The organism is Thalassobaculum sp. (assembly GCF_040219215.1).
In the GTDB taxonomy this organism is placed as follows: domain Bacteria; phylum Pseudomonadota; class Alphaproteobacteria; order Thalassobaculales; family Thalassobaculaceae; genus Thalassobaculum_A.
On the sequence record NZ_JAVJSX010000003.1, the window covers coordinates 1 to 55942 of the forward strand.

At 64.4% G+C, this 55942-nt stretch carries 60 protein-coding genes (1 of these 60 cut by a window edge); 25 read left to right on the forward strand and 35 right to left on the reverse strand.

Going from position 1 to position 55942, the window contains the following annotated elements; translation table 11 throughout:
- Positions 1–256: copper resistance protein B (locus RIC54_RS01450; protein WP_350150446.1), on the forward strand; the 256-nt coding region annotated here is incomplete at its 5' end.
- A gap of 290 nt (positions 257–546) precedes the next feature.
- The gene (locus RIC54_RS01455) at positions 547–1005 is read left to right on the forward strand and encodes a hypothetical protein (protein ID WP_350095107.1); all 459 of its coding nucleotides are present in this window, start codon (positions 547–549) and stop codon (positions 1003–1005) included.
- On the opposite strand, the gene RIC54_RS01460 is transcribed toward RIC54_RS01455, so the two are convergent.
- Positions 999–1856, reverse strand: a complete 858-nt coding sequence (locus tag RIC54_RS01460) for a hypothetical protein (RefSeq protein WP_350095110.1) — start codon at positions 1854–1856, stop codon at positions 999–1001. The two genes, RIC54_RS01455 and RIC54_RS01460, sit on opposite strands and share 7 nt — an antisense overlap.
- 211 nt (positions 1857–2067) lie before the next feature.
- Complete coding sequence (locus RIC54_RS01465; protein WP_350095113.1) at positions 2068–2517, reverse strand: cupin domain-containing protein; 450 nt, start codon at positions 2515–2517, stop codon at positions 2068–2070.
- Between the two features lie 125 nt (positions 2518–2642).
- Here RIC54_RS01465 and RIC54_RS01470 point away from each other — a divergent pair, with 125 nt between their 5' ends.
- Entirely contained in the window at positions 2643–3185 is a 543-nt protein-coding gene (locus tag RIC54_RS01470; protein WP_350095116.1) for a GNAT family N-acetyltransferase, read from the forward strand.
- Positions 3186–3189: 4 nt separating this feature from the next.
- Here RIC54_RS01470 and RIC54_RS01475 read toward each other — a convergent pair whose 3' ends face one another.
- The 20 genes from RIC54_RS01475 to RIC54_RS01570 all read right to left on the reverse strand — a co-directional run bounded on the left by RIC54_RS01475 (position 3190) and on the right by RIC54_RS01570 (position 21716).
- Positions 3190–3903, reverse strand: a complete 714-nt coding sequence (locus RIC54_RS01475; protein ID WP_502989698.1) for an ABC transporter ATP-binding protein — start codon at positions 3901–3903, stop codon at positions 3190–3192.
- Positions 3900–4655 carry an ABC transporter ATP-binding protein gene (locus RIC54_RS01480; RefSeq protein ID WP_350095119.1) on the reverse strand — a complete coding sequence of 252 codons (756 nt, stop codon included), beginning with the start codon at positions 4653–4655 and terminating at the stop codon, positions 3900–3902. Before RIC54_RS01480 ends, RIC54_RS01475 begins: the two co-directional genes overlap by 4 nt.
- The gene (locus RIC54_RS01485; protein ID WP_350095122.1) at positions 4648–5613 is read right to left on the reverse strand and encodes a branched-chain amino acid ABC transporter permease; all 966 of its coding nucleotides are present in this window, start codon (positions 5611–5613) and stop codon (positions 4648–4650) included. Before RIC54_RS01485 ends, RIC54_RS01480 begins: the two co-directional genes overlap by 8 nt.
- A gap of 2 nt (positions 5614–5615) precedes the next feature.
- On the reverse strand, positions 5616–6539 hold the full coding sequence (locus tag RIC54_RS01490) for a branched-chain amino acid ABC transporter permease (protein ID WP_350095125.1): 924 nt from the start codon (positions 6537–6539) through the stop codon (positions 5616–5618).
- Between the two features lie 68 nt (positions 6540–6607).
- Positions 6608–7777, reverse strand: a complete 1170-nt coding sequence (locus RIC54_RS01495; protein WP_350095128.1) for an ABC transporter substrate-binding protein — start codon at positions 7775–7777, stop codon at positions 6608–6610.
- Positions 7778–7993: 216 nt separating this feature from the next.
- Positions 7994–8179 carry a hypothetical protein gene (locus tag RIC54_RS01500; protein ID WP_350095131.1) on the reverse strand — a complete coding sequence of 62 codons (186 nt, stop codon included), beginning with the start codon at positions 8177–8179 and terminating at the stop codon, positions 7994–7996.
- A gap of 111 nt (positions 8180–8290) precedes the next feature.
- Complete coding sequence (locus RIC54_RS01505; RefSeq protein ID WP_350095134.1) at positions 8291–9679, reverse strand: sensor histidine kinase; 1389 nt, start codon at positions 9677–9679, stop codon at positions 8291–8293.
- Positions 9676–10365 carry a winged helix-turn-helix domain-containing protein gene (locus RIC54_RS01510; RefSeq protein WP_350095137.1) on the reverse strand — a complete coding sequence of 230 codons (690 nt, stop codon included), beginning with the start codon at positions 10363–10365 and terminating at the stop codon, positions 9676–9678. Before RIC54_RS01510 ends, RIC54_RS01505 begins: the two co-directional genes overlap by 4 nt.
- A gap of 132 nt (positions 10366–10497) precedes the next feature.
- The gene (locus tag RIC54_RS01515) at positions 10498–11970 is read right to left on the reverse strand and encodes a Do family serine endopeptidase (RefSeq protein ID WP_350095140.1); all 1473 of its coding nucleotides are present in this window, start codon (positions 11968–11970) and stop codon (positions 10498–10500) included.
- 127 nt (positions 11971–12097) lie between these two features.
- Positions 12098–12997 (reverse strand): substrate-binding domain-containing protein, encoded by a 900-nt coding sequence (locus RIC54_RS01520; protein WP_350095143.1) that lies wholly within the window; start codon positions 12995–12997, stop codon positions 12098–12100.
- A gap of 23 nt (positions 12998–13020) precedes the next feature.
- Positions 13021–13152 carry a hypothetical protein gene (locus RIC54_RS01525; RefSeq protein ID WP_350095146.1) on the reverse strand — a complete coding sequence of 44 codons (132 nt, stop codon included), beginning with the start codon at positions 13150–13152 and terminating at the stop codon, positions 13021–13023.
- Positions 13153–13178: 26 nt separating this feature from the next.
- Positions 13179–14498: a c-type cytochrome gene (locus tag RIC54_RS01530; protein WP_350095149.1), complete on the reverse strand. Its 1320-nt coding sequence runs from the start codon at positions 14496–14498 to the stop codon at positions 13179–13181.
- A 12-nt stretch (positions 14499–14510) separates the two neighbouring features.
- On the reverse strand, positions 14511–15584 hold the full coding sequence (locus tag RIC54_RS01535) for a formate dehydrogenase subunit gamma (protein WP_350095152.1): 1074 nt from the start codon (positions 15582–15584) through the stop codon (positions 14511–14513).
- A 50-nt stretch (positions 15585–15634) separates the two neighbouring features.
- Complete coding sequence (locus RIC54_RS01540; RefSeq protein ID WP_350095155.1) at positions 15635–15832, reverse strand: hypothetical protein; 198 nt, start codon at positions 15830–15832, stop codon at positions 15635–15637.
- A 138-nt stretch (positions 15833–15970) separates the two neighbouring features.
- Positions 15971–16564, reverse strand: a complete 594-nt coding sequence (fdh3B, locus tag RIC54_RS01545; protein ID WP_350095158.1) for a formate dehydrogenase FDH3 subunit beta — start codon at positions 16562–16564, stop codon at positions 15971–15973.
- A 12-nt stretch (positions 16565–16576) separates the two neighbouring features.
- A complete protein-coding gene (locus RIC54_RS01550; RefSeq protein WP_350095161.1) occupies positions 16577–19447 on the reverse strand; it encodes a formate dehydrogenase subunit alpha in 2871 nt (956 codons plus the stop codon).
- A gap of 74 nt (positions 19448–19521) precedes the next feature.
- A complete protein-coding gene (locus RIC54_RS01555; RefSeq protein ID WP_350095164.1) occupies positions 19522–19713 on the reverse strand; it encodes a ubiquinol-cytochrome c reductase iron-sulfur subunit N-terminal domain-containing protein in 192 nt (63 codons plus the stop codon).
- A 50-nt stretch (positions 19714–19763) separates the two neighbouring features.
- Positions 19764–20384, reverse strand: coding sequence for a TorD/DmsD family molecular chaperone (locus RIC54_RS01560; protein ID WP_350095167.1), 621 nt, complete (start codon positions 20382–20384; stop codon positions 19764–19766).
- A gap of 115 nt (positions 20385–20499) precedes the next feature.
- A complete protein-coding gene (locus RIC54_RS01565; RefSeq protein ID WP_350095170.1) occupies positions 20500–21183 on the reverse strand; it encodes a DUF3306 domain-containing protein in 684 nt (227 codons plus the stop codon).
- Positions 21180–21716 (reverse strand): DUF3305 domain-containing protein, encoded by a 537-nt coding sequence (locus RIC54_RS01570; protein ID WP_350095173.1) that lies wholly within the window; start codon positions 21714–21716, stop codon positions 21180–21182. The genes RIC54_RS01565 and RIC54_RS01570 overlap by 4 nt, the downstream gene beginning before the upstream one ends.
- Positions 21717–21884: 168 nt before the next feature.
- Between RIC54_RS01570 and RIC54_RS01575 the strand changes: the two genes are divergently transcribed.
- Positions 21885–23915 (forward strand): 4Fe-4S binding protein, encoded by a 2031-nt coding sequence (locus RIC54_RS01575; protein WP_350095176.1) that lies wholly within the window; start codon positions 21885–21887, stop codon positions 23913–23915.
- Between the two features lie 3 nt (positions 23916–23918).
- Here the strand turns inward: RIC54_RS01575 and RIC54_RS01580 are convergent, their stop codons facing one another.
- From RIC54_RS01580 to RIC54_RS01605, 6 genes are read right to left on the reverse strand one after another with little or no spacing between them, the layout of a single operon-like run.
- Positions 23919–24203, reverse strand: a complete 285-nt coding sequence (locus tag RIC54_RS01580) for a hypothetical protein (RefSeq protein WP_350095179.1) — start codon at positions 24201–24203, stop codon at positions 23919–23921.
- 4 nt (positions 24204–24207) lie between these two features.
- Positions 24208–25212 carry a DUF6352 family protein gene (locus RIC54_RS01585; protein WP_350095182.1) on the reverse strand — a complete coding sequence of 335 codons (1005 nt, stop codon included), beginning with the start codon at positions 25210–25212 and terminating at the stop codon, positions 24208–24210.
- Positions 25209–25700: a DUF6505 family protein gene (locus tag RIC54_RS01590; protein WP_350095185.1), complete on the reverse strand. Its 492-nt coding sequence runs from the start codon at positions 25698–25700 to the stop codon at positions 25209–25211. Before RIC54_RS01590 ends, RIC54_RS01585 begins: the two co-directional genes overlap by 4 nt.
- Positions 25697–26419, reverse strand: a complete 723-nt coding sequence (locus tag RIC54_RS01595; RefSeq protein ID WP_350095188.1) for a biotin/lipoate--protein ligase family protein — start codon at positions 26417–26419, stop codon at positions 25697–25699. The genes RIC54_RS01590 and RIC54_RS01595 overlap by 4 nt, the downstream gene beginning before the upstream one ends.
- On the reverse strand, positions 26416–27537 hold the full coding sequence (locus tag RIC54_RS01600; protein WP_350095191.1) for an Mrp/NBP35 family ATP-binding protein: 1122 nt from the start codon (positions 27535–27537) through the stop codon (positions 26416–26418). Before RIC54_RS01600 ends, RIC54_RS01595 begins: the two co-directional genes overlap by 4 nt.
- The gene (locus RIC54_RS01605) at positions 27494–27703 is read right to left on the reverse strand and encodes a DUF6494 family protein (RefSeq protein ID WP_350095194.1); all 210 of its coding nucleotides are present in this window, start codon (positions 27701–27703) and stop codon (positions 27494–27496) included. Before RIC54_RS01605 ends, RIC54_RS01600 begins: the two co-directional genes overlap by 44 nt.
- Before the next feature lie 187 nt (positions 27704–27890).
- Here RIC54_RS01605 and RIC54_RS01610 point away from each other — a divergent pair, with 187 nt between their 5' ends.
- The 6 genes from RIC54_RS01610 to betA all read left to right on the forward strand — a co-directional run bounded on the left by RIC54_RS01610 (position 27891) and on the right by betA (position 33242).
- Complete coding sequence (locus tag RIC54_RS01610) at positions 27891–28598, forward strand: ABC transporter permease (protein WP_350095198.1); 708 nt, start codon at positions 27891–27893, stop codon at positions 28596–28598.
- Positions 28582–29349, forward strand: coding sequence for an ABC transporter ATP-binding protein (locus RIC54_RS01615; protein WP_350095201.1), 768 nt, complete (start codon positions 28582–28584; stop codon positions 29347–29349). Before RIC54_RS01610 ends, RIC54_RS01615 begins: the two co-directional genes overlap by 17 nt.
- Positions 29346–30167, forward strand: a complete 822-nt coding sequence (locus RIC54_RS01620; RefSeq protein ID WP_350095204.1) for an ABC transporter substrate-binding protein — start codon at positions 29346–29348, stop codon at positions 30165–30167. Before RIC54_RS01615 ends, RIC54_RS01620 begins: the two co-directional genes overlap by 4 nt.
- 103 nt (positions 30168–30270) lie before the next feature.
- Entirely contained in the window at positions 30271–31014 is a 744-nt protein-coding gene (locus RIC54_RS01625; protein WP_350095207.1) for an SDR family NAD(P)-dependent oxidoreductase, read from the forward strand.
- A gap of 25 nt (positions 31015–31039) precedes the next feature.
- A complete protein-coding gene (locus RIC54_RS01630) occupies positions 31040–31504 on the forward strand; it encodes a PAS domain-containing protein (RefSeq protein ID WP_350095210.1) in 465 nt (154 codons plus the stop codon).
- A gap of 49 nt (positions 31505–31553) precedes the next feature.
- On the forward strand, positions 31554–33242 hold the full coding sequence (gene betA, locus RIC54_RS01635; protein ID WP_350095213.1) for a choline dehydrogenase: 1689 nt from the start codon (positions 31554–31556) through the stop codon (positions 33240–33242).
- A 71-nt stretch (positions 33243–33313) separates the two neighbouring features.
- On the opposite strand, the gene RIC54_RS01640 is transcribed toward betA, so the two are convergent.
- Positions 33314–33502, reverse strand: coding sequence for a hypothetical protein (locus RIC54_RS01640; RefSeq protein WP_350095216.1), 189 nt, complete (start codon positions 33500–33502; stop codon positions 33314–33316).
- A gap of 140 nt (positions 33503–33642) precedes the next feature.
- Between RIC54_RS01640 and RIC54_RS01645 the strand changes: the two genes are divergently transcribed.
- Positions 33643–34836 (forward strand): BaiN/RdsA family NAD(P)/FAD-dependent oxidoreductase, encoded by a 1194-nt coding sequence (locus RIC54_RS01645; protein WP_350095219.1) that lies wholly within the window; start codon positions 33643–33645, stop codon positions 34834–34836.
- Here the strand turns inward: RIC54_RS01645 and RIC54_RS01650 are convergent.
- Positions 34824–35744, reverse strand: coding sequence for a phytanoyl-CoA dioxygenase family protein (locus RIC54_RS01650; RefSeq protein ID WP_350095222.1), 921 nt, complete (start codon positions 35742–35744; stop codon positions 34824–34826). The genes RIC54_RS01645 and RIC54_RS01650 overlap by 13 nt on opposite strands.
- A gap of 48 nt (positions 35745–35792) precedes the next feature.
- Here RIC54_RS01650 and RIC54_RS01655 point away from each other — a divergent pair, with 48 nt between their 5' ends.
- From RIC54_RS01655 to RIC54_RS01665, 3 genes are all read left to right on the forward strand, one after another.
- Positions 35793–37406 carry a GMC family oxidoreductase gene (locus RIC54_RS01655; protein ID WP_350095225.1) on the forward strand — a complete coding sequence of 538 codons (1614 nt, stop codon included), beginning with the start codon at positions 35793–35795 and terminating at the stop codon, positions 37404–37406.
- The gene (locus tag RIC54_RS01660) at positions 37403–38179 is read left to right on the forward strand and encodes an inositol monophosphatase family protein (RefSeq protein ID WP_350095228.1); all 777 of its coding nucleotides are present in this window, start codon (positions 37403–37405) and stop codon (positions 38177–38179) included. Before RIC54_RS01655 ends, RIC54_RS01660 begins: the two co-directional genes overlap by 4 nt.
- A 97-nt stretch (positions 38180–38276) precedes the next feature.
- Positions 38277–38477, forward strand: coding sequence for a hypothetical protein (locus tag RIC54_RS01665; RefSeq protein WP_350095231.1), 201 nt, complete (start codon positions 38277–38279; stop codon positions 38475–38477).
- A 3-nt stretch (positions 38478–38480) separates the two neighbouring features.
- On the opposite strand, the gene RIC54_RS01670 is transcribed toward RIC54_RS01665, so the two are convergent.
- Positions 38481–39305 carry a DUF169 domain-containing protein gene (locus tag RIC54_RS01670; RefSeq protein ID WP_350095234.1) on the reverse strand — a complete coding sequence of 275 codons (825 nt, stop codon included), beginning with the start codon at positions 39303–39305 and terminating at the stop codon, positions 38481–38483.
- An 83-nt stretch (positions 39306–39388) separates the two neighbouring features.
- Here RIC54_RS01670 and RIC54_RS01675 point away from each other — a divergent pair, with 83 nt between their 5' ends.
- The 8 genes from RIC54_RS01675 to RIC54_RS01710 all read left to right on the forward strand — a co-directional run bounded on the left by RIC54_RS01675 (position 39389) and on the right by RIC54_RS01710 (position 48264).
- Positions 39389–40609 (forward strand): CaiB/BaiF CoA transferase family protein, encoded by a 1221-nt coding sequence (locus tag RIC54_RS01675; RefSeq protein ID WP_350095237.1) that lies wholly within the window; start codon positions 39389–39391, stop codon positions 40607–40609.
- 143 nt (positions 40610–40752) lie between these two features.
- Positions 40753–40980 (forward strand): YjiS-like domain-containing protein, encoded by a 228-nt coding sequence (locus RIC54_RS01680; RefSeq protein ID WP_350095732.1) that lies wholly within the window; start codon positions 40753–40755, stop codon positions 40978–40980.
- A 125-nt stretch (positions 40981–41105) separates the two neighbouring features.
- Positions 41106–43775: a PAS domain S-box protein gene (locus tag RIC54_RS01685; protein ID WP_350095240.1), complete on the forward strand. Its 2670-nt coding sequence runs from the start codon at positions 41106–41108 to the stop codon at positions 43773–43775.
- Positions 43772–44491: a response regulator gene (locus RIC54_RS01690; protein WP_350095243.1), complete on the forward strand. Its 720-nt coding sequence runs from the start codon at positions 43772–43774 to the stop codon at positions 44489–44491. Before RIC54_RS01685 ends, RIC54_RS01690 begins: the two co-directional genes overlap by 4 nt.
- A gap of 204 nt (positions 44492–44695) precedes the next feature.
- Positions 44696–45580 carry an alpha/beta fold hydrolase gene (locus tag RIC54_RS01695; RefSeq protein ID WP_350095246.1) on the forward strand — a complete coding sequence of 295 codons (885 nt, stop codon included), beginning with the start codon at positions 44696–44698 and terminating at the stop codon, positions 45578–45580.
- 39 nt (positions 45581–45619) lie between these two features.
- Entirely contained in the window at positions 45620–46933 is a 1314-nt protein-coding gene (locus tag RIC54_RS01700; protein ID WP_350150483.1) for an O-acetylhomoserine aminocarboxypropyltransferase/cysteine synthase family protein, read from the forward strand.
- A 59-nt stretch (positions 46934–46992) separates the two neighbouring features.
- Positions 46993–47916, forward strand: a complete 924-nt coding sequence (locus RIC54_RS01705; protein ID WP_350095249.1) for a homoserine O-acetyltransferase/O-succinyltransferase family protein — start codon at positions 46993–46995, stop codon at positions 47914–47916.
- A 99-nt stretch (positions 47917–48015) separates the two neighbouring features.
- Positions 48016–48264, forward strand: a complete 249-nt coding sequence (locus RIC54_RS01710) for a hypothetical protein (protein ID WP_350095252.1) — start codon at positions 48016–48018, stop codon at positions 48262–48264.
- A gap of 36 nt (positions 48265–48300) precedes the next feature.
- Here RIC54_RS01710 and RIC54_RS01715 read toward each other — a convergent pair whose 3' ends face one another.
- Positions 48301–48861: a cell wall hydrolase gene (locus tag RIC54_RS01715; RefSeq protein WP_350095255.1), complete on the reverse strand. Its 561-nt coding sequence runs from the start codon at positions 48859–48861 to the stop codon at positions 48301–48303.
- A 127-nt stretch (positions 48862–48988) separates the two neighbouring features.
- Positions 48989–49876, reverse strand: a complete 888-nt coding sequence (locus RIC54_RS01720; RefSeq protein ID WP_350095258.1) for a dihydrodipicolinate synthase family protein — start codon at positions 49874–49876, stop codon at positions 48989–48991.
- Positions 49877–50018: 142 nt separating this feature from the next.
- On the opposite strand from RIC54_RS01720, the gene RIC54_RS01725 reads away from it, so the two are divergent.
- Entirely contained in the window at positions 50019–50786 is a 768-nt protein-coding gene (locus RIC54_RS01725) for an IclR family transcriptional regulator (protein WP_350095261.1), read from the forward strand.
- Positions 50787–50789: 3 nt separating this feature from the next.
- Here the strand turns inward: RIC54_RS01725 and RIC54_RS01730 are convergent, their stop codons facing one another.
- Entirely contained in the window at positions 50790–51569 is a 780-nt protein-coding gene (locus tag RIC54_RS01730; protein WP_350095264.1) for a citryl-CoA lyase, read from the reverse strand.
- Between the two features lie 156 nt (positions 51570–51725).
- Here RIC54_RS01730 and RIC54_RS01735 point away from each other — a divergent pair, with 156 nt between their 5' ends.
- Together RIC54_RS01735 and RIC54_RS01740 are read left to right on the forward strand one after the other, a co-directional pair.
- Complete coding sequence (locus tag RIC54_RS01735) at positions 51726–52805, forward strand: DUF2332 domain-containing protein (RefSeq protein WP_350095267.1); 1080 nt, start codon at positions 51726–51728, stop codon at positions 52803–52805.
- Positions 52806–52900: 95 nt separating this feature from the next.
- On the forward strand, positions 52901–54559 hold the full coding sequence (locus RIC54_RS01740) for a methyl-accepting chemotaxis protein (RefSeq protein ID WP_350095270.1): 1659 nt from the start codon (positions 52901–52903) through the stop codon (positions 54557–54559).
- Positions 54560–54576: 17 nt separating this feature from the next.
- On the opposite strand, the gene RIC54_RS01745 is transcribed toward RIC54_RS01740, so the two are convergent.
- On the reverse strand, positions 54577–55942 hold the 3' portion of the coding sequence (locus RIC54_RS01745) for a class I adenylate-forming enzyme family protein (RefSeq protein WP_350095273.1). Its footprint extends 182 nt past the window's final position; the window shows 1366 of its 1548 coding nt (coding positions 183–1548); the start codon falls outside the window, past its right edge; the stop codon is at positions 54577–54579.

Genomic DNA, 55942 nt, shown 5'->3' on the forward strand with positions numbered 1-55942 from the left:
CAACCGGCTGATCCTGCAGCCGGTCGCCGAGATCAACATGGCCGCCTCCGACGACCGCGAAATCGGCCAGGGCCAGGGGATCACCGACATCGAGACGGGGTTGCGGCTACGCTACGAACTGGTCGATCGCAACATTGCTCCGTACATCGGCGTGCATTGGGAAAAGAAGCTCGGGGAAACCGCCAGCATCGCCCGCAGCGAAGGCGAGGACACCGACGCAGTGCGTCTCGTCACTGGCCTCAAGGTCATGTTCTGAACCGGTCGACGCTGCATTCGATCGAAGCGGAACGTACGCTGTCGGGGAACTTCAATCCTGAGCGCGGCAGCGTTTGGTAGCAGCACTTATGTCGTTCGACTGAGCAGAGTACACGGCAAGCGGGGTTCCCCCCGCTTGCCGTTGCCCGGCCGCTCTATGCCATCCCGCAACACCCATAGTGTTGAAACGGTGACGCATGATCCTGGCGTTGGGTAGCCACACCGTCGCACTACGTTCGGATTGCGACGTCCGATCGCGGTCAATTCTCTCACAGAAAGCAGCGGTATCCGATGAACATCGGTCGCAGAATCATGGGTCACCTGCGGTGCATCAGTCTTGCGCTGGCGGTTGTCGCATTCGTCATCGCGGAATCTGAGCAGGCCGCCGCGGACGAGACAACCGACGTGACCTTCGCGGTACAGGTCATAGCCGCCAAGGCCGAACCGGCTCTTGCAGGTACCTGCACAGAGGTCCGGTTCAAACTCGTCAATGACGGCAGAGAGAACCTCCAGGTCCTCGGACTCGATGCGGGTATCACGGCCAGAAGCCGGCTGATGGCCAAGATTGGCGCTGGCGACACCGCCACGCTCGAGTCAGTTAGCGTTCCGGCCGGAGAGACAGCCGACTTCTCACAATCCCGATGGTTCGAGTTCTGTGGCCTGACGACAACATTGCAGTCAGGCGACAGCTTTGTCGTCGGCCTTCGTATCGTGGGCGGAACGACACCGTTTTCGGTGCACGTTCACTGAGTATGCTGATCGGGGGTATCTAACCGATACTTTTGACTCGCAGGGTTCGACATCGACAATAGTGCCCCTTCGGACTCAATATCTACGACAAACAAGCTAGTCACGATCGGATTACATGCATTAATGTTACCAGAGTCCCCACCCGACACTTCAACACATTTTTTTAATGAATTGATATACTCATCAATATAACTCTGTCGCGCGTACTCATATGATAAGTTTTGAGTAGAAAATTTTCCCAAACCCATCTCCACATATTTTGCCAATTTCTCACGAACTAAATACGCATTGGCAAATCGATAATTCATAATCGCCGCTCCGGTGACTATTTTGTGCATTATTGTGATTCTGGGATCATCAATATACTGAGAGTTTATCAAAGTCATTGCGATGAAATCTTGATATGCTGGGAAATACGCCTCCAATTCACGATGTATACCAGTATGTAAATGGTAAATATACAATTCTTCGAATTGACTCACAAGTCGATCAAAAAACAACTTATCAAACCGAACGGTCCGTTCTGTTTCGCTGTGCCCCGTCTCCATCCAAACGCATAACTTTGGAATAAAAACATAAGACTCTTCAATCGGAGAAAACACCGCCAGATCAAATAACTCACGCTCACCTTGTTTTTGACATTTCCTTAAATATACATATCGAAAATTTGCGTCCGCATTTACAATAATTGTATCCGTCAACCTTAGAGTTCTAACATCATCCTGAAGCGCCAAAATGTCATCATGAAGAGTGGCGCGCGCGTCTGTGGCTACAGCAGAAAGCAACCCAACAATCAACCCTAGCAGTACTGCCAAGTTCTTTCGAACGCGATCTTTGAGCCACACCCTCATAATGCGCGTCCCGCACCGGGATCATTATAGATTTCGTTAGGATGCCTTAGAACAGCTCGAATGGCAACGCGATGGGCTTGGCACAGCCCAGTTGGAGTTCGATACCTTTCGCTGACCAGCGACCCCACTGAGGTCCGGCATCCGCGGCAGCGGACCCGGACCCCAGCGCCCGTCGGTAACAGTTCGATCAGATTATCAGTCGGTCAAGTCCTCACGCGCCCGGAGGCGGCGGCAGGAACTCCACATCGTGCTCGGCGGCGATACGCACCACCTCGGCCGGATCGGCAACGTTGTGGATGCGCTCGAACAGCGTGCGCAGCGACAAGGCCGGCGTCACCCAGAACAGCGCCTTCACCGGTTTGTCGGATTTGTTGAAGATGCCGTGCGGCAGGCCCATCGGCATCCGGATCAGGTCGCCGTTGGTCGCGTGAACGGTCTGCCCGTCGAGCATCAGTTCGAACCGACCGTCCAGCATGTAAATGAACTCGTCCTGGGTCGGATGGATGTGCGGCGGCACGAATGTTCCGACCGGAAACAAGGTCTCGAAGGCAAACGAGGAGTCGCTCTCCTGCTTGGGATAATAGGTCTGGCCCAGAATGTTCCAGGCAACACCGTCGAGTCCCTTGCCGGCCGGCGTGATCCCGGCAGTCATGACAGTCATCGCACACCTCCTTGTGGCGTTTCGTTCCAGAGTGAAGCATATCGATCGCAGCTACGGAAAGGAGCGGCTTGCGCGCTTCGCTGTCCCCGGCCACGGTAGCACTTGCGAGAACAAGAGGACCCGCGATGACCGAGCGCGATGCCCGTATCCATGTCCGTCCGTCGACGACCGATGATCTGGCCGCCATCCAGGCGATCTACGCCCACCACGTGACCAACGGACTGGGATCGTTCGAAGAAGTACCGCCGGGAATTGACGAAATGGCGGAGCGCCGGCTGGCGATCGTCGAGCGCGGCATGCCGCATCTGGTGGCGGAATCCGACGGACGGCTGCTTGGCTACGCCTATGTCGGGCCGTACCGCCCGCGCCCAGCCTACCGCTACACCGTGGAGAACTCGGTCTATGTGGCGCCCGAAGCAACCCGCCTCGGCGTCGGACGCGCCCTGCTTGCCACGCTCATCGAGGTTTGCGAAGCCGGACTGTGGCGGCAGATGGTGGCGGTGATCGGCGACCGCGGCAACACCGCTTCGATCGCGCTGCACGCCGCCCTCGGCTTTCATGAGGCCGGACACCTCAAGGCCGTCGGTTTCAAGCACGGGCGCTGGGTGGATGTCGTCATCATGCAGCGGGCGCTCGGGGTCGGTGACGACGAGCGTCCCGGAGACTGACCGCTCAGACATGCAGGTACCGGTCGATGATGCCGGCATCGGCCTGGAATGCCCGGCTGTCGCCCTGCCAGGCAACCTGTCCCTTCTCCACGACATAGTGCCGATCGGCCAACCCCATCAACGCCGACACCGTCTTGTCGATTACCAGGATGGCCTCGCCCTCGGCCTTGAGCCGGCCCAGGCAACTCCAGATCTCCTCACGGATGATCGGCGCCAGGCCTTCGGTTGCCTCGTCCAGGATCAGCAGCCTGGGGTTGGTCATCAGCGCCCGACCGATCGCCAGCATCTGCTGCTCGCCCCCGGAAAGTTGACCTCCCAGGTGGCGCCGCCGCTCGCCCAGACGAGGGAACAGTTCGACCACGCTGCCCACGGTCCATCGGGCACTCCCACCAGTGCGGTTGGCCGAGGTGGCGACCAGATTCTCCTCGACCGTCAAGGTGGGAAACACCTGCCGTCCCTCGGGAACCAGGCCGAGGCCACGCTGGGCAATCCGGTACGGCGGCTGGCCTTGCACGGGCACGCCGTCGACCCGGATCGACCCGCCGGTCGGCCGAACCAGCCCCATGACGGTGCTGACTGTCGTGGTCTTGCCCATGCCGTTGCGGCCCATCAAGGTGACCACCTCGCCGGCCGAGATCTCCAGCGACATGCCGAACAGCACCTGGCTGTCTCCGTAACCGGAGGTCAGGTTCTCCACGCTGAGCATCGGCGCTGTCACGGCACGGCCTCCTCACCCAGATAGGCGGACCGAACCTCCGGATCGGCGCGGATTGCATCCGGATTGCCATCGGCGATCACCCGTCCATAGACCAGCACCGAGATCCGGTCGGCGAGCGCGAACACCGCGTCCATGTCGTGCTCGACCAGCATGATGGTCAGGCTGCCGCGCAGGGCCTCAAGGGTGGCGACCAGTCGTTCGCTCTCCTCGTGGCCGGTACCCGCCATCGGTTCGTCCAGCAGCAGCAGCTTCGGCTTCATGACCAGGGCGATGGCGATCTCGAGTTGGCGCTTCTCGCCGTGGCTGAGCGAACCGGCGCGAACCGCGGCCCGGTTCGTCAGTCCAACGGTTTCCAGAGCGGCCATCGCTGCTTCGTTCAGACGTGCTTCGGCCGCAGCCGGGCGCAGGAACCGAAAGCTGTGCCCATCATGGGCCTGGGCAGCAACCGCGACGTTCTCGAGCGCGGTGAAACTCGGCAAGATGGTGGTGATCTGGAACGATCGGGCGAGACCCAGCCGGCAGCGCGCGTGCATTGGCAGGCCGGTGACGTCGCGGCCGTCGAACCGTATTCGCCCGGCGTCGGGTGCGATTTGCCCGGAGATTTGGCCGATCAGGGTGGTTTTGCCGGCACCGTTCGGACCGATCAAAGCGTGGATAGTCCCCGTCTCCACCGTCATCGTCAGGTCGTCGGTGACGGTCAGTGCGCCATAGGCTTTGGAGAGTCCTTCGAGGACCAGGATCGGCTCAGCCACCGGCGCCCCTCCCGCCGATCAGCCGACCCAGTCCGCCGCGCGCGAACAGCACGATCAGGATCAGCATCGGCCCGAAGAAGACCCGCCAGTGCTCGGTGACATGCGACAGGATCTCCTCAAGCGCCAGATACGCGACCGCCCCGAGAACCGCCCCATGCAGCGTTCCGGTACCGCCCAGCACCACCATGATGATCAGGTCGCCGGAGCGTTGCCACGACATGGTCGACGGGCTGACAAACTCGGTGTGATTGGCCAGCAGCGCCCCCGCAAGGCCGGCCATCATCCCGGCGATCACATAGGCGACAAGCTGGTAGGCATAGGGGTTGAGCCCGATTGCCTGCATCCGGATCCGGTTCTCGCGCACGCCGACGATCACCCGGCCAAACCGTGATCCGACCAGTGCCCGCGCAAACAGGAAGCAACCTGTCAGGCAGGCCAGTACCACGTAGTAGAAGACGGTCTCGTCCTCAAGCGGTGAATAACCGAGAACCTCGCTGCGGCCCCACATGGTCAAGCCGTCATCGCCGCCATAAGCCGACAAACTGCTGGCGGTGAAATAGGCCATCTGACCGAACGCCAGCGTGATCATGATGAAATACACGCCGCGGGTCCGCAGGCAGATTGCCCCGGTTACCAGAGCGAACAGACCCCCGCCCAGCATCGCGATCGGAAAGGTTATCGATGCGTCCCACAGATCGTGCGCAGACGCGATTCCGACGGCATAGGCACCGATCCCGACGAACGCGGCATGACCGAAACTGACCATCGCGCCATAGCCGAGAATGATGTCGAGACTGAGCGCCGCGATGGCATAGATCATGATCCGCGACACCAACTGCGTCGCAAACCCGAGGTCGGCAGCCGTCGCCAGTGCTGGAACGGCGGCGAACAGAATGAACAGGACGGGGGCTATCTGCCGTGCCGTCCCGCCAATGCGACCTGCCGTTGAAGCTTGCACGCTCATCGCCCGGCGGCAGGGAACAGGCCGGTCGGCCGGAAGAACAGCACCCCGGCCATCAACAGGTAAATCAACATGGAGGCAATCGCGGGACCGACCTGATTGGCGGCCGCGGGTGCCATCATGGCCTTGAAGATGTCGGTCATGAATGACCGCCCCAGCGTGTCGACCAGCCCGATGATCAGCGCCGCCACGAAGGCCCCGCGGATCGAGCCGATGCCGCCGATCACGATCACAACGAAGGCCAGGATCAGCACGCCGTCGCCCATTCCGGGCTCGACCGAGAAGATCGGGCCGGCCATCACGCCGGCGAACCCTGCCAGCATCGCGCCAAAGCCGAAGACCACCATGAAAAGGCGCCTGATATCCACGCCAAGGGCGGCAACCATCCGCGGATTTGTGGCCCCGGCCCGAACCAGCATGCCAACGCGTGTCCGCGTCACCAGCACCCACAGCAGAACGGCTGTCGCCAAGCCCGCCACGATCATCGCGACGCGGTAGATCGGATACCCGAAGCCGTCCATCAGGGGGATCGTGCCTCGCAGCAGCTCCGGGATCGGGTACGACAGCGGTGCCGCCCCCCAGACGATCCGAACACCTTCGTTGAGGAACAGGATCACGCCGAAGGTCGCCAGGACCTGGTCGAGGTGGTCACGGTCGTACAAATGCCGGAACACCAGGAACTCAAGCAGCAGACCGAATGCCAGCGCGGCAAGCAGCGCCAGCACCAGCGCCGCGAAAAAACTGCCAGTCAGCCCATAGAACGTAACCGCCAGATAGGCGCCAAGCATGTACTGCACGCCGTGCGCCAGATTGATGAAGTCCATGACGCCGAACACGAGGGTCAATCCGGCAGCCACCAGGAACAGCAGCACACCGAGTTGAAGCCCGTTCAACACCTGGACCGCGACCAGCGTCGCTGTCATCCGCCCCTCCGAAACAGACGGCGGGCGGAGCGATACCGGCTCCGCCCGCCTGCCGGATCAAACCCGGATCACTTCATCGCGCATTCGCCGGCATAGACGTCGCCATAATCGTCAAACACCTTCTCGACGACCGAGGTGGCGTACTTCCCGTCGGCGCGCTTCACGGCCTTCACCAGATAGAAGTCCTGAATCGGGAAGTGGTTATTGTTGTACTTGAAGTCGCCGCGGACCGAGGCGAAATCAGCCTTCTTCAAAGCGGCGGTTACCGCCTTCTTGTCGGACAGGTCGCCCTTCATTGCCTTGACGGCCGAGTTGATCAGCTGAGCCGCGTCATAGCCCTGGCTGGAGTACAGCGACGGCACGTAGCCGTACTTTGCCTCATACGCCGACACGAATGCCTTGTTGGCGGCATTGTCCAGGTCCGGCGTCCACTGCGACGAGGAGAACAGGCCAACCGCGTCGTCCTTGGTCGCCGGCAGTGTGGTCTCGTCCACCGTAAACGCTGACAGGAAGGTCACGTTCTTGTCGAGTCCGGCCTGTCGGAACTGCTTGACGAGGTTCACGCCCATGCCACCCGGCATGAAGGTGAAAACCACGTCAGGCTTCGCGGCGGCGATCTTCGCCAGTTCGGCGGAGAAGTCGAGGTTGCCGAGCTTGGTGTACACCTCGTCGACCACATCGCCTTTGAAGTGCCGCTTGAACCCGGCGACCGAATCCTTGCCCGCCTGATAGTTGGGGGCCAGCAGGAAAGCGGTCTTGAACCCCTTGTCCTGGGCATACTTGCCCATGACCTCGTGAATCTGGTCGTTCTGCCAGGAGGTTGAGAAGAAGTACGGGCTGCAGCCCTTGCCGGCGAAGGTGGAGGTGCCGGCGTTTGCGCCGACCAGGAAGGTCTCGCTCTCGGTGACCGGGCGGTAGACCGCCTGCAGGATGTTCGAGAACACGATGCCGGTCACGAAGTCGACCTTATCGCGCTCGAGCAGGCCCTTGACCTTGGTCAAGGCGACGTCGGGCTTCAATTCGTCGTCGGCGACGATGATCTCGACGTCACGCCCGCCAAGCTTGCCGCCCTGCTGCTCCACGAACAGCTGGAAGCCGTCGTTGATGTGCTTGCCGAGTACCGCCGGCGGCCCCGACAGCGTTACCATCATTCCGATTTTCAGAGGATCGGCGGCCTGTGCCGACGCTCCCATCCCCATGCCGGCCACCACGAGGGCCGCCGTCAAAACCTTGCGCATGTCCGTCTCCCTAGCACCACAGCCTCGTCCGATGCATGGGCGACGGCTTCTCGCGTCCATCTCCCGATGCATCCCGATCGTTCAGGCAGATATTTTAAGTTTAAAATTTCCCGCCTGCCAAGCCCCACACCTACGGCGTCGGACGGGACAGTCTGCACACCCCGCCCGTGACCGCCAAGCCCAAGGCGGCGGTGCGCTGGAAAACGGCTGCGACGGTCAGGAGCTGGAAGGGTCGGTCTTGCCGCCCGATGCGGTTCTGGCGGCTTCGGTCGCCCGTTCGCGGAGGCGACGCTCGCTCCCGCGGCTCAGGCGCCACAGGACGAAGGTGATGGCGCCATATGCCAGCGCAAAGGCACCCAGACCAACCGCCAGCTCGATTTCAATCAGATACAACGCCGACATTGCTGCAACCTTCGGACTTGATGACGAAACGGACGGTGCCGCGGGAACCGGAAATACACATACTGCCGCCATCGAGTGTCCGACCAGTAGGGATCGGCGAGGCGAATTGCCTCACGCTCGGCCGATCGGCATCACCATATCCACTCGAAGTCCGGGTCCGGCATCCGAAAGGACCAGCGAACCGCCGTGCAGCCGCGCAACCGCGGCCACCAGGCTCAGACCCAGTCCGCTTCCCCTGCCCGTTCGGCTGGGGTCGAGGCGAACGAACCGCTGCGTGGCGCGCTCCCGGTCTTCTTCGGGTATTCCCGGCCCGTCGTCGATCACGCTCACCTTGGCGAATTCATGCGCCAGGACAACCTCCACGCGCACACGCCGGCGTGCGTACTTGGTCGCGTTGTCCACCAGATTGGAGACGGCCTGGGCCAACAACTCGCCGTGGCCCATCATCATCACCGGCTGGTCCGCCGCCGCCTCGATCTCCAGGCCCGCTTCCTCCGCCGTCGGGTCGTAGAGTTCGGCTATGTCGACGGCGACCGACGCGACATCGACCTCGGTCATCTGTTCGCGCTGCAAGCCCGACTCCGCCCGTGCGATCTCCAGCAACCGGTTCAGCAGGTCCAGAGTGGCATCGATGTCGCCCAAGGCGTCGTCCAGCGCCTGATCCCGTTCCACCGGCGAGGTCCCGGGGGGCTGGATCCGCTCCAGCCGGCTGCGCAGCCTGGTAAGAGGACTGCGCAGGTCGTGGCCGATGCTGTCGGTGACGGTTCGCATACCAACCATCAACTCCTCGATCCGATCGAGCATGGCGTTCATTGATCCCGCCAACCGGTCGAACTCGTCGCCGGAGCCGCGGACTGGCACGCGGCGCCCCAGATCCCCGACCATCACATCGCGATTGATCACTGCGACCTCGTCGACCCGCCGCAGGATCGTGCGAGACAAGAGCAGACCGCCGCCGACGGCCATGGTCCAGAGGGCGGCCAGGGCCCAAAGCACCGCCTCGCCGATGGCGTCCTGTATCTTCACCCGGCCGTCGAGCGCGCGTCCGACCAGCAGACGCACCCCGCCGGATAGCGCGTGCGCCCGTGCCCCGATCAGAATCGGCTGACCACCGCCCCGCCGATACAGCTCGACCTTCCGCCAACGGCCATCCGGCGGGATGACTGGGGGCCACGCCACGAGGTTTCCGGCCAGATAATTGCCCAGGCCATCGACGATCAGGTAGACCGGTTCGGCCTCGCTGGTGATGTCCGAGCGTTCCTGCACCGCCCGCACGAGCCCAAGCAGGCCCGAATCACCGAAATGCTCGGCCAGGCCACGGATCTCGGATGCGACCGTGTCGGCGGCCTGCTCTTCCACCACCCCGACGGCCCGCCAGTACAGGAAGCCAAACACCACGCCGATGGTCAGGGTCGACAGCACCGCCGACGCCACCACCAGCCGGACCGTTACCGACCACCACAACCGTACCGGAATGCGGTGCTGTTCCGCGGTGTTCATGTATCAGGCGCCAGCATGTAGCCACTGCCGCGCACGGTATGGATCAGCGGGATGTCGAAGTCCTTGTCGACCTTCTGACGCAATCGGCTGATGTGGACGTCGATCACGTTGGTCTGCGGGTCGAAATGATAGTTCCACACCCCCTCAAGCAGCATGGTTCGGGTCACCACCCGACCGGCGTGCCGCATCAGGTATTCCAGCATCTGGAACTCCCGCTGCTGCAGCGGAATCGGACGGCCGGCCCGTGTCACCTTCCGGGACAGCAGGTCCAGTTCCAGGTCGGCGACCGCCAGCCGCGAAGTCGGAGCCTCCGTACCAGCGGCACTGCGCCGGATCAGGGCGTCGATGCGGGCGTGCAGTTCGACGAAGGCGAACGGCTTCACCAGATAGTCGTCGCTGCCCGCGCGCAGGCCGCGTACACGCTCGTCCAAGGCGCCCATCGCCGACAGGATCAGGACCGGCGTTTGGACACCCGCCGCGCGCACCGCCTTCAGCACCGACAATCCATCCAGGCCCGGCAGCATCCGGTCGAGCACGATCGCGTCGTATTCCTGGCCGGTCGCCAGGAACAGGCCTTCGCGACCATCGGCGGTTCGATCGACCGCGTAGCCCTGTTCAACGAATCCGCGCTCCATGTAGGCGGCGGTCTCGACATCGTCCTCAACGATCAGAATCTTGCGGGTCACAACGCCCCCCCGAAGTCGGAACATCGGTACAGTCTACATCGCCCAACCCGCATCGGATGCAGGGAAGCCCGGCCGCCGAGGCGACCGGGCTCCGGGCAACACCCGTTCGGATACCGCGCGTGGGGCACGCGGTCACGCATCAGCAAGCTTGATGCCGACGAACAGGGTGTTGCCGTGGCGATTGATCAGCGCAAGCACGCTGGGCGACTTCGCATCCTGAACGGCGGCCACGACGTCTCCCGGACCCTTGATCACTCGATCATTGATCTTCTGGATCACGTCGCCTGCCGTCAGACCGGCATCCGCCGCCGCTCCATCCGGCTTGACGCTTGTCACGACCGCGCCTTGGGCCGTTCGCTCCAGGTTGAGTTGAGAGCGCACCTCGTCGGTGACCGCCGCCACCGTCACGCCAAGACGGCCAAGCGCCGCAGTCTGTGACCGAGGCTCGGCGCTCGCCGGTGCGCTCGCAACCTTCTGCTGGCGGCGACCGATCTCCACCGGGACGTCCATGCTCTCGCCGTTGCGAACCACGCCGAGCGTCGCGGTCTCGCCAACCTTCGATGCCGCGATCAGTTTCGGCAGGTCACGCAGCGAGTCGATCGGCTTGCCGTCGACCGACCGGATGATGTCGCCGGACTGCAGGCGATCGGCGGCCGGGCCGTTCGGTACGACCTGGGCGACCAGAGCGCCCTTCTCGTCCTGGAGATCGAGTGCCTGGGCGATCTCCGGGGTAATCGGTTGGATCGAAACGCCGAGCCAGCCACGCTCGACCCGACCGTTTTCCTTCAGCTGTGCGACCACCACACTTGCCGTATCCGACGGGATGGCAAAGCCGACACCGACCGACCCGCCATTCGGCGACAGGATCGCGGAGTTCACCCCGACCACCCGGCCCTCGGTATCGAACAATGGGCCGCCCGAGTTGCCGCGATTGATCGAGGCGTCAGTCTGGATGAAGTCGACATAGGGACCGTCATCAATGCTGCGGCCCCGGGCGGAGACGATGCCGGAGGTTACGGTACCGCCAAGTCCGAACGGATTTCCGACCGCGATTACCGGATCACCGACCCGCAGGACCGAGGATTGCCCGAACGATACGGACGGCAACGGCTTCGGTGCCGACACCTTCAGCAGCGCCAGATCGGTGTCCGGATCGGTGCCCACCAGCGTTGCCGGATACTCCTGCTGATCGGCCATCCTGATCTTGATCTCGCTGGCACCGTCGATCACGTGGTTGTTGGTGACGACATAGCCGCTGGAATCGATCACGAAGCCGGACCCCAGCGCATGGGTCGGGCCCTGCGGGCCCGGTTGTGGCGTTGGGATGCCGAAACGCTTGGCGAAGTCCTCGAACGGACTGCCGGGACCGAACGGCGACTGCCGGGCGTCGGCCGTCGGAGCAGGCTGCGTGGTGAACACGTTGACCACCGCCGGAGCGACCTTCTCGACCAGATCGGCATAACCGCCGGTTGCTGCCGACGCCACGCTCGACCAGACCAGCAGCACGGCGCCGGCAACGGCCGCTCCGACAGTTCTTGCCTTGGCGTCCTTCGGCGCGTGGCTGCCCAGAATGGCATCCCGGCGCAAATCGATGATGGGGATCATCAACATCCTCCTTCGAACAGTGCGCGGCCGTTCATCCGCCGCTCACCGTTGAAGATGGACAAGCAATCCAACCATGGCCTTACGCCGGCATGAACATTTGTTCATGTCCGTCGAATCTTCGTCTCGATCACGGACCGTTGGCGTGGATCCGACCGAATCCCGAAAGGTCGTAGCCGCCGAGAACCTCGGCGCGAGCGCGAAACGCGTTCGTGCCGGCGAAAGCCAGCAGGCGCTGGACCGGGGGCTCGAATACGTCGCGGCGCCACAATGCCAGATCGTATCGCTCGTCGGCGATCGGGACGAAGTCCAGCCGATACTGCCGGGCCGCACCCTCGATCGCCAGACCGGCGTCTGCGCGGCCCTCGCCGACCGCCAGGGCCACATCGGCCTCGCTGCGCGCCGGAGTGGTCAGCAATGTGACCGAACTCGAAGTCAGGCCGGCCTGATCGAGAAGATGGTCGAGCAGCACACGGCTGCCCGCCCCCGGTTGCCGCGTCACCACACGGCGTCCGGACAGGTCCGCGATAGTGGAAATTCCCAATGGGTTGCCCGCCGGAACCACCAGCCCCTGACGACGGCATGCCCATTCCATCAGCACGACCGGCTCGCCCGCCAGGAGGCGCCCGACATGGCCGACATTCCAGTCACCGATATCCGGCTCGAACAGATGAACCCCGGCACCGATCACTCGCCCGGCGGCGAGCCGCTTCAATCCGTCGAGACTGCCGTCGAAGAAGGTCGCGATCTCCGATCCGGACTCCCGCAGCGCCCAGTCCAACAGCGGGTCATGACTGCCGGCGAACACGGTCGGTCGCGGCATCAGCGGCGCGGTGTCTTCCTTGTACTCAACGCGGCGCCTGACCCACGCCTCGATGAGGTCTCGCGGAAACAACAGTTTACCCGTCGCCCGGCTAACCGGAATGTCGCCACCGGCCACCAGATCGTAGACCTTGCGTTCCTTGATTCTCAGGTAAGCCGCCACCTCTCGGGTGGTCATCAGTTCGGACGGACGGCGGCCGCGATCCATGGTGACCCGGTCGCCGATGGCGCTCAGTTGAGGCGAACCGACCCGCGATCGGCGGTATTGGCGGTCTGCGTCGAGCTGTCGAGATTATCCAGCACGGCCCAGCTGATAGCCGCAATGGCCAGCATCGCAATGCAAGCGGACACGAAGGCTTTCATCCGATCCTCCCTCGTCGAGCCCGCGGTCAGCGGGTCGCACTCTTCAAATACTCGATCAGGTCGGCCCGGTCACGGGCGTTCGTCATCTTCTGCAGCGGCATCTTGGTTCCCGGCAGGAAGTTGTCGGGACCCTGTTCGAACAGTTGATCGACGGTTTCCGCCGTCCAGATCAGGTCGATCCCCGTCAACGCCCCGGAGTACGGGTAGCCGTCGACCGTACCCGCCCGCCGACCCATGAGGCCGTGAAGCGTCGGTCCCGCGCGCCGTGCCGTGTCGCGGGACAGGGTATGGCAGACCCGGCACTTCCGCTCGAACTGCCGCTCGCCATTCGTCATTGTGCCTCCACCGGCCCGCGTCCGGGTTGCGACCTCCGCCGGCCGTCGCAGTGGATCCAACGGCCATACGGCGACGGTCGAGCCGAGCCCCCCGACCAGCAGGCTCTCGTCGCGCGGCCCGAACGCCAGCGCCCAGATCGGACCGCGCGCCGCCGGGAAATCCTGGGACACCTGACCGAGGACGGTGTCGACCACGGTGACCACCCCGTGTCCGTCGCCAAAGGCTATGCGGCGGCCATCATGGCTTTCTGCCAGGGCCAGGATCGGCGTGCGATCATGCTCGAATCCGGTGCGAACTTCGCCGCTGGCCAGGTCGACAACCCTCATGCCGCCGTCCAGTGCCCCGTAGGTCAGCTGACCGGCCGCCTCGTCGACCGCGATGACATTGATGCCGAAGCCATGGCGCACCAGCGTTCGCAATTCCCGCCGCTCCGCCACGCTCCACAGCCTAACGGTCCCGTCATAGCCGGCCGAATAGAGTTGCGTTCCGTCATCCGACAGCGCGACCGCATTCACCGGGCCTTGGTGACCTTCGAGCATCGTCAGTGGTGCCGGCGGATCCAGTGACCACAGTCCGACCTTGCCGTCCCAACTGGCCGTCGCGGCCAACCGGCCATCCCTTGATACGTCAACTTGAAGGATCTTGCCCTGGTGCCCGGTCAGGCGCGCCAGGGGCTGGCGTCGTTCACCCGAACCGTCGGTCGACCACACCAGGACCAGTCCGTCGTCTCCGACCGTCACCATCCGGTGGCCGTCCGGCGTAAAGGCCACGGCGTTCGCGGCGGCGTCATGGCCGTACAGGATGACCTGCTCGACACCGCTCGGCCAGGAACGCACGATCACGCTGTAGTCGAAGCTGGCGGTCGCAACCCGGTCCCCCGAAGGAGCCACGGTGATGCCCTTCACCGGTCCGCCATGGCCCGTCAGGTGTTCCGGCAGTTCGGCCGCCCATGCACCAGCCGTACAGCCGAGAACCGTCGCCGCGATCAGGCCAACCGCCAGAAGGCGCATCGTCCTGCCACCCTACTCCGCAGCGCTGTGACGACGGGCGGCTTCACGTTCTTCGACTTCCTCGGCCCACAGGGAATGGTGCTCGCGCGCCCAGTTCACATCGACCTGCCCGCTTCCCATGGCGTCGAACGCGCCCTCCATGCCGAGCGACCCGATGTAGATGTGGGCGATGATGATCGCGATCAGGAACACCGCCATGACGGTGTGCCAGAGTTGACCAAGCTGCATTTCCTGCATCGCCGTCAGATTGGTCGGCAGGTCGAATCCGACCATGTTCAAGGCAGCGAATGTCTTGGCGAACAGCGGCAGTTCGAACGGAAACATCAGCGAAATGCCCGACATGCTGATAGACAGACCGCCCAGCATCACCAGCCAGAACAGGATCTTCTGGCCAGCATTGAACTTGCGTGCCGGCGGATGCGCCGAGCCGATCATGCCCCCGCCCTTGGCCAGCCAGACGAGATCGCTCTTGTGCGGCAGGTTGTGCGCGACCCACAGGACGAACGCCAACACCAGACCGATCATGAAGGCGAAGGCGAGATAGTTGTGAGCGTACTTGCCGAACAGCGTCAGCGCGCCGAACGCATCCGGCCCGATCACCGGTTTCAGCACGTAGCGCCCATAGAGAATGTTCAACCCGGTAAGCCCAAGAATCACGAATGAGCCGGCCATCAGCCAGTGCGCGAACCGCTCGATCGCCTTGAAGCGCTCGATCGTGACGCCTGACGGCCCGTCGTGAACCCGGATGCGGCCGCGGATCGCGAAGAACCCGGCGACGGCAATCACCGCGCCGAGCAGCGCCCAGGCGCCATAAGTCGAGAGTGGACCATTGCGGACCGCGCGCCAGTTGTCGCCCTCTGACTGTATCAGCACGCCGGACTGGTTGTTCGGAATCGAGACCTGACCTTGGGTACCCTGGCGGATCTGCCGCCAGAAATCGGCATCGGAGTTCGCGCCGAGCGTCTCGCCGGGAACCTTGCCATCGGTCTGGGCGACAGCCGGCACGTGCATGACGGTGACCGATGCGGTCACCAGCACAGCCAAAAGTGCGAGTACCGTCGCAATGCGTCGAGCGATCATGGCCATCCCGCCTCCGTTGCGCCAGGCGCTATCCGCACCCGAGGCGATCGTCGTTGTCAGTAGTAGCTCTGGATCTGTGCACGCTGACGCAAGGCGCCGAGCGTTTCGTCCGGCAAAGCGGTATCCGGTTTGCCCTGGTAGGTCCCTTTCGAATAGCTCAGGGGACGATCCTGCTCATCCTCTCGGCATCCGGCCAGCATTGCCAGCGCGACCAGACCCATAACCATCGCGATTTTGCCGTGCTTTGCCTTCATCGTAACCGTCCCATCCGACAAGCAGACCGACCCCGCCGCAAGAGGTGATCCCACGGCGGCAGGGTCGTCTGGTATGCAACCAGCGTGATGGACAGGGGGCGCATCCTCCACCAAGGACAACGCGCCCCCCGGTTTCGATCAGGAGCCCTTCAGCCCGTAGGCCGTGCCCCATCCCCAAGCGCCCGATCCGAAGCCACGGGCAACCACCCGCTCGCGGAAGATCGACGACACCGTATCGCCGTCTCCAGCCAACAGGGCTTTGGTCGAACACATCTCCGCGCACAGCGGGAGCTTGCCCTCGGCCAGCCGGTTGCGGCCGTACTTCTGGAACTCGGCCGACGAGTTGTCCACTTCCGGGCCACCGGCGCAGAACGTGCACTTGTCCATCTTGCCGCGCGAGCCGTAGTTGCCGGCCTGCGGGTACTGCGGAGCCCCGAACGGGCAAGCGTAGAAGCAGTAGCCACAGCCGATGCAGAGGTCCTTGGAGTGCAGGACCACGCCTTCGTTGGACTCGTAGAAGCAGTCCACCGGGCAGACCGCCATGCACGGTGCGTCTGAGCAGTGCATGCAGGCGACCGAGATCGACCGCTCGCCGGGCTTGCCGTCACTGATGGTGACGACCCGGCGCCGATTGACCCCCCAGGGGACTTCATGCTCGTTCTTGCAGGCGGTGACGCAAGCGTTGCATTCGATGCAGCGCTCGGCATCACACAGGAACTTCATGCGTGCCATATCGCGTCTCCCTTACGCTCGTTCGATGCGGCAGAGGGTGGCTTTCGTCTCCTGCATCTGCGTGACGGCGTCGTAGCCGTAGGTCTGCGCAGTGTTGGATGACTCGCCGAGGACATACGGATCGGCGCCCTGTGGATACTTGCTCCGCAGGTCCTTTCCTTCCAGGTGCCCGCCGAAGTGGAACGGCATGAACGCCACGCCGCTGGCGACCCGTTCGGTCACCATTGCCGCAACCTTCACCTTCGCCCCTTCCGGACCGTGCACCCAGACCATCTCACCGTCCCGAACGCCGAGATTGTTGGCGTCGCGCGGATTGATCTCGACGAACATTTCCTGCTGGAGTTCGGCGAGCCAGGGATTCGACCGGCTTTCGTCGCCGCCGCCCTCGTACTCGACCAGTCGACCCGATGTCAGGACGATCGGGAAATCCTTCGCGAAGTCCTTGTCCTGGATCGACTTGTACAGCACCGGCAACCGCATGAACTTCCGATCGTCGTAGGTCGGATAGTCCGCCACCAGGTCGCGCCGCGGGGTGTACAGCGGCTCGCGGTGGGTCGGTATCGGATCCGGGAACGTCCACACGACCGCTCGCGCCCGGGCGTTACCATACGGGGCACAGCCATGCTTGATGGCGACCCGCTGGATGCCGCCCGACAGGTCGACCTTCCAGTTGGCCTTCTCGCCACCGACTTCGGCAATGGCCTTGCGCTCATCGTCGGTCAGGTCGACATCCCAGCCGAGCTTCTGAAGCATCGCCATCGTGAACTCGGGATAGCCGTCCTCGATCTCCGAGCCAACCGGCCAGCTGCCATCGGACAGCAGGTTGTCGCCGTTCCGCTCCACGCCGAACCGGGCGCGGAAGCCCATTCCACCATCGGCCACCGACCGAGAGGTGTTGTACAGCACCGGCGATCCCGGATGGTTCATCTCCGGCGTTCCCCAACACGGCCATGGCAGGCCGTAGTAGTCGCCGTCAGCCGGACCGCCGTTCGCGCGCAGCGTCGTGCGGTCGAACGTCGCCTGGTTGGCCATGTGCAGCCGCAGCCGCTCCGGGGATTGCCCGGTGTAGCCGACCGTCCACATGCCGCGGTTGAACTCCCGCGTCAGGTCCTCGACCAGCGGCTCGTCGCCGTTGACCTTGATGTTGCGGAACATCCGGTCTTCGAACCCGAACTTCTTCGCGAACAGATACGCGATGTTGTGATCGGGCTTGGACTCGAAGAGCGGAGCAACCACCTTCTCGCGCCACTGCAGCGACCGGTTCGACGCGGTCACCGAGCCGTAGGTCTCGAACTGGGTCGAGGCCGGCAGCAGGTAGGCGCCGTCCTTGCGGTCATGCAGAACCGCCGACACAGTCGGATACGGATCAATCACGACCAGGAGGTCGAGTTTCTCCATGGCCGCCTTCATATCCTTCAGGCGGGTCTGTGAGTTCGGCGCGTGGCCCCAGAACACCATGGCCCGGATGTTATCCGGCTGGTCCATGTTCTCCTTGGCTTCAAGCACACCGTCAAACCAGCGCGAAACCGGAATGCCGTCGGCGTTCATCAGTTCCTTGGACTTGAAGCGACCAGCCAGCCACTCGTAGTCCTCGCCCCAGACCCGGGCCCAATGCTTCCAGGCGCCGTCGGCCAAGCCGTAGTAGCCCGGCAGGGTGTTCTGCAACACGCCCAGATCGGTAGCGCCCTGCACGTTGTCGTGGCCGCGGAAGATGTTGGTCCCGCCGCCTTCCTTGCCCATGTTGCCAAGGGCCAGCTGCAGCACGCAGTACGCGCGGGTGTTGTTGCTGCCGTTGGTGTGCTGAGTGCCGCCCATGCACCACACGACGGTGCCGGGACGGTTGTTGGCCATCAGGCGGGCAACCCGCTTCAGCTGCGAGCCGGGCACGCCGGTGACCCGCTCGGTCTCCTCGGGCGTCCAGCGCTTCACTTCGGTGCGGATCTGATCCATCCCCCAGACGCGCTGGCGGATGAACTCCTTGTCCTCCCAGCCGTTCTCAAAGATGTGGAACAGGATGCCCCAGATCAGGGCAACGTCGGTGCCCGGCCGGAACCGCACGTACTCGTCGGCGTGCGCCGCGGTGCGGGTGAAGCGCGGGTCGCAGACGATCAGCGGAGCGTTGTTCTGCTCCTTGGCCTTAAGGACGTGCAGCAGCGAGACCGGATGCGCTTCGGCGGGGTTGCCGCCGATGATGAAGATGGCCTTGCTGTTGTGCATGTCGTTGTAGGAGTTCGTCATCGCGCCGTAGCCCCAGGTGTTGGCTACGCCGGCGACAGTCGTCGAGTGGCAGATACGCGCCTGGTGGTCGACGTTGTTGGAACCCCAGTAGGCCGCAAACTTGCGGACCAGATAGGACTGCTCGTTGCTGTGCTTGGCCGAGCCAAGCCAGTACACCGAGTCCGGACCCGATTTCTCGCGGATCTCGAGCATCTTGTCGCCGATCTCGTTGATCGCGGTTTCCCAGGAGACCCGCTCCCACTTTCCGCCGACCATCTTCATCGGGTACTTCAGGCGGCGCTCGCCGTGCGCGTGCTCGCGCACCGACGCGCCCTTGGCGCAGTGGGCACCCAGGTTGAACGGGCTGTCCCAGCCGGGCTCCTGCCCGATCCACACGCCGTTCTGAACCTCGGCCATCACCGTGCAGCCGACGGAGCAATGCGTGCAGACCGATTTGATGACCTCGACCGCGCCCTTGCCTGCCGCCGCTGCCTCGGCCTTGCGGACCGAACCGCCAGAGAAAGCCGTCGCGGCGGCAAGGCCGCCTACGGCAAGACCGGAACTCCGGAGGAAACTCCGGCGGTCATAGGTCTTCTCCGCGGTCTTGGCAGCGAAAGTCGACAGACGAGGGCGTGACGCTACCTCGCTAGCCTTCTTCCTAAGCATTTCCAATCCCTCCTTGCACCATCCCTGAATTAAGTCCTCAGGATGTAGCGAAACCGGTCACCCCGTTCCTGAACTCAGAAACGGGTGGTCTCATAGTAAGTCCGGATGTGGGCGGTCTCGCGATAGCCCGTTCCGCTTGGTTCCGCCGCCTCGACCGCCGTCGGCCGGATGGCCGCCGCGGTCCCTGCCGCTGCCACGCCAAGCGCGGACAGCTTCAGGAAATCACGGCGTGCGGAGACTTTCTGGTCGTCCTTCCGATCCTTCATGTCTCACTCCTCCTCACACGGTTGCCGCCGGGTTTTGCCGGCAACCAGACTCACTCTTCCATGGCAAACGCCGCCGTCTCGATCTCCATGAACAACCGACCGATCATGCCGGCCGGTCGATAGAGATCCGCAGACTTCGCGGCTTCGACATCAGCAAAGAAATGCCCCGTCCACGGCGCAAGATGGCGCTCGAAGAACGCGCGCTGCAGCTTGACCGGGGCCGCCTCCAGGAACCGGCCACGAATCAGGCCCGCCATCATCTCGCACAGCGAAGCGATATGATCTTCCGGCTCGCTCACACCTTCGGTCCGGACGATTCCGAGGCGCGCCATGTCGTCCCGAAGAACCGCCAGCGGCTTCTCGTTCAGGAACCCGGTCAGGTAGAAAGAGCCGTACGGCACCAGTTCGCCGCGGCCGAGACCGATGAACAGGTCACTGTACTCCCGCCGGGCCGCCGCGAGCTTGGTGGACCGGGCGCGGGTCGCCAACTCCGCGAACGCCTGCCCCAACGGCGTATCGTCGCCCTTCAACCGCGTCAGTTCTGAAAGCAGCGCAGGCTCGGGCTCACGCCGGAACACCGCCGCAAGCATGTCATAGACATTGGCTCGCAGCGCGTCCTCCTCGGACACCGGGGTCGCATCGGGATCAAACGTTTCGGCAGTGGCCGACACTCATCCCTCCCATCTGTTCGTTCCGCGGTCCCAGATTCATTCGGCCAGCGGTTGTGTACAATCTTAAGCTAATTTCAACGCCTCGCCAGATCTTATTGTTAAAATGCCCGTGAGTTCAGTCCTGGTCGTCACGTCCCGGGGCGGCGAAGACCATGTGACGGCGGCGGACGACCGCCTCTTCGGCCGGACGTTCCGCCGGCTGCACTTGCTCGGCATCCGGCTCGGAGGCCGCCTCATCGGTAAATGCCGGCGCGTCACCATCCTTCTCATCCACAAGCGCGACATCGTCGGCATCAATCCCAGTGCCTTCCGACTCCTCGGACTCGCCCAGGAGTTTAGCCTTCTCCAGTGCATCCTGCAGGTAGGCGGCCGCCCCCCGGCCGACCTGGTAGGTGGTCTTCAGATTCGGTATCACGGTCGCCGCATCAGTGTAGTCGTCGTTGTACTCAACCAGTCCATCGAGGTTTGCGAGCACCGGGTGCAGCTTCCACATGCGCCCCAGCGCCAAGTTCCGCAAACGCGTCGGAACACCGGAGCGCATGAAGACCGAAACGTCGTCGGCGACGGTCAGATTCTCCGGGTCCGGCAGTTCATAGCGCTCCAGCAGTTCGCTATCGGACAACTGGTCTTCGTCGACTTCATCCTGGCCTTCTGCCGCCGTTACGCCCGGCACCGAACGTTCCGGCAATGCGGCATCGTCCGGCTCTTCCTTGAGCTGTTCCCTGGGCGTGAGCTTGCGACGCGACCAACGGGCCAGGAACCCGCCGTCGTCGCCGCCGTCGCGGGTCGGTCGGTTCATCGCGGCCTCCTGGCGGTCGGAGCCCGGAACACGTCGGCGGTCTGGCGAATGCGCGGGTCGCCCTTGCCGTCCTCGACCACATCCACGCGCACCCGGTCGCGCCGACGCTTCACGAACTCGGTGTCGTGGTGATGGGTGGCAACGAAGGTCTCCAGCCACTCCAACAGCACCGGCGGCAGAACCAGCCGCTCGATGATCTCCTCGGCGCTGTCGAGCCGATCCTGGACCTCGTAGGGCGATACCGTCACGAAACTCGGTTCGAAGTCCCACTCATCAGTCCCGGGTTCGCCTTCGCGCAGGCCGACATAGATCGCCGGCGCCCCAGTCTCCAGGTTGGCGACATAGGCTTCGGTATCGGAGCGGTAGATGTGCATCGGCAGCGTGGCTGCGTGGTATTGAATCCGGTCGGGCTCCTCGGTCAGGAGCCGCCAGCGCACACCGGACTCGGCCCATGGCAGCACGCCGACAGGCTCCCATGTCCATTCCTGCCAGCGATGATTGATCCTGCGCTTCTGGACGATGATGCCGACCATCATCGTCTCCTGCCTGTCCATCCCTGTCGGTCGTTCCTGCAACTGTATGTTCCCGTCTCGGACCGTGTCCCGCCAGCGCACTCCTATGCAACGAGTCCGACACACTTTAGTGTCGATCGCAAGGGACCGAAGAACCCAACAGGCTTACAGGCGAGGAGACCAAACGGCATGCAGCGAGGCGATCGCACCGTCCTGATCTGCGACTGCGGCGGGACCATGGACATCGACGGCGCGAAGCTGTCGAAAGCGTGCGGTGGCACCGGCGGAACCGTGTTCACGGCATTGTGTCGCCGCGAGATCAACCGGTTCGTCGACGCCCTTGGCACGACGGGGCCAGTCGATGTCGCCTGCACCCAGGAAGCGCCGGTATTCTCCGAGGTCGCCGAGGAGCATGACGCCGGCGATCGGGTGTCGTTCTTCAACATCCGGGAGTCCGCCGGCTGGTCCGACGAAGGCGCCGCCGCCATGCCGAAGATGGCGGCCCTGGTCGCCGAGGCTACCGTACCGAGCCCGGCGTCGCGCAGCCTCACCCTGACCTCCGAAGGCACCTGCCTGGTCTATGGCCGCGGGCAGGTGGCGCTCGACGCCGCGCGCAAGCTGTCGGACGGTCTGTCGGTGACCTGCATGCTGGTCGACGCCGACGACGCCGTTCCGCCCGCTGTCGTCGATTTCCCGATCGTCACCGGCCGCATCCGACAGGCAACCGGGCGTTTCGGGGCGTTTGCTGTGACGATTGACCGGTTCGCCGAGCGCAACCCATCCGCCCGCTCCGGCCTGGGCTTCGGGCGCACTGCCGACGGAGCGGAGTCGGAGTGCGACGTCATCGTCGATCTGACCGGCGACCCGACGCTGTTCCCGGCACCGGAAAAGCGCGACGGCTACCTGCGGGCCGACCCGCGCGACCCCGCCGCGGTGATGACGGCCGTGTTGGAGGCGTCGACCCTCGTCGGCGAATTCGAGAAGCCGATCTATGTCAACGTGAACGACAGCCTGTGCGCCCATTCGCGCAACCGCAAGACCGGCTGCACCCGCTGCCTTGACCTGTGCCCGGCCAGCGCCATCGCGCCAGCCGGTGATGTCGTCTCGGTGGATCCCGCGTTGTGCGGCGGATGCGGATTGTGTGCCGGCGCCTGCCCGACCAGCGCGATCACCTACGCCTATCCCGATGTGCAGTCCGTGCACCAGCGGATCACGACGTTGGCCAGCGCCTATTGGAATGCCGGGGGCAAGGCGCCCCGCATCTTAATTCATGACGACAAGACAGGATCACAAATCATTGAATTATCGGCACGATATGGGCGGGGCCTTCCGGCTGACGTGATCCCATTCGCCATCAATGAAGTCGGTCAGGTCGGGCACGACATCCTGTTGAGCGCGCTGGCACAGGGCTTCCAGGAGGTCGTCCTGCTGACCGATCCGCGCCGTCCCGACGACTATGCCGGGCTCGACGCGCAGATCGGCGTGGTCGACGCGCTGCTGACCGGCCTCGGCGACGCCGGCAACCGGGTCCGGGTGCTCGACACGCCCGATCCGGACGCGCTCTCTGACGCGCTGTACGGACACCGGCCCTCGGCCATTCTGCCAACGGCGACGTTCGTGCCGCTCGGCCGCAAGAAGGCCATCACCCGGCTGGCGGTCAAAGGCCTAGCCGCCGCCCTGGGGGCGCCCGACGATGCGTTGCCCCTGCCCGCCGGCGCTCCCTACGGTCGCGTCGTGGTCGATACCGAGGGCTGCACGCTATGCCTCGCCTGCGTCAGCGCCTGTCCGGCCAGTGCGCTGCAGGACAACCCCGACAAGCCGCAACTGCTGTTCCAGGAGGATGCCTGCGTGCAGTGCGGTCTGTGCGCCGCCACCTGTCCCGAAAAGGTCATCACGCTGGAGCCGCGCTACGCGCTCGCCGACTCCGCACTCTCTGCGCAACTGGTGTTCGAGGATGAACCCTACCCGTGCGTCTCGTGCGGCAAGCCGTTCGGCACCAAGCGTTCGATCGAGGCGATCGTCACCCGGCTGTCCGGCAAGCACTGGATGTTCGCGACCGGCGACCGCGCCAACCTGATCCGAATGTGCGAGGACTGCCGGGTCACCACGCAGTTCCACAGCAAGGACAACCCGTTCGCCGGCCCGCCGCGCCGGCTGCCGCGCACCACCGCCGACTACGAACAGGCACGCGCCGAAGGCCGGGAGTTGGACGAGGACTGACGGCTACTTCGGAACCGTCGACCGGCACAGCGCTTCGGCGCGGGACTTGAACAGGGCCGCCTGTTCGGGCGTGAAAATGCCATCGGTCACGCCCTTGTCGATGGTCCCATGGTGTTCGGAAATGCAGCGCGCCAACGGGTCGTCCTTGACCACTGGTCCCGCCAGCCATGCGGTCAGGTCGTCGCGATGGATGACGCCGAGCGCACCGAATGCGGCAAGCATCACCGCGACAGCCACCAACCGGGCAGCGGGACGATCCAGCGGATGGGGCGACCCGTCCTTGTCCATAAGGTTAGTTTGATGTCTTAAGTGGCAGATTTGAAATGATATTCTGCGGTTTCATCTGAATCACTCCATCGGAATCCATGGCAAGGCCGAGGTGGATCGGCCGTCCCGCCACGCTGTCCAGCACCGTCGCGGTGTCCTCGATTTCCATGCTGAACAGCGCCACGATCTGCCGCAGGCGTGCGTCGTCCAGCGTCTGACCTTGATACAACGCGTTCAGGATCGCGTTGGCGTCCCGGTCCAGCCCGATGTGCCATACCCAACGTTCGTCGTCGATCCGGCGCATCGGGGTCACCCGGCAGGTGATCCCCGCCAGATGGGCGACCCAGGCCTCCAGCGCCCGCGCCAGCCCGTCCAGGCCCGGCTGCGGGTAGGCGATGTCGATGGCAGTGTCGAAACCGTCGGAGCGCGCCCAATACTCCTCGCGCGCCTCCTCGCCCAGGACATCGATATCGACCATCGCCGGCCGGCCGTCCCCGGCCTGCAACGCCCGGCCGGACTGCGCATGCAGGTCGACCACGGCAAGATCGGCCACCATGACGCGCTCATCGCCCAACGTGACCCGCTGCGGACGAAAGAACATCTCGCCAGCCCGCACCCGGAACGGATCGCGCGTGCCGTCGAGAGCCGAGCGCAGGATGACATGGGTGAGATGATCGACGAACATCGGGGGAAAATCGATGCCTCCCTCTCGCGCCACGTGGAGATAGGCCGCCTCGATCGACGGGAAGCGCAGCAGAAATTCCCGGAAGCGCAGGATGGCGCGGTAGTTGTCCGCCGCGTCGGCATCGGCCAGCGCCTGCAGTTCGGCTTCCGGAACCGGGCGCATCGGATCGGCCAGCAAGGTGGCATGCAGCGCCAGTTCGCGGTCGCAGGACTCCTCGACCGGCGCGACTTCGGGCCGGCGCCAGTACGCAGCGACGAAGGCGGAGGTCGGGGTCAGCCGCCCGGACTCGTCCCGCCCGAGAAGGCGGAAGCCCGAACTGAGCCAGAAATCGTGTGCGACCGTCATCGGAAAGTTCCATCCTCGTCGAACATCGACCAGATCGACTGCGCCGCGCCCGGATCGGCTGCCGCCACCCGGCGGAAGCTCTCTCGAACCCCATCGGGCCCGAGTTCGCGGGTCACGGTCAAGGTTGTGCCGGCCTCGTAGGGTTCGCAGAGTTCGATGGCGAAGCCAATCTCCTGCTCCGCCACCGGGCGGGCGGCCGCTCGGTCCGGTGCCCCGTAGCGTTCCACGAAGTGGTCGGCCAAGACATCGACCAGCCGGGCATGGATCGTGTCGTCGGCCGTTGCGACCGCCACGAACGTCGTGCGCCCGAAGCCCGCCAGCCCGAGGAACCCATTGGCAAAGGCCTGGCGCCGCTTGCCGACCAGTGTTTCGGCGGTGTCGTTGGCGAACTCGAAGCCGCCGGGCACCGCCCACTCGCCGTCCTCGGCGGCAGAATCGAACACCCGGCTGTCGGAATCGTCGAACCGCACTGCCCGCAGCAGCTTCACAGCGCCAGATCCTCGAGGTGGTTTGCCAGGGAGTCGGCCCGCGTCGCCACCCGGTCCTTGAGCAGCGCGCGGCCATCCTCGTCCAGGCCAACGAAGTCCGCCCCGCCGACGGTCATCCCAGGTTCGGCCCGCGCCCGCCACGCGTCGTGGACCGGCCGGAACCCGTCTTCCTCCCACCGGCGCAGCCACGTCAGGAAGTGCCGGGACATTGACTCCAGCAACCGCGACACCGCGATCGGCCCGCTGCCTTCCTCATACAACGTGGTCTCGCCCGGCCGATCGCCCGGTTCCGCCGATCCATGGTCCTCCAGGCGAAGATCAAGGCCGATGACCAGCCAGTCCGGCTCAAGCCCCGGGTCGCGGTGCGACGCTGCCAACCTGATGCGCCCTGCGGCGGCGCCGTTCACGAGAATCGTTGTCGGCCACCGGTACTCGACCGCGACCTCCGGCGGCGCCAGCGCCCCGATCGAGTCGCCGATAGCAACCATCAGGGTGTGCGCCATCTGCATCGCACGCTCCAGCGGCACCTCAGGCGCCAAGGCGATCGCAAAGCGCAGCCGGTCGCCGGGTTCGGCATAAGCAACAAGCCCCGGATCGGCGCCGTCGACCAGCGCGCGGGCTGCGACCACCGCCGGATCCTCGTCCCGACCGACCTCACGGCCGGACAGCAGCGGCGGAAACACCGGCGGCCATCCCGCCTCGACCCAGTCGTCGGTCATGATGACGAAGCCTCGACCGCGCGGATCACGGCGCGGGCGGCGTCACGGAACGCCTGGGCATGGATGCCGTCCGGACGGGCAATCACCATGGGCGTGCCGGCATCGCCACTCTCCCGGACCGCGACATCCAGCGGGATCGCCCCCAACAGCGGCACGCCGTGGCGCTGCGCCTCCTTGCCGGCCCCGCCATGCCCGAAGATGTGATCGACCCGTCCGCAATCCGGGCACTGATAGAAGCTCATGTTCTCGATCACGCCGAGGATCGGCACCTGGGCTCGCTGCAGCATGGCGATCGCCTTGCGGGCGTCGAGCAGCGCCACGTCCTGGGGCGTGCACACCACCACCACCCCATCGACCGAGGTCTGCTGGATCATGGTGATCGGAACGTCGCCGGTGCCCGGCGGCAGATCGATTACCAGATAGTCGAGCTTGCCCCACGCGACCTTGGTCAGCATCTGGGTCAACGCCGACTGCACCATCGGGCCGCGCCAGGCGATCGGCGTGTCCTCGGCTGCCAGCAACCCCATCGAGATCAGCTTGACCTGGTAGTTTTCCAGCGGCGCCACGGTGTCCTGGGACAGCGGCTTCGGCCGGCCGGTAACACCAAGCATGCGGGGCTGCGATGGGCCGTACACGTCGGCGTCGAGCAACCCGACCGAACGGCCTTCCAACGCCAGCGACACCGCCAGATTGGCCGCGGTGGTCGACTTCCCGACCCCGCCCTTGCCACTGGCAACCGCGATCACGTAGCGGAACTCGGCCAGCGGCTCGGACGAAACCGCAGCCTGTGCCTCCGCCAGTGCGCTGACGCTCCGTCGTGCGGTTCCGGCGGCGGAGTGCGCCGTCAGGAGTCCGGTCGCGCTGGTCACCCCCGGCAAAGCCTGGACGATGGCTTCCGCGCGCCGGCACAGCGGTTCCAGCGCGGCACCGCGGTGTGCGTCGACGATCAAGGTAAACCCGACGTTGCTGCCCCGGATCGTCACGCTTTCGACCATGCCGGCACTGACCAGATCAACGCCACGCGACGGATCAACGACGGTACGCAACGCCGCCAACACGATGTCCTCGGTGATCTCAGCCATGCGGGTCGGGCAGAACGATCTCGGCTTCGACGACATGCTGGAGATCGGTGCCTTCGAGGGTAATGACCGCGCGCGCCTTGCGGGCCGCCGGTGCGCCCGCAGTGTTCGAAGCCCGGGCCGCCCTCTCCAACTCCTGATGACCGGTCACACCGACCTGCTTCAGGAACTTGCGCACCGACCCTTCGAATGCGTCATCGCTCATCGCGTCATCCTCCCCAATTATGTTTTGCGCACTGTAGGGGCCGCATCCGGGACCCGCAATCGATGTAGCACAGACGACGTGATGTCGATTTTCATGTTTTTTATTGTTCTGAATCCCATTGATTGTCCTGAGCTGTACAGGATGCATCCACTGTCTAGACTCCTGCACAACAGGAAGGAACAGGACAGTGCAGGACTTCGGCTCGGCCTTCGGGGAAGCGTTTCGGTTGGTGGTGGCACTCGACCCGGCCTTGGTCGAGATCGTCGGCCTGTCGCTGCGAGTCAGCCTGACAGCGGTTCTGGTGGCCGGACTGATAGGCCTGCCAATCGGTGCCGCTCTGGCGGTTGTCCGCTTTCCCGGCCGCGGCGCGGCCCTGGTCGGGCTCAACGCGCTGATGGGACTGCCGCCGGTGGTGGTCGGGTTGCTGGTGTATCTTGCCCTGTCGCGGGCCGGACCACTCGGACCGCTCGGCCTGCTGTACACCCCCTCCGCGATGATCATCGCCCAGATGATCCTGGTGATCCCGATCATTGCGGCGGTCAGCCGCCAGACCATCGAGGACATGAAGGACGAGTATGACGAGCAGTTGCGGGCGCTTGGCGTCGGTCCGTTCGGAATGGTGGCCACCCTGCTTTGGGATGCCCGGTTCAGCCTGCTCACCGCCATGCTCGCCGGATTCGGTCGTGCCGTCGCCGAGGTCGGGGCGGTCATCATCGTCGGCGGAAACATCAACCACGTGACCCGGGTCATGACGACGGCCATCGCTCTGGAGACCTCCAAGGGCGACCTGGCGCTGGCGCTTGGCCTGGGCCTGATCCTCCTGGTTCTGGCGATCACCGTGAACGCCGCAGTCATGGCCCTGCGCCGGACGGCAGGACATGCGTCCTTCGCTTGAGTTCGCCACCGGCGGCGCCGGCGAGCAACCGGCGGAGCGTGTGCTGCCCATCCGCGGATCCGGCATCTCCATCCGTCGTGCCGGACGCACCCTGCTTGACGGCGTGGATCTGACGATCGAATCGGGGCCCCTGACGGTGATCATGGGCCCGAACGGCGCGGGCAAGAGCCTGTTGTTGCGAGTGCTGGCGGCGCTGATCGAGCCGGACGACGGTAGCGTCACCTGGGCCGGGAGCACGCCCGGTCGACGTCGCGCGCCCCGGCTCGGCTTCGTGTTCCAGAAGCCAGTGATGCTGCGCCGGTCGGCGATCGACAACGTGCGCTATGCCTTGAAGGTCGCCGGGGTGCCGCGTGTCGAGCGCGACCGCCGGGCGCTGGACGCACTCGCAGGAGCCGGACTCGACCGGCTGGCCGGGTCACCGGCCCGGGTCCTGTCGGGCGGTGAGCAACAGCGTCTGGCGATCGCTCGCGCCTTGGCCACCAGACCCGAAATCCTGCTGCTCGACGAACCGACGGCCAACCTCGACCCGACCGCGACCCTGGCCATCGAGGAACAGGTTCGTCGCGCGCACCAAGCCGGCACCACCGTAGCGTTCGTCACTCACGACCTCGGCCAGGCCCGACGCCTCGCCGACCAGATCGTGTTCCTACACCAGGGCCGGATTGCCGACCGCGGGCCGGCCGATCGGTTCTTTGCACAACCGTCCAGCGACGCGGCAACCGCATTCATCGAAGGGAGACTGATGCCATGAAACGTCTTGGCCCGATGCTGTTGTCCGCGGCGCTGCTGGCTCTGCCGCTGCAGGAGGCCGCCGCGGCCGAGCGCTTCATTACCGTGCAGTCGACCACGTCGACACAGAACTCCGGACTTTTCGAGTCGATCCTGCCGCAATTCACCAAGCTCAGCGGGATCGAGGTGCGGGTGGTCGCGGTCGGCACCGGTCAGGCGATCAAGAACGCGGCCAACGGCGACGGCGACGTGCTGTTCGTGCACGCCAAGCCGGCCGAGGAGAAGTTCGTGGCTGACGGCTGGGGCGTGAAGCGCTCCGACGTCATGTACAACGACTTCGTGTTCGTCGGCCCGCCCTCCGACCCGGCGAAGATCAATGGCGGCAGGGACGCGATCAAGGCGCTCTCGGCAATTGCCGGCACCAAGGCACCATTCGCGTCGCGCGGAGACGACAGCGGCACCCACAAGAAGGAAAAGTCGCTGTGGAAGGCCGCCGGAATCGACCCGAGCACGGCCAGCGGCGACTGGTACCGCGAGACCGGTTCCGGCATGGGCGCGACACTCAACGCCGCCGTCGGCATGGGCGCCTATGCAATGACCGATCGGGCTACCTGGATCTCTTTCAAGAACAAGGGTGACTTCACGATCACGGTCGAAGGCGACCCGATCCTGTTCAACCAGTACGGCGTCATCCTGGTGAACCCGGCCAGGCACGCGCATGTCAAGGCGAAGGACGGTCAGGTGTTCATCGACTGGCTGCTGTCGTCCAGCGGCCAGTCGGCGATCGCTGCCTACAAGATCGGCGGCCAGCAGCTGTTCTACCCGAATGCCGGGAAGTGAACCTGATATTCTGCACAACCGTGGATGTCACTGTCGGCCAGCTTGGCAGGGTGCACGCCAGGACCTAATGTCTGACACAGACATCCAGGGAAGGATTTGAGGCATGGCCGATACTCGCCGCGTTGCCTTCGTCACCGGCGCCGGGCGGAACATCGGCCGAGCCATCGCGCTTGCTCTGGCCCGGCAAGGCTGCGACGTCGTGATCAACGGCCGCGCCGACCGCAAGGCCTGCGACGATGTGGCCGGTGAAGTCACGGCTCTCGGTTGTCGCGCCCTTGTGGTGATGGGCGATGTCGGCCGGTCCGACGCCGTCGCTGGAATGGCCAAAGAGGCGCTGGCCGCTTTCGGACGCGTCCAGATCGTCGTCAACAATGCTGCAATCCGCCCGCAGAAGCCGTTCCTGGAAATGACCGACGATGACTGGCACCGGGTTCTGGACACCGACCTGAACAGCGCGTTCTACACCGCCCGCTCGTTCGGAGCCGGAATGGTCGAGGCTGGCTGGGGGCGGATCGTGAACTTGACCGGCATGAACGCGATGCACGGCTACAGTGGCCGGGCGCCGGTTTCAGTCGCCAAGCACGGGCTGTGGGGGCTGACCAAGTCGCTCGCCAAGGAACTGGGGCCGAACGGCGTGACGACCAACGCCATCTCGCCGGGGCCGATCGACACCGAGCATGCGGACGCCGCGATGACCGCCCACATCCGCGAGCAGAAGAGCCGGATCCCGGTCGGCCGGCTCGGCACGCCCGAGGACATCGCCGCGTTGACGGCGTTCCTGTGCTCCGATGTCGGGGGCTTCATCAACGGACAGATGATCGCGTCCAACGGCGGAGCCCAGACATGACCGCCGGCCAGGACGGTTTTCCTGCATGACCCTGACACCCCGCGCGAGCCTGAGCATCGCCAGTGCGCCGTTGCGGGACCTCTATGCCTACTGGAACGAACGGCGCGCCGGGCGACCCATGCCGTCGCGCGCGGACCTGGACCCGGTGGACATTCCGCGCCTGCTGCCGACGTTGATCCTGTTCGATGTCGAGCCGGGCACTCAACGTCTGAAAGCCCGGTTGGTCGGCACCCGGATCGTCGAGATGTACGGCAACGACTACACCGGCCAGTACCTCGATGAGATCGATTTCGGTGACCGCCGCAAGGCGATACTGCACGACTACATGACCTGCTACCGCTCAAGGACGATGTATGTCTCCGAGCACACCTTCTGGACCACGCGCAACGTCAGCTACCGTGTAGAGCGGCTGATCCTGCCACTGTCCGACGACGGCGAGACCGTATCCATGCTGCTGTCCGGACTGGACTTCGACGCCGTCGTCTCCTGACGCACCCATCATCCTTGCCTCACCTGACGCGCCGTGGCATCCCGGCACGATGGAAACCCGCGAGTTCGACTACGTGATCGTCGGCGCCGGGTCGGCGGGTTGTGTCCTGGCCGACCGGTTGAGCGCCGACGGGAAGAACAGTGTCCTGGTACTGGAGGCCGGCGGCAGCGACCGCTCGATCTTCATCCAGATGCCGACCGCGCTGTCGATCCCGATGAACATGAAGCGGTTCAATTGGTTCTTCGAGACCGAGCCGGAGCCCGGCCTGGACGGACGGCGGATGCATTGCCCGCGCGGCAAGGTGATCGGCGGCTCTTCCTCGATCAACGGCATGGTCTATGTGCGCGGCCACGCCCGCGACTTCGACGAATGGGAGGCGTCAGGCGCGATCGGTTGGGGCGGTCGACACGTGCTGCCGTATTTCAAGCGGGCCGAGTCCTGGATCGGCGGCGGGAACGAATACCGCGGAGACAGCGGACCGCTCGCCACCAACAACGGCAATGCCATGCGCAACCCGCTGTACCGCGCTTTCGTCGAGGCCGGCGTCCAGGCGGGTTACGGTGCCACGGACGACTACAATGCCGAGCGCCAGGAGGGTTTTGGCGCCATGCACATGACCGTCAAGAACGGCGTGCGCTGGTCGACCGCCAATGCCTACCTGAAGCCGGCTCTGAAGCGGCCGAATCTGCACTTGGTGACCCACGCCCTCACCCACCGCCTGACCAGCGACGGCCGCCGGGTGACCGGTGTCGCCTACTCCGTTAACGGGGACATGCGTCAGGCCAAGGCGCGACGCGAGGTGATCCTGTCGGCCGGCCCGATCGGATCTCCTGCCATCCTGCAGCGCTCCGGCATCGGACCGGCGGATCTGCTGCGCCGGCACGGGATCGACGTGATAGCCGATCGTCCGGGTGTCGGCGGCAACCTGATGGATCATCTGGAGGTCTACTTTCAGTTCCGCTGCACCCAGCCGATCACCCTGAACGCCGAGCTGTCGCCGTGGCGCAAGCTGCTGATCGGGCTGCGCTGGATCCTGTTCAGGGACGGCCTGGGGGCCACCAACCACTTCGAATCCTGCGCATTCGTACGCTCGCGCGCTGGGATCGAGTGGCCCGACATTCAGTATCACTTTCTGCCCGGTGCCATGCGCTACGACGGCAACGCGGCGTTCGACGGTCACGGATTCCAGGTTCATGTCGGCCCGAACAAGCCGCACAGCCGCGGCCGCGTCGAGATCGGCGGACCGGCGGCGACGGATTCGCCCTCAATCCGCTTCAACTACCTGACCGATGATCGGGACATCGAGGATTGGCGCAGGGTGGTGGAGATCACCCGCGAAATCATGGCGCAGCCTGCAATGACCCCTTACCGTGGAGAGGAGATTCAGCCCGGTACCGGCATCACCGCCGATATCGATGTCGATGCCTGGATCAGGTCAAACGTTGAAAGTGCCTACCACCCCAGCGGCACATGCCGGATGGGGGCGGCCGACGATCCGCTTGCCGTCGTCGACCCGGAACTGAAGGTCATCGGCCTCGACGGCCTGCGAGTGGTCGACAGTTCGATCTTCCCGTCCATAACCAACGGCAACCTGAATGCGCCCACCATCATGGTCGGCGAGAAGGCGTCGGACATCATTCTCGGCAGGCAGCCGCTGGCCCAGGCTAACCTACCCGTCTGGATTGCATCCGACTGGCAGGACAAGCAGCGCGAAACGCCTGCGCCATCGGGGAGCTAGCGATCGTGCACAGTCGCATTGGCGGCATCGGCGCCGATCGCCACGACCTGATGAAGCCGGCTGCTTCTTCCTCAGCCCCGGCCGGAGAGGGCCGCCCAATCACCGCCACCGCTCGGAGCCGAGCGAACGTTACCGGAAGCGCCGCCATTGCTGCTTGGTGGAAGCTTCGGAGCCGACTTCAGCAGATTGACCGCTCCCGGAACCCAGCCGATATAGGGTGGTGCGTTGCGCAAGCGCGGATCGACCGGTTTCGTCGCCATCGCCCTGTCTCCTCTGCCATATCGACGACTGTGTTGGTTTCCGTACCCAGGATCAGGCATTCCGCGCCGCTTTTCCAGCGTTTCTACCCAGCTGGTGCATTTGTAATCTCCTGCTTGAATTCGGCCGACCGGGTCGGCCGATGAACCGGTCCGGGAGCGCCGATGCCGACGTCGTGGTCCTCGGTGCCGGAGCTGCCGGGCTGATGTGCGCGATCGAGGCTGGCAGGCGTGGCCGCCGGGTGGTCGTGCTGGACCAGGCGTCGAAGCCGGCCGAGAAGATCCGCATTTCCGGCGGCGGACGCTGCAACTTCACCAACCGCCACACCACCCCGGCCAACTTCCTGTCGAACAACCCTCGGTTCTGCGTGTCGGCGCTGCGCCGCTACACCCCGCAGGACTTTATCCGGCTGGTCGACGCTCACGGCATCGCATGGCATGAGAAAACACTCGGCCAGTTGTTCTGCGACCGATCGGCCCAGCAGGTCATCGACATGCTGCTGGCGGAATGCGCCGCCACCGGCGTGGAAATCCGGCTTGGCCAGCGCGTCACGGGAACGGCCAAGCCGGACGACCGGTTCTCGATCAGCACCGACACCGGGACGTTCCGCGCATCGGCGCTGGTGGTGGCGACCGGTGGCCCTTCGATCCCGAAGATGGGGGCGTCCGGGTTCGGCTACGACATCGCCCGCCACTTCGGCTTGGCCGTGATCCCACCGCGCGCTGCGTTGGTTCCTCTGACCTTCGGCCCGGAGATACTGGAGTGGAGCAAGGATCTCTCCGGTGTCTCGGTCGATGCCGAAGTGGCTTTCGGGAAGACGCGGTTCGCCGAAGGACTGTTGTTCACCCACAGAGGGCTGAGTGGACCATCGATCCTTCAGATCTCATCGTACTGGCGCGACGGTGAGACGATTGAGGTCAATCTGGCACGGGGCATCGATGTGTTCAACACGCTGAAGCACGCGCGCATCGACTCCCCGAAACGCGAACTGGGCACCGCGCTCGCCGGCATCGTCCCGAAGTGTCTGGCCGAGCGTATTGTCGAAGAAGTCGGCGTGAACGGCCGGCTTGCCGACTTGAGCGACAAGCGACTGCGGACCGTCGCCGACCGGATCAACCGCTGGCGCGTGGCGCCAAACGGCACTGAGGGATATCGCACCGCCGAGGTCACCCTGGGAGGTGTCGATACCGACGGACTGTCGTCGAAAACCATGGAAGCGAAGGCCGTCCCGGGCCTGTACTTCATCGGCGAGGTGGTTGACGTCACCGGCCATCTCGGCGGCTTCAATTTCCAATGGGCCTGGGCATCCGGCCATGCCGCCGGTCAGGCGGTGTGAGCTCCCGCCTCAGCAGCCAGTTCACTGGTTTCAACGATGCGCACGCTCCGACGACCGGCGTCATCGATCTGCACCACAGCGGCCCAGAGATCCCGTTTTCGGTAAACATCGGGGAGGGCTCGAATACCGGCAATGCGGAACTCCAGCGATCCCCGCGGCTTCGGAGCCTTCTGAACAACTTCGGTAGAATGTGCGACCAGTTGGTGAAACGCGATGAATCCACCGGCTTTGATTCGCGGGGACACGAAGGCCCCGTCACCGAGGTTCTCGTATATCCGTTCGACCATCCGCCGATCAAAGAAGATGTCGACGGCCGCCCCCGGCCCGTGCTTGGCAGTCCGCGCATCGTACTTGGCACGCCAGACCCTGTAGAGTTTCAACGGGTCCGCCTCTGGGCTGAGGAAGGTCAAACCTGGAACGCCGTTCCCGAGGTCATCCAGTGGAACCCAGACGTTGTAAACTTTGCCACCCAGCCCCAGAAAACTGGCATCGAAGTGCATCTCCAAATGACTCTTGGTCGACGCCGGATCGTGGTAGCGGAACGAACAGTTCCACAGCAAAAAGCAGTAACCGTCGGGGAACTGCTCGGCGGCGAAGTCATGGGCCCCGGAGTTCAGGAACGCTCCGATCACCGCCGTTAGTGGCGCAGGTTCATTGCGACGGCGTAGCTGGTCGAAACCGATCGAGTTGGCGCGATTCTGCAGATCGCTCATGAACGGTCGGCAGGCGTCCATCGCCGCGCGTAGCTCGCTCACTTGATGCGCCGAGAATGCCTGCTCGACTAAGACCGGCGCAAAACTGGGTAGCGGCATCGTCGGCCCTTCACCTGATACGAACCGTTGTCTCGCCTCAAACCTCCTATCATTAGGAACCTCGGAACGCGATCCTGCTTTCGCCGGATCGCGCATCGACTACACTCCGACCAGAAAAATCAGAGATCAAGGGAGACCCTGGCGATGGCCGCCGACGCGACCTGGGACTACATCATCGTCGGCGCCGGCTCGGCCGGATGCGTGTTGGCGAACCGCCTGACCGAGAATGGCCGCTACAGGGTCCTGTTGCTGGAGGCCGGGCCAAAGGACAGCAGCTTCTGGATTCCAATGCCCGTGGGCTTCTACAAGCTGCTGACCAGCAAGACCTACAACTGGGGCTTCGTGACCGAGCCGGAGGAAGGCACCGGCAACCGGCCGATCGCCACACCGCGCGGCAAGACCCTGGGCGGATCCAGCGCGATCAACGGTGTGCTGTACGTGCGTGGCCAGCCGCTCGACTACGACACCTGGAGCCAGCTCGGCAACCGAGGCTGGTCGTACGAGTCGGTGCTGCCCTACTTCCGCAAGTCGGAAACGTATACCAATGGCGGCGATGATTCCCGCGGTACCGACGGACCGCTGGGCGTTACCGAGACCACCGAACGACACGAACTGCTGGACGCTTTCGTGGATGCGGCGGAAGCCCGGGGCTATCCGCGCAACGCCGACTACAACAACGGCGACCAGGAGGGCTTCGGCTACTACCAACTGACCGCCCGTGGCGGCCGGCGGGTCAGTACCGCCAAGGCCTTCCTGCACCCGGTGAAGACGCGTGCGAACCTCACCATCGAGACCGGCGCGTTCGCCACCGGCCTGCTGTTCGACGGCGCCCGTGCGGTGGGTGTCTCCTACACCGTCGACGGTCAGAAGCGCGAGGCCCGGGCGGGTCGGGAGGTCATCCTGGCAGCCGGCGCGGTGCAATCGCCGCAACTGTTGGAGTTGTCCGGTATCGGCGCTCCCGAGGTCCTGAAGCGCCAGGGCATCGAGGTTCGCCACGCCCTGCCCGGCGTCGGCGAGAACTATCGCGACCACTATGGCACCCGGATGCGCTGGCGGGTCACCAAGCCAATCACCCTGAACGAACTGACACGCGGGCCGAATCTGGTTCGAGAGGTGATCCGCTGGGGGCTGACGGGCCAGGGAGTGCTCGGCTACGGAGCGGGCATCATCTTCGGCTTCGTGAAAACCCGGCCGGAGCTGGAGACCCCTGACGTGCAGTTCCACCTGGCGCACGCCAGCTACGCCGATGCCGCCACCCGCAAGCTGGAGAAGGAGCCGGGCATGACCCTGGCCGTCTGCCCGCTGCGCTCGGAATCCAAGGGCAGCATACACATCAAGTCGGCCGATCCGTCGGTGCAGCCGTCGATCCGCGGCAACTTCCTGTCCGATCCGGTCGATGTCGCGGCGATCGTGGAAGGCATGAAGATCGGCCGCCAGATCGCCGAAGCCGCCCCGCTGGATCCGTACCGTGCCTTCGAGATGACGCCGGGACCGAACTGCGCCTCCGACGCTGATTTCGAGGCTTATGCACGGCAGACTGGCCAGACCCTCTACCACATCGTGGGCACCGCCAAGATGGGTCCCGTCACCGACGGACAGGCCGTGGTCGACGACCGCCTGCGGGTCCATGGCGTACCCGGCCTGCGGGTGGTCGACGCCTCGATCATGCCGACCCTGGTCTCCGGCAACACCAACGCGGCGGCGATCATGATCGGCGAGAAGGGCTCGGCGATGATCCTGGAGGATGCCCGGGCATGAGCACTCCATCCAGCGTGCGAGATCTCGCCGAGCATCTGGCCGACACCGCCCGAACCATCGTGTGCGACGGGCGGGATCGGCTGGCCATGGACATCAAGTCGGACGGCAGCCCTGTCACCGCCATCGACCGGGCGGTCGAGAAGGCTCTGCGCGAGATCCTGGCGCGTGAAGCGCCGGATCATGGCGTGCTGGGCGAGGAGTTCGGACCCGAGGGCCTGGACCGGGAGTACGTCTGGGTGCTGGACCCGATCGACGGCACCAAGCATTTCGCCGCCGGCCTGCCGACCTTCGGGGTGCTGATCGCACTCTGTCGCAATGAACGCCCGGTGCTCGGCATCATCGAGCAGCCGCTGACCGGCGAACGCACGCTGGGAATCGTCGGTGAAGGCTGCTGGCTGAACGGTCGAGCGGTGACGACCAGCGGCAAGACCGATGTTGCCCTGACTGTCGCCGCCATCGCCGACCCGGATGCATTTGACGCCGCCCACGATCCGGGCATCCAGCGCCTGCGCGAGGCAACACGCTGGAACGTCTGGGACACCGGCTGCCTCGGCTACGCATCGCTCGCGCGCGGCGCGGTCGACATCGTCGTCAACGGCCCGAACCTTGACCCGTTCGACATCTGCGCCCTGGTCCCGGTTGTCGAAGGCGCCGGCGGCGCGATTACGGCGTGGAACGGCGATGCGCTGACCCTGCACAGCTCCGGTGCAATCGTTGCGTCAGCCAGCGCCAGCTTGCACGGCACAGTCCGGAAACTTCTTACCGGGCCCTGAAACCAACCAAACGGACATGGGAACAACACCGCTCCCCAGGCGTTCCCCCAATCCACCGACGGGACATCGCTCGTCGAAAACGATCAGCGGGGACGCCATGACCGATGCACCGCACACACCGGATCGCGCCGCCGAGGACCGCGCCCCGGCCGCGCACACCGTCCGTTCGAACATCGGCGCGGCTGGAGCCGAGGAGCATGGCGCTCCGGCGCCGACCCGCCGCATCGGCACCAAGCTGTTGCTGGTCGTCCTGCTGCTGGGCGCCGTCATCGGCCTTGCTACGATGTTCGGTCCCTGACCGCTACCGCGAGCCGTAGCTCTTCGACATGCCGGCCGACGGATCGGCGAAAGCACCGTAAGGCGGGTACGGATAGCGTAGTCCGTTCTTGGCGAGTGCCCGCAACCCGTCGACGCCGCGCACGAACTCATCGGGCGGGCAGGCCATCAGCAGTTCGTCGTCGGCGACCCCGCCATAGCGGCGCTCGGCGTAGCACGGGATCGACAGGCTGGTCTCACGGGTCGCCAGCGCCCTGCCCCAGCTGTCGGCGCACGCGCTCTCGCCGGTCACCTGGAAGTCGTAGCGGCGGTAGGAGCGGTACTGCAGGCCATTAATGAACAGGATCATCTGGCCGGGTGTGGCGTAGAACAGACAGATGTCCGGCGGGTCGAGCCGGCCGGAGCGCAGTGGCGACGCCGCCAGCCCGGAGTATCGGCCTGCAGCCACCCGCGGCATCTGAGCCTGGTGGGCGGCGGCAGCCTCGCGGTTCTCGAACCACACCCCGGTCATGTTTTCGCCCGAGGACAGCTTCTCCGGCACCGGCTCCAGCCCAATATTGGCGCCGCAGCTGGCGTTCGGGCGCAGGTTGTCACGCACAATTCCGAGGGTGAACCCGGCGGTGCGCACCTGGGTGACCAGCTGGCAGGTGGTGAAGCCGCGCCCCTCGTTCGGCTTGCGCAAGCCTTGGATCGCCTCCATCTCGGCAGCGTCCTCGAACAGCTTCATGCCGAACGGCAGGGTGCGCAGCCGCAGGAGCTCGGACAATGCCTCGGCCTCGGCCTTCAGGTCGGCCCCGGTCGGCATCGGGCCCGTCTCCCGCGGCGGGATCGGATCGAGAGTGTCGGGCATTTCGGCCTCCTTGGTTGCGCGTTTCCTCGTGCTAGCCTGCATCCAAGCGGAACTACCGCGCCGCGTACAGGGAGGAAGATTGAATGACACAGGCGTTCGACGGCATACGGGTGATCGACTTCACCCAGGTTCTGTCGGGGCCGTTCCTAACCCTGCAGCTTGCCCTGCTCGGCGCCGAGGTGATCAAGGTCGAGCCGCCCGTCGGCGGCGACCAGATGCGCGACCGGATGCTGCCGAGCCCGCATGCATCCCACGGCATGGCGTCGCCGTTCCTGGCGCTGAACCACAGCAAGCAAAGTCTCGCCCTCGACCTGAAGGACCCGCGCGGCCGGCAGGTCGCCCTCGACCTGATCAAGGGCGCCGACGTGGTGGTGCATAATTTCCGAGCGGGGGTGATCGACCGGCTGGATCTGGGCTGGGAGGCGGTGCGAGCGGTTAATCCGAAGCTGGTCTACTGCGCGCTGACCGGTTACGGCTCGACCGGGCCGAAGGCGGCCGAGGCGGCTTATGACGGAGCCGTGCAGGCGGCGTCCGGCATGATGGCCAGCAACGGCCACGCCGACACAGGGCCGACCCGCACCGGCTATTTCCCGGTCGACCTGTTCACCGGGGCGTGCGGCGCCTTCGCGGTGGCGGCGGCCCTGTTCCGACGCGAGCGCACCGGCGAAGGCCAGTACGTGGACCTGTCAATGCTCGATTCGGCGCTGGCGATCCAGGCCCCGTCGGTATGCCAGTACACGGTCGACGGCATGGTGCCGAGCCTGATCGGCAACAGCTCGGCCACCCACCTGCCGACCGCCGACTGCTTTCCGACCGCCGACGGGCTAGTGCTGATGTCGGCGACCATGCAGCACCACGCCGAGGCAATCTTTGACGAAGCCGGCATCGGCCAGCTGCTCAGCGATCCGCGCTTCGCCGACACCGCCTCACGCCGCGCCAACGCCGCCGACGTCCGGGCCACCATCATCGAGGCGTTCGCCGCCGACACCGCCGCCAACTGGGCCGCGCGGCTGGGCCGCCGCGGCGTGCCGATCGCCAAGGTCAATTCGATCGCGGAAGCCGTCGCCGAACCGCAACTCGCCCACCGCAACATCCTGATGGAGGTGCCGGCGCCGATTGGTTTCCAGTCGCCGATGCGGCTGACCGGGGCGCCGTTCACCACCGATGCCGACGGACCGACCGCGTCATGCGCTCCGCCGGTCCTGGGCCAGGACGGGGGTGAGATCCTACGCGGGCTCGGCCTCGACGATGACACCATCGGTGCGCTACGGGACTCGGGCGTAGTGGCCGGACCAACCTGCTGAAACAATTGAAACACTTTTCCAGCCACATTGTGGTCAATCCGAAACCGTCGCTCCCTAAAGAGGCCTCCCAACGATGACCGGAACCCTCCGGTTCTACCGAAAGGAGTGCCCCGATGCTCGTCAGCAACCCCGTTTTCGCTGGAATGTTCGCGGCCCGTGCTGTCGCCGCGGCTACACGGTTGGCGGCGATCCTCGCAACCCCAATCCATTCAGCGGTTCGCCGACACCGGATCCGTCGGACAGCTGACCTGCTCGCCGGCCTCGACGACCGACTCCTCGCGGATATCGGCCTGCGGCGGTCGCAGGTGACGTCCATTGCGATGGAAGTAGTCGACCGTCCGTATGTCGACCCACGCCGTGTATCGATGTAAGGCGCCGAACAATGGCGCCGGGACGGCAAACCCCGTACCATAACCGTCCCGGCGCCGGGTCGCGGCGTCTTCGCTGCGCGCTTGCCATGTCAATCCCGCCGCTGCCGACGCTTGACTCCGCTCCCATGGACGAGTTGCACCGGCGCGCATTGCTCGACTTTGCGGTCAACCAGTCGAGCACGATCTTTTACATCGCCGAACCGCGGGGACAGCGGCGGACCCGATTCATCAGCGACAACATCGAATGGCTGACCGGCCATACCGCCGAAGCCTTCACCCGGCAGCCTGGGTACGGCGCTTCGCTGATTCATCCGGATGACCGCCAAGCTTATTTCGATGCAATGAGCCGGCTACCAGCTACCGGTGAGCTGACGCTGGAGTACCGGTTCAAACGCAAGAGCGGTGCCTGGTCATGGCTTCGCGACACCCTGCGTATGGTCGATTCAGATGGGGACGGCCGCTACGCCGTGGTCGGGTGCATGCTCGACATCACGGCCGAAAAGGAAGCCGTCGCCAGGGTGGACACCGCCGAGGCGGTCACACAGGCACTGCTCAGCAACGCGGTGGATGCCATACTTGCTACGGATCCGGCCGGGCTGGTGGTCGAGTTCAACCCATCCGCAGAACGAATGTTCGGCTATACGCGCGCCGAGGTGATCGGACAGTCGATGGCCGAGTTGATCATTCCACCGGAGTTCCGGGAGCGCCACTCCGACGGCATACGCCGCTTTCGAGAGCACGGAGGCCGGCTGAAAGACTGCCGGCGCATTGAAGTGAAAGCCATGCGGGCAGATGGCTCGACGTTTCCGGCAGAACTGACGATCTCAGCGACCACCACCGGGCCGACCTATCTCCTGATCGGCGAGGTGCGCGATATTTCGGAACGGATGGCGGCGCGCGAGGAACGCCGAAGACTGATCCAACTGATGACAGATGCGATCGAAAGCCTACCGGACGGTTTCGTTGTCAGCGATGCCGATGACCGTGTGCTGTTCTGCAATTCGGCTTTCGCCCGCCCCTATGGAAAGCCGCCAGATGAGTTGGTCGGCCTGACCCCCGAGAACGCCGGCCCGGCCTTCTTCGAGCACCTGAGACGTTTTGATGGCCGGATCGTCGAAGGTGACCGCAGCCAGATTCCCTGGATCGTTGAGCGTCTGCGCCAGATCGGCCGCAAGCCGATCGAGCTGGAGCTGAGAGACGGGAGTTGGCGCGAGATCAGCCGGCACTCGACCACAGAAGGTGGATCGGTGACATTGCGCGCCGACATCACCGATCGCAAACGCGCAGAACTGGCATTGCGCGACAGCGAGGCGATTGTTCGCCGGATCCTGGAGGCTGCCCCGGTGACCGTCGGCATGACCCGAGCCGAGGACGGTCGGATCCTGTACGAGAGTCCGGAATCGCGCCGATTGTTCCTTCGGGACTCGCTCGCCGGAGATCTTTCGGCTCGAGATTTCTTCGTCAATCCCGAGGAACGCGACCGATACCTTGAGCTCCTGCGCCGCAACGGTGCGGTGGACGCGTTCGAGGCAACCTTCTGCCGAACCGACGGTACGGAGTTCGTTGGTGCGGTATCCGCACGCCAGATCGATTGCCAAGGCCAACAGGTCGTCGTGTCGAGCGTGTTCGATCTGACTGATCGACATCGCATCGAAGCCGAAATGGCGCAACAGCGCGAAGCACTGCACCAGAGCGAGAAGCTGAGTGCACTCGGCGAGTTGCTCGCCGGCGTCAGTCACGAACTGAACAACCCGCTGTCGGTGGTGGTGGGTCAAGCGCTGCTGATGCGCGAGACAGCAAACGATCCCAGAACCGCCGAGCGGGCGCGCAAGATCGGCGAAGCCGCCGATCGGTGCGCAAGGATCGTCCGCACATTCCTGGCCATGGCACGCCAAGGCCCCTTGGAAGCCCGGCCGGTCGACGTCAACGCGATGATCGAAGGCGTCCTAGAAGTCACCGGCTACACGCTGCGCGCCGCCGAGATCACCATCTGCCGTAAGTTCGCCCCACTGATACCGCCGATACTGGCAGACGCCGATCAATTGAATCAGGTGGTCACCAACCTGATCGTCAATGCCCAGCACGCGCTGATCGAGGCCCCCCTACCGCATCAGCTACGCATATCGACGACCCACAACCGGCGATCCGACGAGGTCGTCATCAAGGTGTCCGATAACGGCGTGGGCGTACCCGATGCAGTGGCATCGCGAATATTCGAACCGTTCTTCACTACCAAGGGAACGGGCCACGGCACCGGGCTTGGACTGGCAATTGCCCACCGTATCGTGGAAGCCCATGGTGGATCCATTGCCCTGGAGCGGACGCCCGGGGGCGGTGCCACCTTTGTCCTGAAGTTCCCCGCGCATCACATCGCGGTGCATCGCAACACCGCGGAAACATGCAGCGCTCCAGCGGGGGCGCTGTCCGTCCTGGTGGTTGACGACGAGCCGGAAGTCGCCGCCATGATTTCCGAAGTTCTCTCGGGCATCGGCCACCTCGTTTCGGTCGCGACGTCCGGCCGCGCTGCAATGGAGCAACTCGCGCACCAATCCTACGATGTGATCCTGAGCGACATCAGGATGCCCGAGTTCGACGGTCCGACGCTCCATGAATTGCTGAAAGGACATTATCCAAGCCTGTTGCGCCGGTTGGCGTTCGTGACTGGCGACACGATGAGTCCGAAAATTCGCCAGTTCCTGGAGCGTTGCGGGCGGCCATACCTGGAAAAGCCGATCGCTCCAACCGATCTGCGCGCGCTGGTGATGCAACTCGGCCTGCGGGAGGACAAGGGATGAGTGGCCGCTTTCACATCGCCGTTGTCGATGATGAACGGGACATCCGCGAGACCGTTGCTGAGTATCTTGAGATCAATGGCTACAAGGTTTCCAAGGCGGATGGTGGTGTTGCTCTGCGCCGGATCCTCGAGCACAGCCGTGTCGACCTCGCCGTACTGGACGTCACGATGCCTGGCGAGGATGGCTTGTCGATCGCGCGCTGGCTGCAAAGTGAGAGCAGTGCCAGTGTCATCATGCTGACGGCACGCGACTCGGTGGTCGACCGGGTAGTGGGTATCGAAATGGGCGCGGATGACTATCTCACGAAGCCATTCGATCTGCGCGAACTCCTTGCACGGGTGAGGTCCGTGCTCCGGCGGGTCGCACGGGCACCGGAGCAGACCCATGATCGGGGATCAGGTCACCGTGAGGTCCGCTTCGGCGACTGCAGGTTGGACCTCGACTCCCACAAGCTGCATGGCCCGGATGAATCCGAGATCCCGCTCACCGCCATGGAGTTCGACCTGCTCAAGGCATTCGCCGAACGGCCCAACCGTGTGCTCACACGCGACCAGCTCCTCGATCTCGCCCACAACCGGAACTTTGAGCCGTTCGACCGATCGATTGACATCAGGATCGCCCGGATACGGCGCAAGATCGAGGTGAACCCAGCAAAACCGGAGATCATCAAGACGATCCGTGGATCCGGTTACCTGTTCACCCCTGCGATTGAGTGAGTGTAGCGCCAGATACAGTTTTCTAATTCAAACATCACCTGACAAAAATCCATCTGGTTCAGGAAGAATTTTCGAATTGAAACATTCCTGAAACCAAGTTCACGCCGGCAGACACGCTGGCGAAACACTCCCTGCCTAAGTGTCCCCCTCATCGCACGCGGCTGACCGTACCGCCCGGAACAGCCGCCTGGATGGGGGTGGACAATGAAGATCATCAACACTGACGTTGGCGCCTTCGCGGTACGCACGGCAGGATCGGGGACCCCGGTCGTCCTCCTGCACTGCAGTGGCAGCAGCGGCAGCCACTGGCGCCACGTCGCCAACACCCTGTTGGCGGATCCGCCGGCCGCAGGGCCAAACCGATGCCGCTATCATCTGATCATGCCGGATCTGTTTGGCCACGGCGGGTCAGCGCCATGGCCCGGCGGCAATCCGATGCGTCTCGCAGACGACGCGACCATCGTCAGCTCCCTGGCCGGGTTCATCGGTGAACCAGTGCATCTGGTAGGCCATTCCTACGGCGGAGCAGTCGCGCTGGTTGCAGCGCTCAACCGTCCCGAGATCATCCGCAGCCTGACCTTGATCGAGCCCGCGGCGTTTTTCCTGCTGCGGAACGGACAGGGATCGGATCGCACCTTCTTCAAAGAGATCTGCGAAGTCGGAGTCCACATCGCCGAAGGACTGGCCGCTGAAGACGTCCGGCCGAGCGTCGAGCATTTCGTCGACTACTGGAGTGGCGCAGGCACCTGGCGATCGCTGGCGCCCTTGGCACAGGACTCCCTGCTGCGCCGAGCAGCGGCCATTTCCCAGAACTTCACGTCCACCACCAGCGAGACCGCTACATTGCAGATGGTCGCCCGGTTGAACACCCCAACGCTCCTGCTGCACGGCAGCCGAACCCGGCCGATTGCCCGCCGAATAGTCGAGCGGCTGACACAGATGCTGCCTGATGCAGCCCTCAATGAAATTCACGGTGCGGGACACATGCTCCCCCTCACCCATCCGAACCCGGTCGCACGCGCGATTGGCAACCATGTGATCGGTCGCGAAGACGCGGCGGTCCGTTTCGGGGAGCGCCCTGCCGCATGAAAGGCGGGCGTTCTCTCCAGTCATAACAACCAGGAGACCATCGTGACGACGTCGAAGCACCCTCAGACGCAGGCCCTGCACTCCGGCTTCCGCGCCGACCCGGCTACAGGTGCGGTTGCGGTTCCAATCTACCAAACCACTTCGTTCGACCTGGAGAGCACGCAGAATGCGGTGGAGTTGTTCGGACTGCAGAAGCTCGGCAACATCTACACTCGGGTAATGAACCCGACGACCGACGTCCTCGAACAGCGTCTGGCCGCAATCGAGGGGGGAGTCGCGGCGCTTGCAGTGGCCTCCGGCCAGGCCGCAATCACCACATCGATCACGACCATTGCCCAGTCCGGCGACAACATTGTCAGTGGCACCGACCTTTACGGCGGCACATGGAATCTGTTCGCTCACACATTGAAGGCGATGGGAATCGACGTCCGGTTCGTCGACCCAAGCGACCCGGAGGCCTTCCGCCGCGCAGCCGACTCTAGGACACGGGCGTTCTTCGGCGAGACTCTGCCAAATCCCAAACTCATACCGTTTCCGATCCAGGAAGTGGCCCTGATCGGCGAAGAACTCGGCATCCCGTTGATCGTCGACAATACCGCGGCGCCGTTGATCTGTCGGCCGTTCGACCACGGCGCGCATGTGGTGGTGTACTCGGCCACCAAATACATCGGCGGGCATGGCAACTCGATTGGCGGCGTGATCGTCGACTCCGGTCAATTCGACTGGGAGAAGCACGCCGAGCGGTTCCCGGCCCTGAACCAGCCGGACCCGAGCTACCACGGCGCGGTGTGGACCGAAGTGGTCAAGACGCTCGGCCCGATCGCCTACATCCTCAGGGCCCGCTGCTGTGTCGTGCGGGACACCGCTGCCTGCATGAGCCCGTTCAACGCCTTCCTGTTCCTACAGGGATTGGAGACGCTCCCGTTGCGGATGCGCGAGCATTGCCTGAATGCCGACGCAGTGGCGCGCTTCCTGGCCGATCATCCGTCGGTCACCAGGGTGATCCACCCCAGCCAGTTCTCGGGGGACGCGCGCCAGCGCGCCACAAAATACCTGCCCGGCGGCAACGGCGGGCTCGTCGGGTTCGAGCTGGCCGGCGGAATCGATGCCGGAATGGCCTTCATCGACCGGCTGAAACTGCTGCACCACGTGGCCAACATCGGCGATGCGCGCTCGCTGGCCATTCACCCTGCCTCGACCACCCACCAGCAGCTCAGCGCGGAGAACCGGCAAGCCGCCGGCGCAACGCCTGGTTACGTCAGGTTGTCCGTCGGCATCGAGCACTTCGACGACATCAAGGCCGACCTGGCACAGGCCCTGGACGGACTTGATCAGGTTGCCGAAGCGGCCTGAACAAACGGCGGGGCGGCTCAGTCCGCCCCGCCCTGTCCAGCAAGTGGGATCAAGCCGTCATGCTTATTCTTCCGAAGGAACTACCCGCCGTGACCGCGCTGCGACACGAAGGCATCGCGGTGTACGATGACCAAGCTGCAGTGCCGTTCGCGGGTCCGGTCCAACCGCTGAATGTCGCCCTGATCAATCTCATGCCCGACAAGCCAACCACGGAAGCCCAGTTTGCCCGTTTGCTCGCAGCCGGCGACCGGCCTGTGCGTCTGATTCTCACCTTGCCTGACAGCTATGAGCCCCAGAACGCCGACCCCGAGCATGTCCGACTTTTCTATCGACCATGGTCAACCGTCAAACTGCATCATCTGGACGGCGTGATTGTCACCGGCGCGCCGGTCGAGCACCTACCCTATCAAGCTGTACGGTACTGGTCCGGATTGACCGAAATCCTGGACTGGCTGACCGCCGGGTCGGTTCCATCAATGCATGTCTGCTGGGCGGCGATGGCGGCGCTTTGGCACGACCATCGGGTGCCCAAGACAATGCTCGCAGAAAAATGCTTCGGAGTGTTTCCACACGTGCCACTCGATCACCGGTCACCACCCCTACGCGGCGTGCCGTTGCCACTCGACATGCCAGTGTCACGCTGGGCGGAGGTTCGGCTTTCGGACCTGCCAGCCGACGGTACGGTTCGCGCGCTTGCACTCTCGAGTGTTTCCGGCCTCGGCCTGGCCGAAGACCAGACACGACGCGCAATCTATCTACTGAACCACCCCGAGTACGACGCCGATACGCTTGTTCGCGAGTACACCCGTGATCTGGCGCGGGGCATATCGCTTCGCATACCCGATCAAAACCAACTGGAGAGACGGTCGTGGGACCCAACCGGTCGAGGGCTGTTTCGAAACTGGTTGTCCAGAATAAATGCTTCAAAATCATATAATAAAATCGTCAGCAATAAAATGCCGTCTATCAATATATTACAATGATCATTCTTAATTGCATCAGTATATCAATGGTATATTTTTAGTATAACAAATTCTATTGTGATCACTTTATTTTATATTTTAACAATTGATTGAATTCAAATGCGCACTGAATCGTTCGAAGAAAGAGAATTTACGATAACGACCGACGAAGTCGTTTACGCGGCACGCGCGTTACTGAAGGGCACTCTGTCGGAGAGCGCGCTCGGCGACGAAGTCATGTACGCGTTGCGCGGGTTTCGTGCCGGGCTGATGGACCGGCGCAACTTCCTCAAGGCGGTTTCGCAAGGTTACCGAACGGCCGGCGTCACGTTCAGATTCGACAACCATGGAAATCTGCGTAGGGCCTGACCCTACCGGTTCGTTGGTTGTTGCCGGAGCGGAGGATCAGTCAGCGTAGAACGTATGGGCACCGATCTGAGCGACCCGAGTCAGGCCCTGGGTCCAGTCGGGATCGCCAAGCCGGGCGGCGTGGAAGTACAGGGCACCGCCGGTACGATCCCGCAACGTGCCCATGAGCGCCTTGGCCGCCACCATCACCGACGCTTTCAGCGCTTCCGGATCCTCGATCTTGCCCGGCTTGCGGGTCCAGGAAAACTGCCCGGGCTGGAAGATCACACCGGTCAGCGTCGCCGGCCAGCGCCCATCCTTCAACCGGTTCAATGTGACGTGGGCAACCGCAGCCTTGCCCGATACACCCTCGCCGCGCGCCTCATAGTAGACGTTGAGGGCCAGCAGCAGTACGTCACGAACCGATACCTCTTCCGGTAGATCGATCGCGATCTGGTCGAGGGCATCCGACGCCTTGACCAGTTCGGCGTTCAGTACCTTGGTGTCGTAGTACGGTCCGGCGACCGTCGACGAGGCCCGCACCGGTGCCACGTCGGCCAGGATGCCGAAAGCACTAAGAAGGATTGTTGCTGCGATAAAACCGCCGCGCCCCAGCACCGTTCCGGGTCCACACCTCTGCCGACACAAACCCGGCCGAGCGACCGGACCATCGGCTAATAGCCGATTTGCGGAGCCAAGGCGAGAGGGGATGTCACGCCAGCGCGATGGCCCCACGTGCGGGGCATCAGCCAGCCAGACCAAGCCCCTTCAGCGCCTCGCGGATCCGTGCCTGGTGTGCCGTATCGGGCATTGTCATCGGCTGCCGTGGCAGGCCCGAGGGACAGCCCTGGAGACTTTGCGCGTACTTCGTGGACGCCGGCAGGTTGTCGTGCGGCATCAGCGCGTTCCACAACCGCAACAGCTTGAGGTGCAGGTCGAGCGCCTTGACGTGATCACCGGCCTTCACCGCGTCCCACAGATCGACCGACGAACGCGGGGCCGCCGACAGGATGGCGGCGATTGAGCCGTGAGCCCCGAGTGCATAGGACGGGTACATCAGGGCGTCGACCGCGCTGAAGATCCGTTTGCCCGGCTTAACATCGGCCATCAGGTCGGCGAACAGCTTCAGGTCGCCAGCCGACTGCTTGACGCCGATAACGTCCGGCACCTCGTCCATGATCCGCAGCAGAAGCGCCGGCGACAGGTAGGTCCACGGCACGACGTTGTAGATAATGATCTTCTGCCCGGTCTCGCCGGCCAGCGTACGGAAATGCTCGACCATCGCCTCGTCGCTCGGCCGGAACAGGTAGTGGACCGGTGTTACCTGCAGTGCCGCCGTCTTGAGATCCGCGACCATGCGTCCGCGCCGGACCGCCTCGCGGGTGCTGTCGGTGATGATCCCGGCCACCACCGGAACCCGGCCCGCCGCTGCTTCGGTCGATGCCTGGACGAGATCCCTGAACTCCCCGGCCTCCAGGGTCTGGCCTTCGCCGGTGGAGCCGCCGACCGCGACACCGTGTGCGCCGTTGGCGATCAGCCAGCCGATCTGCTCGGCGGCTGCCGCGAAGTCGATATCGCCCACTGCGTTGAACGGCGTCGTCGCCGGTGGGATGACGCCTGTCAGGTCGGACATTGCCCTCTCCATTATTCCATACTGTGGAATATAAATATCATCGCTGTTCTTCATTGAGTATTCTTATGTCAACTGATTACGTCAATGTGTCGATTCAACAAACCTTGGACAAATCTCCGTCGTTCCATATTATGGAACGACGATGAGCAAACAACCATCTGCCATGAAGTCCCTGCACAAGGCTGTGGCCGTGCTCGAAGGCTTCAGCCGGGCCGAGCCGTCGATGACGCTCGGCGCCATCGCAAAACGCCTCGACCTGCCGAAGGCGACGGCCCACCGGCTGCTCGCCGCCCTGCGGGATGCCGGGCTGGTTGTCCAGGACGGTACCCGTGACCGCTACCGCCTCGGGCTGAAGCTGGTCGCGCTGGGCAACGTGGTGCTGTCGGACTTGGCCCTGTTCCATGTCGCCGGGCCGCACGCCGAGCGACTGGTGAACCAAAGCGGCGAGACCGCGCATCTCTGCGCATTCGACGGCTTCAACGTCATGTCGATCGACCGGCGCGAAATGCAGCCGGCGCGGAACGAACTGGTCACGATCGAGCGGGAGCCGCCGCACTGCACCAGCACCGGCAAGGCGATCCTGGCATTCCAACCCGGCGCCGTCGTCGACCGGGTGATTGCCGCAGGGCTGGAAGCGTTCACAGGCAACACCATCACCACCGCCGAAGCGCTGCGCGAGGATCTGGACCGGACCCGCGGACGCGGCTATGCCCTGGACCTGGAGGAACGGCAGTACGGTATCCGCTGCGTCGGCGCTCCGATCCGCGGACCTGACGGTGCGGTGATCGGAGCAATCAGCGCCACCGGCCCAGCCGAACGCCTGCCGACCAACCGCCTGCCGATCCTGGCGGAGATGGTGATCGCCACTGCCCGGGCGATCTCCGAATCCCTGGCCACGCGCACCGGCTGAGCATCAGGACTCCGGGATGGCTCCGTCATAGGCGACGGCATGCTCGGCGGTCTCCCAGATCACCCGCATGGCCGGCTTGTGCTGCTCCTCGTGGATATGCCCGACCAGCCCGGCACAACGGGTGATCAGGGCGAAGCCGCGCAGGATCTCCGCCGGCACACCGCAGTCGCCGAGACAGGCCGCGATGGCGCCGGTGGCGTTGATGGTGATGTGCTTGCCATAGACCTCGTCGATTGCCGCCGACAGGGTCAGGATCGCCTCGACATGGCGGCCGGCAATGCCTTGATCGCGCGCCACCTCGAACAGCCGGATCGAGCGAGGGTCGTCGGGCTTGTGCAGATGGTGACCGAACCCCGGCAGTGGCTTGCGCGCGGTGCGATGTTCCTGCGCAATTCTCAGCGCCGCAGCGGCGACACCCTCTGGTGCCGCCAGGATCTCGGTCAGCAGCGCCGCACAACCCTCCATGGTGCCGACGAACACGCTGCCGACGCCCATAAGCCCGGCCGCCACCCCGGCCTGCATTGCTTCCGGCGCACTTGAGTAGATCAGCCGGGTCGCCAGCGCGCTCGGAGTCAGGCCATGCTCCATCAGGGTAACGAGACAGGCATCCACGACCGCGCTCTGGGCCGGTGTCGGCATGCGACCGAGGATCTGGAAATAGATCATGTCCGTGAAGCTGAGCTTGCCGATCAACTCGCGGCACAGGCTCCGGTCGCGGATGTAGATGTCCTCGTTGGTGTGGGTGGCGATGCTCGTTGTCTGGCTGTCCGGCATGAAGCTCATCAGGGGTACTCCGTCTCGGGCGGGGCTCTCTGCCCGACAGTCCGACGAACCGGCCGATCCGGCAACGCCTTGATTGCAGGAATCAACCAATCCCGACGAGCAGGCGGGCGGTATCGTGAGCAGCGTCGCCTGTTCCGTTGCAGAAGGATAATCGCCTTGCCCCTCCCCGATCCGATCGCCGACGCGTTCCGGCGACAGGCCGATGCATGCCGCGACCTGGGCTCTCCGTTCACCGCGATGGTCTGTGAACTGCTGGGCGAACGGCTGCGTCCCGACTCGGCCTTCGGCCGCCGCATCGCAGAGTGGCCGGGGCAGCCCGTCACCGACGCCCTCGCCTTGCGCGCCTGCGGCAGCCTGCACGCGTTGAGCCGATCCGGTCGCTGCCCGCCCCTTGCAGCCGCCTATCCAACGTCTTGCAGTACAGCGGACGCGGTCTGGACGGCGATCCAGGTGGCAATTGCCGGGCATGACCGGTTTCTGACCGCCTACCTAGACAGCCCGCCGCAGACAAACGAGGTCGCGCGGTCCGGCATGATCCTGGGTGGTTGCCTGACCATAGCGGAGACCTTCCGCCTACCGCTTGAGATCTACGAGATCGGCTCGAGCGCCGGACTGAACCTTGGATTTGACCACTATCGCTATGAATTGGGCGGGAGATCCTGGGGACCGCCGGCATCCAAGGTCCGGATCACTACCAGATGGGAAGGCCCGGTGCCGCTGGACGCTCCTTTGACGGTCGTCCGGCGCCAAGGGTGCGACCGCAACCCGCTGAACCCGGGGTCTCCGGCCGACCGGGACCGTCTGCTCTCCTACATCTGGCCGGACCAGGCCGATCGGCTCGCACGCATCGACGCCGCCCTGCGGGTCGCGGCAAGCGCACGCCAGGAAGTCGACAGAGCCGATGCCGCCGACTGGGTCGAGCGGCGCCTTGCGGGTACACCCACGCCGGGCCGGGTTCGCGTCCTTTTACACACCGTCGTCTGGCAGTACTTGCCGGTCGAAACCCAGCACAGGATCGAAACCGCCTTGCACCAAGCCGGCGAAGCAGCTTCGCAGACCTCGCCACTCGCATGGCTCCGGGTCGAACCAGACGGCCTTCCCGGCTCCGCCGGTATCCGGCTCACGCTCTGGCCGAGCGGTGAGACCCTGTTGCTCGGCCGCGCCGACTATCATGGGAGGTGGAGTCGTTGGAACACAGCCGCGCAACAGCGTGAAATGCCGAGTCCGGTGCATTAGTATTTTATTATCATATTTTTGAGCAAAATCCCGTCGTGGCGCAAACGAGCGGGGTGGTCAGCGTGTCCAAGAGTCTCTGGAACATTAGAAATCAGATGATTGTGGTAGCAGCCGCTGCGCTGCTCGCCATCGTTGCCTTGGGCGGCATTCAGTACCTTTCCGCTGACGCCGTTCGAACCAAGACCGCTGATGCGACGCGCCTGAACCACGCCATCTCGCTGCTGAACGAAGCCCGTCTGCAGAACGTGGAAATGGTTCTCGCCGCGATGGACTCCATCGTCGACCGCGCCGAAGGCGTGATTCAGCCGGAACGCCAGCAGGTGATCGGCAAGGCCGTCGACTTCATCAATGCCCAGATGGACGGCATTATCGCTCTCGGCCACAGAACGAATGCCGGCCCGGTCGTCAAAGCCTTGAAGTCCGACTTCGCCGCCCTGGCCAAGGCAATCCAGACAGATCTGCGAACCGCGATCGAAACCAACGCGGACGATGCCGCTTTCGCGCGTATCGATGATGTCATCGACGCTGCCGGCGAGCAGTTCACCCAGTCTTTGACGCTGATCAACGAGAGCGCCAACAAACGCCTGGAATCCCGACTTTCGGAAGCCGATGCGGCCGTCGACCGGTCGGTGACGGCTGCCGTCACCACGTCACTTGCCGCGATCGCCATCTTCCTGCCCTTGATGATCTTCGTAACCCGCAGCGTGGTCGGCGGGCTGTCCGGGTTGACCGTTGCGATGACGAGCTTGGCCGAAGGCAATCTCGACACCCAGGTCCCGTTCATCACCCGCCGGGACGAGTTGGGAACGATGGCCGGAGCGGTCCAGGTGTTCAAAGAAAATGCCGCCGAGATCAGCCGGTTGCGCGACGATCGCGAACGGCAGGACCGCGCCGCTGCGGAAGAGCGTCGCGGCACCATGATGAAGCTGGCAGAGGAGTTCGAGGCCTCGGTCAAGAGCGTGGTCGACACGGTCTCGGCCACGGCGAACAAAATGAGCGACGCTTCTGGCCATGCGGTCGAAGCAACCGGCATGGCGGTGCGCGAGGCATCCGCCGTCGCGTCATCCTCGGAGCAGACCAGCGGGGCGGTTCAGGCTGTTGCAACGGCAGCCGAGGAACTCAGCAGTTCGATTGCCGAGATCAATCGCCAAGTCAGCCAGTCGGCCCAGGTAACCCAGGAAGCCACCAGTACCGCGCAAGCCACCAACGACGAGGTCCGCAGCCTCGCCGCCGCCGCCGACAAGATCGGCGATGTCATCTCCCTGATCCAGGACATCGCAGAGCAGACCAATCTGCTGGCACTGAACGCGACAATCGAGGCGGCCCGTGCCGGCGAGGCCGGAAAGGGCTTCGCCGTCGTAGCGTCCGAGGTGAAGAGCCTGGCCAACCAGACCGCGCGGGCAACCGAGGAGATCTCGGGTCAGATCGCCTCCATCCAATCGGCGACCACCAACGCGGTCGATGCCATCGGCCGGATCACGGCGACCACCGACCAGATCAATTCGATCACGGCATCCGTCGCCGCCTCGGTCGAAGAGCAGGGAGCCGCAACCCAGGAAATCTCCCGCAGCGCCCAAGAGGCCGCCAGCAACGTCCAGGAAACCGTCGAGACCATCCGTCGGGTCAGCGAACAGGCCGAGGAAACCGGTCGCTCGGTACAAAGCGTGTCATCGGCGGCCGGACAACTGGAGACGCAGCTCGGCTCGCTGAAAAGTCAGGTCGAAACGTTCATCTCCCGCATACGATCGGCCTAGGACGCGCAAAATTCGGGTCAGTTGCCGAACTCGGTCAACCGCTTCTCCAACTCGTGCCGCTGGACTTTGCCTGACGCGCTGCGCGGGAAGTCGTCGTGGTTGATGAAGTGGATGCCCTTCGGCTGCTTGTAGCCGGCCAACTCGTTACGGCATCGACGGTGCAGGTCGTCCACCGTCAGTGACTCGTCGCGGCGGGCGACGAAGGCAACCGGTACCTCGCCCCATTTCGGATCGGATCGGCGCACCACGGCCGCTTCCGTCACCCGCGGGTCAGCCAGCATCACGCGCTCGATCTCGGCGGGGTAGATGTTCTCGCCGCCCGACTTGATCAGGTATTTGACGCGGTCGACGAAATCGAGCGTGCCGTCGGGGTTGCGCACGAACACGTCACCCATGTGGAACCAGCCGCCCCTGAAGTCCCGGGCGTTCGTCTCGTCGGCCCGCCAGTAGCCACTGAACAGGGTGGGCCCGCGCATGCTGAGTTCACCGGCCGTTCCATCCGGCACCTCATGATCGCCGAAGTCGACCAAGCGGACCTCGCAGAACGGGCTCTGTTGCTTCGACAGACGGATGGGGACGACGCCGACCGGGATCAGGTTGGAGGAGCACGGCGGACACCCGGTCTCGGTGGCGCCGAAGGTGTTGGCGTACGGTGCGTCGAGCAGCCGGGTGATCCGCGCGATGTCAGCCGGCGGCACCAGATCCGCCATCACGCCGCAGACTTTCACCCCTCGAGGAGCGATCCCCCGCCGCTCCAACTCGTCGGCGAAGGCGCCCACCATTCCCGGCATCAACAACAGCCAGCCGAGCGGCTCGGTCGCAATGACCTCGGCGAGGCGGTCCTGGTCGAAGCCATTGACCGGGATGACCTTGCCGCCGGTCATCAGCGCGCCGATCGAGCACTCGGCCGCCCCCATGTGATAAAGCGGCGACCAGGCAACGAACGTGTCTTCCGGCGCAATTCCGAACTCGGCGCGGATTACGAGATTGCGCACGATCTCAGCGCGGTGGCTGATTACCGCCCCCTTGGGCAAACCCGTCGTACCGCTGGTGTACAGGATCAGCAGCGGGTCTTCCGGCTCGACCGCTTCCAGCAGGTTCACGCGGGCCGGTTCGGCGGCGGACAAGGCAACCTCGTAGGCCGGACTGAACGTGATGGCCCGGGCTTCACGACCGAGTTCGACCAACTTCGGTCGATGCCGAGCCGACACCAGCAGTACCTTGGGTTCGACGAGATCCAGGCAATACGCCAGTTCCCGCCCGGACAGCCGCCAGTTCTGGCAGGCCAGGATCGCCCCCAGCCAGGCCGCGGCAAAGTACGTCTCCAGGTATTCCAGCCGATTCTCCGACAGGATCGCCACCCGGTCGCCGCGTCCGACGCCG

Coding starts and splice junctions, on each gene's coding strand:
- RIC54_RS01455 (WP_350095107.1), top strand. CDS start 547: ATGAACATCGGTCGCAGAATCATGGGTCACCTGCGGTGCATCAGTCTT.
- RIC54_RS01460 (WP_350095110.1), bottom strand. CDS start 1,856: ATGAGGGTGTGGCTCAAAGATCGCGTTCGAAAGAACTTGGCAGTACTG.
- RIC54_RS01465 (WP_350095113.1), bottom strand. CDS start 2,517: ATGACTGTCATGACTGCCGGGATCACGCCGGCCGGCAAGGGACTCGAC.
- RIC54_RS01470 (WP_350095116.1), top strand. CDS start 2,643: ATGACCGAGCGCGATGCCCGTATCCATGTCCGTCCGTCGACGACCGAT.
- RIC54_RS01490 (WP_350095125.1), bottom strand. CDS start 6,539: ATGACAGCGACGCTGGTCGCGGTCCAGGTGTTGAACGGGCTTCAACTC.
- RIC54_RS01495 (WP_350095128.1), bottom strand. CDS start 7,777: ATGCGCAAGGTTTTGACGGCGGCCCTCGTGGTGGCCGGCATGGGGATG.
- RIC54_RS01500 (WP_350095131.1), bottom strand. CDS start 8,179: ATGTCGGCGTTGTATCTGATTGAAATCGAGCTGGCGGTTGGTCTGGGT.
- RIC54_RS01505 (WP_350095134.1), bottom strand. CDS start 9,679: ATGAACACCGCGGAACAGCACCGCATTCCGGTACGGTTGTGGTGGTCG.
- RIC54_RS01515 (WP_350095140.1), bottom strand. CDS start 11,970: ATGATCCCCATCATCGATTTGCGCCGGGATGCCATTCTGGGCAGCCAC.
- RIC54_RS01520 (WP_350095143.1), bottom strand. CDS start 12,997: ATGGATCGCGGCCGCCGTCCGTCCGAACTGATGACCACCCGAGAGGTG.
- RIC54_RS01525 (WP_350095146.1), bottom strand. CDS start 13,152: ATGAAAGCCTTCGTGTCCGCTTGCATTGCGATGCTGGCCATTGCGGCT.
- RIC54_RS01530 (WP_350095149.1), bottom strand. CDS start 14,498: ATGCGCCTTCTGGCGGTTGGCCTGATCGCGGCGACGGTTCTCGGCTGT.
- RIC54_RS01535 (WP_350095152.1), bottom strand. CDS start 15,584: ATGGCCATGATCGCTCGACGCATTGCGACGGTACTCGCACTTTTGGCT.
- RIC54_RS01540 (WP_350095155.1), bottom strand. CDS start 15,832: ATGAAGGCAAAGCACGGCAAAATCGCGATGGTTATGGGTCTGGTCGCG.
- fdh3B (WP_350095158.1), bottom strand. CDS start 16,564: ATGGCACGCATGAAGTTCCTGTGTGATGCCGAGCGCTGCATCGAATGC.
- RIC54_RS01550 (WP_350095161.1), bottom strand. CDS start 19,447: ATGCTTAGGAAGAAGGCTAGCGAGGTAGCGTCACGCCCTCGTCTGTCG.
- RIC54_RS01555 (WP_350095164.1), bottom strand. CDS start 19,713: ATGAAGGATCGGAAGGACGACCAGAAAGTCTCCGCACGCCGTGATTTC.
- RIC54_RS01565 (WP_350095170.1), bottom strand. CDS start 21,183: ATGAACCGACCGACCCGCGACGGCGGCGACGACGGCGGGTTCCTGGCC.
- RIC54_RS01570 (WP_350095173.1), bottom strand. CDS start 21,716: ATGGTCGGCATCATCGTCCAGAAGCGCAGGATCAATCATCGCTGGCAG.
- RIC54_RS01575 (WP_350095176.1), top strand. CDS start 21,885: ATGCAGCGAGGCGATCGCACCGTCCTGATCTGCGACTGCGGCGGGACC.
- RIC54_RS01580 (WP_350095179.1), bottom strand. CDS start 24,203: ATGGACAAGGACGGGTCGCCCCATCCGCTGGATCGTCCCGCTGCCCGG.
- RIC54_RS01585 (WP_350095182.1), bottom strand. CDS start 25,212: ATGACGGTCGCACACGATTTCTGGCTCAGTTCGGGCTTCCGCCTTCTC.
- RIC54_RS01595 (WP_350095188.1), bottom strand. CDS start 26,419: ATGACCGACGACTGGGTCGAGGCGGGATGGCCGCCGGTGTTTCCGCCG.
- RIC54_RS01600 (WP_350095191.1), bottom strand. CDS start 27,537: ATGTCGTCGAAGCCGAGATCGTTCTGCCCGACCCGCATGGCTGAGATC.
- RIC54_RS01605 (WP_350095194.1), bottom strand. CDS start 27,703: ATGAGCGATGACGCATTCGAAGGGTCGGTGCGCAAGTTCCTGAAGCAG.
- RIC54_RS01615 (WP_350095201.1), top strand. CDS start 28,582: ATGCGTCCTTCGCTTGAGTTCGCCACCGGCGGCGCCGGCGAGCAACCG.
- RIC54_RS01620 (WP_350095204.1), top strand. CDS start 29,346: ATGAAACGTCTTGGCCCGATGCTGTTGTCCGCGGCGCTGCTGGCTCTG.
- RIC54_RS01625 (WP_350095207.1), top strand. CDS start 30,271: ATGGCCGATACTCGCCGCGTTGCCTTCGTCACCGGCGCCGGGCGGAAC.
- RIC54_RS01630 (WP_350095210.1), top strand. CDS start 31,040: ATGACCCTGACACCCCGCGCGAGCCTGAGCATCGCCAGTGCGCCGTTG.
- betA (WP_350095213.1), top strand. CDS start 31,554: ATGGAAACCCGCGAGTTCGACTACGTGATCGTCGGCGCCGGGTCGGCG.
- RIC54_RS01640 (WP_350095216.1), bottom strand. CDS start 33,502: ATGGCGACGAAACCGGTCGATCCGCGCTTGCGCAACGCACCACCCTAT.
- RIC54_RS01645 (WP_350095219.1), top strand. CDS start 33,643: ATGAACCGGTCCGGGAGCGCCGATGCCGACGTCGTGGTCCTCGGTGCC.
- RIC54_RS01650 (WP_350095222.1), bottom strand. CDS start 35,744: ATGCGCGATCCGGCGAAAGCAGGATCGCGTTCCGAGGTTCCTAATGAT.
- RIC54_RS01655 (WP_350095225.1), top strand. CDS start 35,793: ATGGCCGCCGACGCGACCTGGGACTACATCATCGTCGGCGCCGGCTCG.
- RIC54_RS01660 (WP_350095228.1), top strand. CDS start 37,403: ATGAGCACTCCATCCAGCGTGCGAGATCTCGCCGAGCATCTGGCCGAC.
- RIC54_RS01665 (WP_350095231.1), top strand. CDS start 38,277: ATGACCGATGCACCGCACACACCGGATCGCGCCGCCGAGGACCGCGCC.
- RIC54_RS01670 (WP_350095234.1), bottom strand. CDS start 39,305: ATGCCCGACACTCTCGATCCGATCCCGCCGCGGGAGACGGGCCCGATG.
- RIC54_RS01675 (WP_350095237.1), top strand. CDS start 39,389: ATGACACAGGCGTTCGACGGCATACGGGTGATCGACTTCACCCAGGTT.
- RIC54_RS01680 (WP_350095732.1), top strand. CDS start 40,753: ATGTTCGCGGCCCGTGCTGTCGCCGCGGCTACACGGTTGGCGGCGATC.
- RIC54_RS01685 (WP_350095240.1), top strand. CDS start 41,106: ATGGACGAGTTGCACCGGCGCGCATTGCTCGACTTTGCGGTCAACCAG.
- RIC54_RS01690 (WP_350095243.1), top strand. CDS start 43,772: ATGAGTGGCCGCTTTCACATCGCCGTTGTCGATGATGAACGGGACATC.
- RIC54_RS01695 (WP_350095246.1), top strand. CDS start 44,696: ATGAAGATCATCAACACTGACGTTGGCGCCTTCGCGGTACGCACGGCA.
- RIC54_RS01705 (WP_350095249.1), top strand. CDS start 46,993: ATGCTTATTCTTCCGAAGGAACTACCCGCCGTGACCGCGCTGCGACAC.
- RIC54_RS01710 (WP_350095252.1), top strand. CDS start 48,016: ATGCGCACTGAATCGTTCGAAGAAAGAGAATTTACGATAACGACCGAC.
- RIC54_RS01720 (WP_350095258.1), bottom strand. CDS start 49,876: ATGTCCGACCTGACAGGCGTCATCCCACCGGCGACGACGCCGTTCAAC.
- RIC54_RS01725 (WP_350095261.1), top strand. CDS start 50,019: ATGAGCAAACAACCATCTGCCATGAAGTCCCTGCACAAGGCTGTGGCC.
- RIC54_RS01730 (WP_350095264.1), bottom strand. CDS start 51,569: ATGAGCTTCATGCCGGACAGCCAGACAACGAGCATCGCCACCCACACC.
- RIC54_RS01740 (WP_350095270.1), top strand. CDS start 52,901: ATGATTGTGGTAGCAGCCGCTGCGCTGCTCGCCATCGTTGCCTTGGGC.